The sequence below is a fragment of the Balneola sp. genome, assembly GCA_003712055.1.
GTDB lineage: Bacteria > Bacteroidota > Rhodothermia > Balneolales > Balneolaceae > RHLJ01.
The window spans coordinates 346,030-403,700 of the sequence record RHLJ01000001.1; the positions used below are offsets into that span (position 1 = coordinate 346,030).

The 57,671-nt window shown below is 39.2% G+C and carries 58 protein-coding genes (2 of these 58 only partly in view); 20 read left to right on the forward strand and 38 right to left on the reverse strand.

Features of this window, described 5'->3' with window-relative positions; genetic code table 11:
- Positions 1-636, forward strand: the 3' portion of a protein-coding gene (locus ED557_01580; protein RNC85489.1) for an amidase. The gene continues 942 nt to the left of window position 1, outside the view; the window shows 636 of its 1,578 coding nt (coding positions 943-1,578); its start codon lies beyond the left edge, outside the window; it ends in the stop codon at positions 634-636.
- A gap of 97 nt (positions 637-733) precedes the next feature.
- On the opposite strand, the gene bioA is transcribed toward ED557_01580, so the two are convergent.
- From bioA to trpE, 14 genes are all read right to left on the reverse strand, one after another.
- A complete protein-coding gene (bioA, locus tag ED557_01585; protein RNC85490.1) occupies positions 734-2,005 on the reverse strand; it encodes an adenosylmethionine--8-amino-7-oxononanoate transaminase in 1,272 nt (423 codons plus the stop codon).
- Positions 2,006-2,238: 233 nt separating this feature from the next.
- Positions 2,239-2,859, reverse strand: a complete 621-nt coding sequence (gene bioD, locus ED557_01590) for a dethiobiotin synthase (GenBank protein RNC85491.1) — start codon at positions 2,857-2,859, stop codon at positions 2,239-2,241.
- Positions 2,856-3,659 (reverse strand): methyltransferase, encoded by an 804-nt coding sequence (locus ED557_01595; protein ID RNC85492.1) that lies wholly within the window; start codon positions 3,657-3,659, stop codon positions 2,856-2,858. The genes bioD and ED557_01595 overlap by 4 nt, the downstream gene beginning before the upstream one ends.
- Complete coding sequence (locus ED557_01600; protein ID RNC85493.1) at positions 3,659-4,336, reverse strand: alpha/beta hydrolase; 678 nt, start codon at positions 4,334-4,336, stop codon at positions 3,659-3,661. The genes ED557_01595 and ED557_01600 overlap by 1 nt, the downstream gene beginning before the upstream one ends.
- A complete protein-coding gene (locus ED557_01605; GenBank protein ID RNC85494.1) occupies positions 4,321-5,496 on the reverse strand; it encodes an 8-amino-7-oxononanoate synthase in 1,176 nt (391 codons plus the stop codon). Before ED557_01605 ends, ED557_01600 begins: the two co-directional genes overlap by 16 nt.
- Before the next feature lie 6 nt (positions 5,497-5,502).
- Positions 5,503-6,585 carry a DUF4837 family protein gene (locus tag ED557_01610; GenBank protein RNC86139.1) on the reverse strand — a complete coding sequence of 361 codons (1,083 nt, stop codon included), beginning with the start codon at positions 6,583-6,585 and terminating at the stop codon, positions 5,503-5,505.
- Positions 6,586-6,592: 7 nt separating this feature from the next.
- Complete coding sequence (locus ED557_01615) at positions 6,593-7,390, reverse strand: tryptophan synthase subunit alpha (GenBank protein RNC85495.1); 798 nt, start codon at positions 7,388-7,390, stop codon at positions 6,593-6,595.
- A 94-nt stretch (positions 7,391-7,484) separates the two neighbouring features.
- The gene (gene trpB / locus ED557_01620) at positions 7,485-8,690 is read right to left on the reverse strand and encodes a tryptophan synthase subunit beta (GenBank protein RNC85496.1); all 1,206 of its coding nucleotides are present in this window, start codon (positions 8,688-8,690) and stop codon (positions 7,485-7,487) included.
- Positions 8,691-8,782: 92 nt separating this feature from the next.
- Positions 8,783-9,421 (reverse strand): phosphoribosylanthranilate isomerase, encoded by a 639-nt coding sequence (locus ED557_01625; protein ID RNC85497.1) that lies wholly within the window; start codon positions 9,419-9,421, stop codon positions 8,783-8,785.
- Positions 9,414-10,226, reverse strand: coding sequence for an indole-3-glycerol phosphate synthase TrpC (gene trpC, locus ED557_01630; GenBank protein RNC85498.1), 813 nt, complete (start codon positions 10,224-10,226; stop codon positions 9,414-9,416). Before trpC ends, ED557_01625 begins: the two co-directional genes overlap by 8 nt.
- A gap of 3 nt (positions 10,227-10,229) precedes the next feature.
- Positions 10,230-11,258, reverse strand: a complete 1,029-nt coding sequence (gene trpD / locus ED557_01635; protein ID RNC85499.1) for an anthranilate phosphoribosyltransferase — start codon at positions 11,256-11,258, stop codon at positions 10,230-10,232.
- Positions 11,258-11,818 (reverse strand): aminodeoxychorismate/anthranilate synthase component II, encoded by a 561-nt coding sequence (locus ED557_01640; protein RNC85500.1) that lies wholly within the window; start codon positions 11,816-11,818, stop codon positions 11,258-11,260. The genes trpD and ED557_01640 overlap by 1 nt, the downstream gene beginning before the upstream one ends.
- Positions 11,818-12,804, reverse strand: coding sequence for a tryptophan--tRNA ligase (trpS, locus tag ED557_01645; GenBank protein RNC85501.1), 987 nt, complete (start codon positions 12,802-12,804; stop codon positions 11,818-11,820). The genes ED557_01640 and trpS overlap by 1 nt, the downstream gene beginning before the upstream one ends.
- The gene (trpE, locus tag ED557_01650) at positions 12,801-14,261 is read right to left on the reverse strand and encodes an anthranilate synthase component I (protein RNC85502.1); all 1,461 of its coding nucleotides are present in this window, start codon (positions 14,259-14,261) and stop codon (positions 12,801-12,803) included. Before trpE ends, trpS begins: the two co-directional genes overlap by 4 nt.
- A 320-nt stretch (positions 14,262-14,581) precedes the next feature.
- On the opposite strand from trpE, the gene ED557_01655 reads away from it, so the two are divergent.
- The 12 genes from ED557_01655 (at position 14,582) to ED557_01710 (ending at position 28,028) form a co-directional block, all read left to right on the forward strand.
- Positions 14,582-15,421: a hypothetical protein gene (locus ED557_01655; protein ID RNC85503.1), complete on the forward strand. Its 840-nt coding sequence runs from the start codon at positions 14,582-14,584 to the stop codon at positions 15,419-15,421.
- A complete protein-coding gene (locus tag ED557_01660) occupies positions 15,421-16,995 on the forward strand; it encodes a hypothetical protein (protein ID RNC85504.1) in 1,575 nt (524 codons plus the stop codon). The genes ED557_01655 and ED557_01660 overlap by 1 nt, the downstream gene beginning before the upstream one ends.
- Positions 16,996-17,054: 59 nt before the next feature.
- Positions 17,055-18,032 (forward strand): hypothetical protein, encoded by a 978-nt coding sequence (locus ED557_01665; protein RNC85505.1) that lies wholly within the window; start codon positions 17,055-17,057, stop codon positions 18,030-18,032.
- Positions 18,029-18,970 carry a hypothetical protein gene (locus ED557_01670; protein RNC85506.1) on the forward strand — a complete coding sequence of 314 codons (942 nt, stop codon included), beginning with the start codon at positions 18,029-18,031 and terminating at the stop codon, positions 18,968-18,970. Before ED557_01665 ends, ED557_01670 begins: the two co-directional genes overlap by 4 nt.
- Before the next feature lie 12 nt (positions 18,971-18,982).
- The gene (locus tag ED557_01675) at positions 18,983-19,987 is read left to right on the forward strand and encodes a hypothetical protein (protein RNC85507.1); all 1,005 of its coding nucleotides are present in this window, start codon (positions 18,983-18,985) and stop codon (positions 19,985-19,987) included.
- Complete coding sequence (locus ED557_01680) at positions 19,988-21,391, forward strand: hypothetical protein (GenBank protein ID RNC85508.1); 1,404 nt, start codon at positions 19,988-19,990, stop codon at positions 21,389-21,391.
- Positions 21,388-22,896 carry a DUF2334 domain-containing protein gene (locus tag ED557_01685; protein RNC85509.1) on the forward strand — a complete coding sequence of 503 codons (1,509 nt, stop codon included), beginning with the start codon at positions 21,388-21,390 and terminating at the stop codon, positions 22,894-22,896. The genes ED557_01680 and ED557_01685 overlap by 4 nt, the downstream gene beginning before the upstream one ends.
- On the forward strand, positions 22,893-23,918 hold the full coding sequence (locus tag ED557_01690) for a glycosyltransferase (GenBank protein ID RNC85510.1): 1,026 nt from the start codon (positions 22,893-22,895) through the stop codon (positions 23,916-23,918). Before ED557_01685 ends, ED557_01690 begins: the two co-directional genes overlap by 4 nt.
- A gap of 15 nt (positions 23,919-23,933) precedes the next feature.
- A complete protein-coding gene (locus ED557_01695; protein ID RNC85511.1) occupies positions 23,934-24,980 on the forward strand; it encodes an AraC family transcriptional regulator in 1,047 nt (348 codons plus the stop codon).
- 136 nt (positions 24,981-25,116) lie between these two features.
- Entirely contained in the window at positions 25,117-25,536 is a 420-nt protein-coding gene (locus ED557_01700; GenBank protein RNC86140.1) for a nuclear transport factor 2 family protein, read from the forward strand.
- Positions 25,517-26,938, forward strand: a complete 1,422-nt coding sequence (locus ED557_01705) for a class A beta-lactamase-related serine hydrolase (protein ID RNC85512.1) — start codon at positions 25,517-25,519, stop codon at positions 26,936-26,938. The genes ED557_01700 and ED557_01705 overlap by 20 nt, the downstream gene beginning before the upstream one ends.
- Positions 26,939-26,957: 19 nt before the next feature.
- Positions 26,958-28,028 (forward strand): class A beta-lactamase-related serine hydrolase, encoded by a 1,071-nt coding sequence (locus ED557_01710; GenBank protein ID RNC85513.1) that lies wholly within the window; start codon positions 26,958-26,960, stop codon positions 28,026-28,028.
- A gap of 17 nt (positions 28,029-28,045) precedes the next feature.
- On the opposite strand, the gene pssA is transcribed toward ED557_01710, so the two are convergent.
- From pssA to ED557_01770, 12 genes are all read right to left on the reverse strand, one after another.
- Entirely contained in the window at positions 28,046-28,873 is an 828-nt protein-coding gene (gene pssA, locus ED557_01715) for a CDP-diacylglycerol--serine O-phosphatidyltransferase (GenBank protein RNC85514.1), read from the reverse strand.
- Between the two features lies 1 nt (position 28,874).
- A complete protein-coding gene (locus ED557_01720) occupies positions 28,875-29,525 on the reverse strand; it encodes a phosphatidylserine decarboxylase family protein (GenBank protein RNC85515.1) in 651 nt (216 codons plus the stop codon).
- 2 nt (positions 29,526-29,527) lie between these two features.
- Positions 29,528-30,856, reverse strand: coding sequence for an RIP metalloprotease RseP (gene rseP, locus ED557_01725; protein ID RNC85516.1), 1,329 nt, complete (start codon positions 30,854-30,856; stop codon positions 29,528-29,530).
- Positions 30,857-30,861: 5 nt separating this feature from the next.
- Positions 30,862-32,007, reverse strand: a complete 1,146-nt coding sequence (locus ED557_01730) for a 1-deoxy-D-xylulose-5-phosphate reductoisomerase (protein ID RNC85517.1) — start codon at positions 32,005-32,007, stop codon at positions 30,862-30,864.
- Between the two features lie 13 nt (positions 32,008-32,020).
- Entirely contained in the window at positions 32,021-32,782 is a 762-nt protein-coding gene (gene pgeF, locus ED557_01735) for a peptidoglycan editing factor PgeF (GenBank protein ID RNC85518.1), read from the reverse strand.
- On the reverse strand, positions 32,763-33,614 hold the full coding sequence (gene aroE / locus ED557_01740) for a shikimate dehydrogenase (GenBank protein ID RNC85519.1): 852 nt from the start codon (positions 33,612-33,614) through the stop codon (positions 32,763-32,765). The genes pgeF and aroE overlap by 20 nt, the downstream gene beginning before the upstream one ends.
- Positions 33,615-33,682: 68 nt before the next feature.
- On the reverse strand, positions 33,683-34,150 hold the full coding sequence (locus tag ED557_01745) for a hypothetical protein (protein RNC85520.1): 468 nt from the start codon (positions 34,148-34,150) through the stop codon (positions 33,683-33,685).
- A 188-nt stretch (positions 34,151-34,338) separates the two neighbouring features.
- A complete protein-coding gene (gene tmk, locus ED557_01750) occupies positions 34,339-34,953 on the reverse strand; it encodes a dTMP kinase (GenBank protein ID RNC85521.1) in 615 nt (204 codons plus the stop codon).
- A gap of 20 nt (positions 34,954-34,973) precedes the next feature.
- Positions 34,974-35,732, reverse strand: a complete 759-nt coding sequence (locus ED557_01755; protein RNC85522.1) for a PspC domain-containing protein — start codon at positions 35,730-35,732, stop codon at positions 34,974-34,976.
- 43 nt (positions 35,733-35,775) lie between these two features.
- Entirely contained in the window at positions 35,776-36,351 is a 576-nt protein-coding gene (locus ED557_01760; protein RNC85523.1) for a 5-formyltetrahydrofolate cyclo-ligase, read from the reverse strand.
- Complete coding sequence (gene bshC, locus ED557_01765; GenBank protein ID RNC85524.1) at positions 36,351-37,961, reverse strand: bacillithiol biosynthesis cysteine-adding enzyme BshC; 1,611 nt, start codon at positions 37,959-37,961, stop codon at positions 36,351-36,353. Before bshC ends, ED557_01760 begins: the two co-directional genes overlap by 1 nt.
- 3 nt (positions 37,962-37,964) lie before the next feature.
- Positions 37,965-38,528 (reverse strand): hypothetical protein, encoded by a 564-nt coding sequence (locus ED557_01770; protein ID RNC85525.1) that lies wholly within the window; start codon positions 38,526-38,528, stop codon positions 37,965-37,967.
- Positions 38,529-38,736: 208 nt separating this feature from the next.
- On the opposite strand from ED557_01770, the gene ED557_01775 reads away from it, so the two are divergent.
- The 4 genes from ED557_01775 (at position 38,737) to ED557_01790 (ending at position 42,062) form a co-directional block, all read left to right on the forward strand.
- A complete protein-coding gene (locus ED557_01775) occupies positions 38,737-39,240 on the forward strand; it encodes a hypothetical protein (GenBank protein RNC85526.1) in 504 nt (167 codons plus the stop codon).
- Between the two features lie 87 nt (positions 39,241-39,327).
- Positions 39,328-40,443: a hypothetical protein gene (locus ED557_01780; protein RNC85527.1), complete on the forward strand. Its 1,116-nt coding sequence runs from the start codon at positions 39,328-39,330 to the stop codon at positions 40,441-40,443.
- Positions 40,440-40,805, forward strand: coding sequence for a cupin domain-containing protein (locus ED557_01785; protein ID RNC85528.1), 366 nt, complete (start codon positions 40,440-40,442; stop codon positions 40,803-40,805). Before ED557_01780 ends, ED557_01785 begins: the two co-directional genes overlap by 4 nt.
- A gap of 12 nt (positions 40,806-40,817) precedes the next feature.
- The gene (locus ED557_01790) at positions 40,818-42,062 is read left to right on the forward strand and encodes a hypothetical protein (protein ID RNC85529.1); all 1,245 of its coding nucleotides are present in this window, start codon (positions 40,818-40,820) and stop codon (positions 42,060-42,062) included.
- 4 nt (positions 42,063-42,066) lie between these two features.
- On the opposite strand, the gene ED557_01795 is transcribed toward ED557_01790, so the two are convergent.
- The 8 genes from ED557_01795 to ED557_01830 form a co-directional block, all read right to left on the reverse strand.
- Positions 42,067-42,780: an SDR family oxidoreductase gene (locus ED557_01795; GenBank protein RNC85530.1), complete on the reverse strand. Its 714-nt coding sequence runs from the start codon at positions 42,778-42,780 to the stop codon at positions 42,067-42,069.
- Positions 42,780-43,358: a 7-carboxy-7-deazaguanine synthase QueE gene (locus tag ED557_01800; GenBank protein ID RNC86141.1), complete on the reverse strand. Its 579-nt coding sequence runs from the start codon at positions 43,356-43,358 to the stop codon at positions 42,780-42,782. The genes ED557_01795 and ED557_01800 overlap by 1 nt, the downstream gene beginning before the upstream one ends.
- A 70-nt stretch (positions 43,359-43,428) precedes the next feature.
- Positions 43,429-43,818 (reverse strand): 6-carboxytetrahydropterin synthase, encoded by a 390-nt coding sequence (locus tag ED557_01805; protein RNC85531.1) that lies wholly within the window; start codon positions 43,816-43,818, stop codon positions 43,429-43,431.
- Positions 43,819-43,908: 90 nt separating this feature from the next.
- Positions 43,909-44,517 (reverse strand): thioredoxin family protein, encoded by a 609-nt coding sequence (locus tag ED557_01810; protein ID RNC86142.1) that lies wholly within the window; start codon positions 44,515-44,517, stop codon positions 43,909-43,911.
- A 1-nt stretch (position 44,518) separates the two neighbouring features.
- Positions 44,519-45,007: a TlpA family protein disulfide reductase gene (locus tag ED557_01815; GenBank protein RNC85532.1), complete on the reverse strand. Its 489-nt coding sequence runs from the start codon at positions 45,005-45,007 to the stop codon at positions 44,519-44,521.
- Positions 45,004-45,348, reverse strand: a complete 345-nt coding sequence (locus tag ED557_01820; protein RNC85533.1) for an MGMT family protein — start codon at positions 45,346-45,348, stop codon at positions 45,004-45,006. Before ED557_01820 ends, ED557_01815 begins: the two co-directional genes overlap by 4 nt.
- Complete coding sequence (locus tag ED557_01825) at positions 45,345-46,139, reverse strand: DUF2520 domain-containing protein (GenBank protein ID RNC85534.1); 795 nt, start codon at positions 46,137-46,139, stop codon at positions 45,345-45,347. The genes ED557_01820 and ED557_01825 overlap by 4 nt, the downstream gene beginning before the upstream one ends.
- A gap of 5 nt (positions 46,140-46,144) precedes the next feature.
- A complete protein-coding gene (locus ED557_01830; GenBank protein RNC85535.1) occupies positions 46,145-46,768 on the reverse strand; it encodes a 4'-phosphopantetheinyl transferase superfamily protein in 624 nt (207 codons plus the stop codon).
- Between the two features lie 98 nt (positions 46,769-46,866).
- On the opposite strand from ED557_01830, the gene lysS reads away from it, so the two are divergent.
- Positions 46,867-48,396, forward strand: a complete 1,530-nt coding sequence (gene lysS, locus ED557_01835; GenBank protein RNC85536.1) for a lysine--tRNA ligase — start codon at positions 46,867-46,869, stop codon at positions 48,394-48,396.
- A gap of 139 nt (positions 48,397-48,535) precedes the next feature.
- On the forward strand, positions 48,536-49,762 hold the full coding sequence (locus ED557_01840) for an ABC transporter permease (protein ID RNC85537.1): 1,227 nt from the start codon (positions 48,536-48,538) through the stop codon (positions 49,760-49,762).
- Between the two features lie 439 nt (positions 49,763-50,201).
- Here ED557_01840 and ED557_01845 read toward each other — a convergent pair whose 3' ends face one another.
- The 4 genes from ED557_01845 to ald all read right to left on the reverse strand — a co-directional run bounded on the left by ED557_01845 (position 50,202) and on the right by ald (position 55,785).
- The gene (locus ED557_01845; protein ID RNC85538.1) at positions 50,202-50,834 is read right to left on the reverse strand and encodes a DNA-binding response regulator; all 633 of its coding nucleotides are present in this window, start codon (positions 50,832-50,834) and stop codon (positions 50,202-50,204) included.
- 184 nt (positions 50,835-51,018) lie between these two features.
- Positions 51,019-53,925, reverse strand: a complete 2,907-nt coding sequence (locus ED557_01850; protein RNC85539.1) for a hypothetical protein — start codon at positions 53,923-53,925, stop codon at positions 51,019-51,021.
- A gap of 22 nt (positions 53,926-53,947) precedes the next feature.
- Positions 53,948-54,340 (reverse strand): hypothetical protein, encoded by a 393-nt coding sequence (locus tag ED557_01855; protein ID RNC85540.1) that lies wholly within the window; start codon positions 54,338-54,340, stop codon positions 53,948-53,950.
- A gap of 329 nt (positions 54,341-54,669) precedes the next feature.
- The gene (ald, locus tag ED557_01860) at positions 54,670-55,785 is read right to left on the reverse strand and encodes an alanine dehydrogenase (GenBank protein RNC85541.1); all 1,116 of its coding nucleotides are present in this window, start codon (positions 55,783-55,785) and stop codon (positions 54,670-54,672) included.
- 185 nt (positions 55,786-55,970) lie between these two features.
- Here ald and ED557_01865 point away from each other — a divergent pair, with 185 nt between their 5' ends.
- A protein-coding gene (locus ED557_01865) for a DUF5117 domain-containing protein (GenBank protein RNC85542.1) crosses the window boundary here: on the forward strand, positions 55,971-57,671 show its 5' portion. Its footprint extends 753 nt past the window's final position; only the first 1,701 of its 2,454 coding nucleotides appear in the window; its start codon is at positions 55,971-55,973; its stop codon lies off the right edge, out of view.

Below are 57,671 nucleotides of genomic sequence, written 5' to 3' on the forward strand. Positions count from 1 at the left end.
GTAGATACCCTTTTTAATGAAAATCTGCGGCTACTAGAGGCTCAGGGAGCTACTCTTATCGAAATTGATCAAATAGGTGGTTCCGGAGCAGGTGGAGACTCCTTCCAGGTACTTCTATATGAATTCAAAGACGGATTAAACCATTATTTTGCTTCTCTAGGAGAAAATGCGAAAGTCACTGACATGGATGATCTTATTGAAAAAACGATGAATGATCCTGTTGAAATGAAATACTTCGATCATAACTTGCTAATCACTGCCAATGAAAAAGGTGACTTAGAATCCAAAGAATACAAAACTGCTCTGGCCGATCTAATGAGGAAAACCAGAGACGAAGGTATTGATAAAGTAATGGAAGAAAATAACCTGGATGCTTTTGTATCAATTACAGGCGGGCCAGCATGGAAAACTGATCATACGAACGGGGATAATTTTGGACTTTCTTCAAGTTCTCCAGCAGCAAGAGCAGGATACCCAAACATCACGGTTCCAATGGGTTATATTGATGGTCTTCCAGTTGGAATTAACTTTTTTGGAAAAGCGTGGAGCGAACCGCAACTCATTGAACTCGCCTACTCTTTTGAGCAACTTACCAAAGCCAGAAAAGCTCCTGAATTCAGGAATTATGAGTTTTAATCAATGTTCAAATTCTAATCATTAATGGAACACTCAACTTATTCTAGTGAGCTTCTCTAAATGGAATTTGGACATTGGACATTGGAATTTTAATAATCTAAGAGACCAGCTCCATAATCGCATCATAAACGCCATCCAACTCTTCTTCTGATACACAATAAGGAGGCATTAGATATAGCACATTGCCAAGCGGCCTTATCAGATACCCCAAATCAAGAGAGTTCTTTTTTATGTCCTGTGCAACAGTATTGAAGTATCCAGCTTCTTCATCATTTACAATATCCATAGCAACAACAGTCCCTTTTACTCGAAAGTGTTCCAGGTTTGGTAAATCCTTTAGCCGTTCGAAATTCTTCAGATGAATCTGTTCCATATTTTTAAAAACAGAATCATTTTCAACAAGCAGTTTCCAGGAAGCTACCCCTGCTGCACAGCCTAATGGATTGCCGGTATAGCTATGCCCATGCCAGAAGGTTTTAATAGGGTCTGCAGAATTAAATACATCATAAATATCATCACTGCAAACTGTTGCTGCCAAAGGCATAAAACCACCAGATATCCCTTTGCTTAGACAAATAATATCCGGCTCAACCTGTGCCTTCAGACAGGCAAAATAATCCCCTGTTCTTCCAAAACCGGTCATTACTTCATCAAAAATAAGCAGCACATCAAACTGACGATTTACCCAATGTACCTTTTGTAGAAATTCCTCGGAACACATCCTCATCCCTCCTGCCCCCTGGATTAAAGGTTCCATCAAAATACCAGCGTATTTACCTGGGTTTTCATCTAATAAATTCTCAAGGTGTTCAATAATGGCATCCTCTTTTTCTCCCCTTTCATTGTCGCCAATCCAGGTTTCGGGGTAATGAATAACCTCCACATCGAACATAAGCTCCTTAAATACCTCTGTCCACAAAGATCGCTCTCCAGCCGACATAGCGCCAAGGGTATCTCCATGATAGGCTCCGTCAAAGCAAATAAAGGTCTTACGCTCCTCTCCTAGGTTCTTCCAATACTGATATGCCATCTTCATAGCTACTTCAACGGCAGTGGAGCCATTGTCGGAGTAAAACAGCCTGTTTAGGTTTTTAGGAAGCTTATTAGTTATTAATTCCGCTAACTGTTCCGCAGGATCATGGGTAAAGCCAGCAAATATTACATGCTCTAATGTTTTTGCCTGCTTATAAATTGCTTGTGCTATATCGGGATGGGAATGACCATGCATATTCACCCACCAGCTTGAGATACAATCAAGCACTCTGCGTCCGTCTTCTAGCTCTAAATAAGCTCCATCCCCTTTTAATACTTTTAGAGGCTCAGGACTGCCCTTTATAATGGTAAAAGGATGCCAAATATTCTTGCTCATATATCAATTTTAATTTTTGTTATTTCGACAAAGAAACTGGAAATAATTACACATAAATTAAGATACAAGTTATAAGAAACCCACCCCTTTCCCCTCCGTGGAGGGGAACTCTTTAACCTGAATAAATTCTGAACAACGAACTTCCCCTCCGCGGAGGGGATTGAGGGGTGGGTTCGACCTTATCAATACGGACTTCTAGAACGGTCTTGTAAACCAAAAGACGAAAAATATTTCTATTCAAAAATCTCATTAAAAGCACCATCCAGAGATTCATAACTAACTTCTTCAAGTCTTTCGAGCTCAAAAACAGGTATTCTCCCAAAGTGCGCAATCGTTTCCCTGTTACTATCATGAATATCACCGCTTAGAATAACTCCAAATACATCAATATCCCGATCTTTCAGAGCTTTCAGGGAGAGCAGTGTATGATTCAACGTGCCTAACGAACTACGAGCCACTAGCAACACCGGAATGTTGAATTTTTCGATTAGATCGAGCACGGTTTCCTTCCAGTTAATCGGGACAATAAGTCCTCCAGCCCCTTCCACTATCAAGTGCTTTGTATGAAATTCGGGAAGCTCAAAATCTGAAAGTGAAATAGAGACTCCGTCAATATCTGCAGAAGCATGAGGGCTCATTGGAGTATTCAATCGATATCTTTCAGGAATAATCCGATCATTTCCCGATTCAGAAACGCGTTGAACAAACTGGGTATCTGTCTCCTCTTCCAGTCCAGACTGAATAGGCTTCCAATAAGTAGCATCCAATCCGCACATTAACATTGTTGATACTACTGTTTTACCGATTTCGGTATCCGTTCCAGTCACAAAAAATCGCCCAGGAAAATTGATCATCTCATTTCTTTTTTAACTGCAAGATATACCACATGCCATTTCACTTTAACATCTCCATTTTTCTTTTTATCCCAAAATGAAGTGAGCAGACGTAATTGTTTTGTATTTAGAGATTTACCTGTTTTCGATGTATGAGCACCAATCTTTTTAAGATGCTGAAAGAAACCCAATGAGGACTCAAATTCCTGATATAAATCATTTTCGTAATAGTCGATCTGAACGGGATTAAGAGACAGCTTAACAACTACTTCCTCAACATCAGGCAAGGTATTGGCCGTAAAAGGTAATCCCAGTTCAAGACAACATTCATACCACTCAGCGAAACTGTGATTTCCAGGAAAAGCAGTAATGAGCAATCCACCTGGTTTTAAGGATTTTGTTAACCGATCCAGTCCTGTTGCCGGATCATCAAACCATTGAGCAGCAAAATTACTAACAATCAACGCGTATTTGTATTCCTGGATATTAAAATCATTTACATCCAGTACTTCAAAAACTACCCCGTCCCTTTTTCCAATCTTGTTTGAAGTAAAATCCACCATATCTGCGGACAGATCTGAAATTACTATTTCGCGATTTGGGAATTCATTTACAATATGCTCTGAAACGAAGCCCGTTCCACATCCTACTTCTAAAACAGGACCTGGAGGGATGATGTCTTTCCAGGGCTTTATAGAAGCTATGAGCCCTTCTGCTACCTTTTTCTGAATCACTGCATGTTCGTGGTAATAGCTTACCGAAGCGGAAAAATTCTTCCTCACCTGAGACGTCTGTATAACTTGCTGATCGATGCTGTTCATTACCTGTCAAAAATAGGGAAAGTGTCTGTTAGAATCTTGATACAATCCCCGGGATTACTATTCGGTAAGCTATGAGTTCCCGACTGAACCACTTCATAAGAAGCTGAGTTCAAACCTACCGACAATTCTTCTCCTCTTTTACCAGGAACAATGAAGTCGTTACTGGAGTCGATGATTATCCAGTTAGCTTTTTCCTTTTTGGACAGCTTTAGTTTTGTACTATGTAGTGCAGATAAATCCTTTCGTAATATGGATTGATTCATCCATTGTAAGCTGGGATTTGCAATCTCATTCTTTATAAAACAATTCTTATAAAAAGCGGTCAATACCTCTCTGGGGGTTTGCCTGAATTGTTTCTCCATCAGCTTGAGCGTTTTTTTTGAACGAGATTTATCAGGGTTTTTAAGAGGATGAAAACTATCAAAGCCATTAAATACTACAATAAGATCTACCTCTTCTCTCTTTTCTAGAGGACACCAATGCACTCCATAGGAATGAAGAAATAAAACCTTTCTTTTGACACCGACTCCATATTCAGGTTCAAAACTGCCTCCGAAATATCCTCGATCGGCGGGTTTTAAAAGTACGTGTTCAGGTAGTCGGTTTTGAATAGGAGTCCAAAATGTTGAATCAAATCCCCAACCGTGATAAGCATGAATTTCTATCTGTTTCTCCATGCCTTAAGAACTTCTATTAATTGATCAACTTCTTCTTTTGTGTGGTTTGTAGTTAATGTAACCCTTATTCGTGATGCTCCTGCCTCCACGGTTGGTGGACGAATTGCTGAAGCCAAGAATCCATGACTTTCCAGGAAAACCGAAAGTTTTACTGTCTCTTCTTCTGTACCAATGATTATCGGGATAATCTGGGAATTTGAAACTCCGGTCTCGAAGTCAGCTTTTGCGAGCTCTTCCTTCAAATAAGCCACATTCTCCATTAAAAAAGTGCGCTGAATATCCATTGAAGGAATTAAATCCAAGGCAGCATCAACTGCACCGATTACTGAAGGTGGCAAAGCGGTGGTATAAATAAAACCGGGACAAAAATTAATCAGGTAATCCTTTAAATCCCGGGAACACCCCGCAAATGCTCCAAAAGCACCAAAGGCTTTACCGAAAGTACCTAGCGATAATTCTATTCCCTCTCGTTTGTAGTTCAACCCAAGTCCATTCTCGCCCAAAACTCCCAATGCATGTGCATCATCCAGGTAAAGCATTACTGAATACTTCTCACACAGACCAACAAGTTTCATACTATCCGATCGATCTCCATCCATGCTGAAAACGGTTTCTGATACCACCCAAATCTGGTCATACCCTTCCGATCTAGATTCTATGAGCATATTCTCCAGATGTTCGTAATCGTTGTGCCTGAATCTCTTGAATGTTGCCCTACTCAATAGGGCACCTTGAATCAGACTATTGTGGCACTTCTTGTCAGCAAGTATTAAAGAACGCTTTCCTGCTATTGAAGAAAGAATGGTTGTATTTGCCTGGAAGCCTGAATTGAATAACAGTACTGCATCCAGATCCAGAACAGTGCTTAGTTTTTCTTCCAATTGCTGATGAATATCAAGGCTACCTGAGACGAGTCTGGAAGCTCCTGATCCTGTACCAAATCTGGCTGTAAATTCCTTTGATCTTCTTATTACTTCCGGGTGAGTAGCTAAGCCGAGATAATCGTTTGAACAGAAATTGATGTACTCTTTGCCATTAAACTCTATCCTCGAAGTTCCCGGAATGGGAGATAGCGATTTAAGCGATCGAAAACGATGCTCCTTTTTACGCTCTGAAAGCGCCCTTTTGATCGATTCCCTGAATGTTCGTCTGTTGCTCACAAATAGTTATGAACTACTTAACGTCCATGTTGAATCACTCTCGAATGTACGCCCCTTTGCTCTGAATTGACGTACAAAAGGAAGCTTTTGACGAACAGCAGGGGCAAATTGTGTGTACTCAATCATGAAGAGCCTTCTTGTAGCAGGATCATAATAGGTGAAATTCACAAAAGGTCCTCCCATGGCACCATTTATCATTTGCCAGGTCCCCAAAGTCTCATAACCAAGCAATCTTCCTTCCTGGAAGGTTGTTGTTTCTACCGGACGACGATATTCTGTAGAAACATACTGATCAGTAGTACTACCTTTTATGTATTGTTGAAGAAGTGAATCTCTGGTTGCATTAATCCAGGTATCGTCCAAAAAGCTGATATCATTTACCCCGTCTTTCCACCAAACCCACATCCATCTGTCGTTTTCAGGAAGGTATCTTCGATATGTTTGAAAATCGGTTGTATCTACACTCTTAATATAATCGTGCTGAATACGAATTTTAAATCCATGATCTTCCCATAGCGAATCTGAATATTGAACCTGCTCTTTCTTTTCATATACATCGTAGTTCCATCGGGTTAACTCTTTCTGAAGTGCACTATTAAGTAAAGCCAGTTCTGAATTTTTGATTTTCTGAGCCAGTGCTGAGTCTGAAGATGATGAAAGGATAAGGGCGTATTGATCTTTATACCATTGATCTTCTAGAGGAAATGCAAAGCTCTCCCCGCTCCTTACCCTTGCTTCTACCCCGTCATCTAGGAAAGCACGAACCTGCCTTCCAACATTATTGTCCGCATCAATAGGTGAAGCAAAAATGATATTCTTTGTTCTGCGAATGCGCTCAAGTTGTTGGGTAGACCGAATAGGCATGAAGGTAAGATTGAAATATGGCTCCGGATTTGGGAGTGTAAATACTGCTTTCCCAAAAGTATCGCGAATGGCCTGGGCTGTTTCACTATTCCATTCTGTGGAATCCATTACTACCACAAACTCTCGTATGTTCCCTTGAGCAACCGGGCGATAGTCTCCGCTACATGATATTGTTAGCACAAGAATAGCCGCTAAAAATAAGCTAGAAATAATATTTGATCTCATATCGGTATTACTTTCCAAATTTCAGTGAATGTACAAAAGAAAAAACGTCCTGTTTCCAGTTTTCAACTGGGTACGTTTTTTTAATGGTATCAATTAAGGCACTTCCAACAATAAAGCCATCGGCATTTGATGCGATCTGCTGAGCGTCTTCATACGATTTAATACCAAAGCCAACCATTTTTGGATTCTTTGTTACATTCGTATTTACCCGCTCTATGAATCGGCTTACGGAATCGGAAACTTCTTTTCCATCTCTTGCGCCTGTAACGCCTGTAACTGAAACACAGTACACAAAACCTTCCGATTTCTGGTCCGCTAATCTCATTCTTTCATCAGAGGTATTAGGAGCGACCAGATAGATAATTGGCAAATCATTTTTCATAGCTTCTGCCTCAATGATTCCACTCTCTTCTACAGGGATATCAGGAAGAATGAGACCGTCAGCTCCAGCCTCACCAGCTTTTTTGCAAAACTCTGACACCCCGTATCTCAATACCGGATTCATATAACCCATCAAAATGATGGGTATCTCTGAACTTTTCCGTATTTCCTGCACCATCTCAAAAATCTTATCGATGGAAATGCCATTAGCGATGGCAACTTCACTGGAATACTGAATGGTTGGGCCATCGGCTAACGGATCGCTGAAAGGCATTCCCAGCTCAATTACATCGGCTCCTTCCTTTTCGAAGCCAAGGATAAGATCAACGGTTGATTCTAAATCAGGATATCCTGCCGTAATAAAGAGGCTCATTAGTTTCTCACCTGAGCCTTTGTCTTGAAATTTTTTAGTGATTCTGTTCATTTCTTCTCATGGTCATTCTGAGCGAAAGCGAAGAATCTAATCGGGTATTCGACTAGATCCTTCGGCAGTAGCCTCAGGATGACTATTTATTCTGTTACAAATTCTCTGAAATAGTCTTCATGTCTTTATCTCCTCTTCCGGAACAGTTGATAAGAACAATCTCGTCTTCACTTGTTGTTGGCATTAACTGTTCCAACCAGGCAAAGGCATGAGCAGTCTCCAGCGCCGGGATGATTCCTTCTTTTCGAGATAATAACTTTACTGCTTCCATTGCTTCCGCATCGGTAACTGAATGATATTCCACTCTTTCTGAATCGTGTAAGTAAGAATGCTCCGGACCAATCCCGGGATAATCTAGCCCTGCGCTAATAGAATGGGCTAATTCAATCTGACCATTTTCATCATGGAGTAAGTAGCTCAACGAACCATGCAGTATACCAGGAGTTCCTTTGGTGATGGTCGCTGCCGTCTTTCCGGAATCAACCCCATAACCAGCCGCTTCAATACCAATGATCCTTATATCATCATTAATGAAAGGATAAAAGATCCCCATGGCATTAGAGCCTCCTCCAACGCAAGCCATAATATAGTCCGGAAGCCTTCCCTCCTTTTCCAGGATTTGCTGCTTGGCTTCATCGCCAATTACTCTGTGGAAATTCCGAACCATCATCGGATATGGATGAGGTCCTACTACAGAACCAATGATATAGAACGTATCCTCCGGATTCGTCACCCAATCTCGAATGGCTTCGTTAGTAGCATCTTTGAGGGTTTTTGAACCACTATGCACACTTCGAACCTCCGCACCCATAAGCTGCATGCGATCTACATTCAACTTCTGACGTTCGGTATCCTCAGCACCCATATATACGATACACTCAAGCCCGAATTTAGCACAAGCTGTTGCAGTAGCTACACCATGTTGTCCGGCTCCGGTTTCGGCTATAATTCTGGTCTTACCCATTCGCTTCGCCAAAAGGATCTGACCTATAGCATTATTGATTTTATGGGCACCGGTATGACAAAGGTCTTCTCGCTTTAGATAGATCTTGGCTTTTCCATAGTGCTCCGTAAGCTTATCTGCGAAGGTGAGTTTGGTGGGTCGTCCAACATATTCTTCCAAAAGAGCATGATATTCAGCCAGGAATTCAGGGTCATCTTTAGCTTTAAGATATTCTTCTTCTAATGCCTGAACCACCGGAATGAGAATTTCCGGAACGAATTTCCCTCCGTAATCGCCAAAATATCCTCTTTCGTTGGGTTGATTGTAGGTTTTAGTTTCTGGTACTGTTGTTTCCATAGTCATAAATGTCATTCTGAGCGAAAGCGAAGAATCTAGACGAATACCCGTCAAGATCCTTCGGTAGTAACCTCAGGATGACCTTTAATTAATTATTCAAGAGCGCTTATAGCCTCCATTAATTGTTCAATTTTTTCAAAATCTTTCAAGCCTGGCTCCTCCTCTACCCCGCTCGATACATCAATCCCAAATGGCTGAACAGTCTCGATAGCTTGTTTTACATTTTCGGGAGTGATTCCCCCTGAGAGGAAGAATGGATGCACTTTTTCAATGTCTCTCAGGATACTCCAGTCAAAGGTTTTTCCCGTTCCACCCCATTGATCTCCAATTTTTGAATCGAACAAATAGTAAGAAGCTACTTCAGAATAGAGCGCTACTTGTTCTTTCAGGGATTCAGAAGTGGTTTCGCTAGTAATATGAAGCACTTTGATAATCGGTTTATCAATCAATTGGCAATATTCTACCGATTCGCTTCCATGAAGCTGAACATAATCGAGCCCTGTTTCTTTGGCTATTTGATTTACTTCATCCAACGACTGATTTACAAAAACCCCTACCTTTTCCGGGCCTTCTAACCAATTGATGATAGCTCCAGCTTCACCGGGTTCAATATATCGCGGACTTTTAGGATAAAATATAAATCCCAGGTAATCGGCCATTGCTCCGGAAGCAAACCGGGCATCTTCAAGATTTGTAAGCCCACAAATTTTCACTTTAGTCCGATTATCCATGAATTACTCCTCGCTCAATCACTTCCTGACCTTGCTCTAATAGTTCAGAAACCGCCTTTCCGGGATCTGATTGACGCATGAAGTGTTCTCCTATCAATACTGAATGAATTCCTTCTTTTTGAAGAAGGGCGATGTCCTCACCAGTCGAAATTCCACTTTCTGACACTAATACCGTTCCATCAGGAGCCTGTTTTAAGATGGATGTCCCGCGATGAACGTCTACATTGAAATACTTTAGATCTCGGTTATTAACTCCCAGAATATCAATTTCATTAAAATTCAGACGATCGAAATCTTCCTGGTCATAGCATTCTACCAATGCTGAAAGCCCAAACTCTTTTGCAGATGCAATTAATTCGTAGAGCTGATCGCCTTGGGTGATAGCAACGATTATCAGAACTGCATCTGCTCCATATGCCCTGGCTTCTTTAACCTGGAATGGATCAATAACAAAATCCTTTCTGAGAAGCGGGACCTGGACTCGCTTTGAAATAGCAGATAAATACTCGAGACTTCCTTTGAAAAAGGGTTCGTCCGTTAATACAGAAATAGCTGATGCCCCACCATCTTCATATCTCAGGGCTATATCCAATGGGTCAAAATCTTCTCGAATGATTCCTTTTGAAGGTGATGCCTTTTTGACTTCAGCAATTACAGATACACCATCTCTTTGAAGCGCACTTTTAAAATCTATTCGTTCTTTCTCATAACCCTCTAAGGAATGCAGGTCGTTGAAAGAGATCTTTTGCTTTCGTTTAGAAAGATCCGATTTAGTTTGCTCTACTATCTTCTCGAGTATATTCAATGTTTAGGCCTCAACATTGTTTGTAGCTTCAACAAAGTTCTTGAACAGTTTTTTAGCTTTCCCGGATTCAAGGCTATCAATTGCCAGTTCTTTAGCTTCTTTTAGGGTATCCACTTTTCCTGATGCCTGGATTGCAAAGGTTGCATTTAGCAACACGATATCTTTTTGAGCATTTGTAGCGGTGTTATTCAAAATACCAGAGAATATTTCGGCATTTAATTCAGGTGTACCCCCTGTTAAGGTATCCATCCCAACTCTTTGGAATCCAAGTGATTCGGGAGCAAATGAAAATGCTTGTGAAGCTACACTATCTTTGACTTCAAAAATCTCTGCGTCTGAGGTTGTACTGATTTCGTCCAACCCATCATAAGAATTAAAAGTATAAGCAAACTCGGTGTCCAACTTAGCTAGAATGCGAACCATTTTTTGGGCCACATCTTTACTGAAAGCCCCAATCACATAACGGTTTACACCTGCAGGGTTAGAAAGTGGCCCCAGAATATTAAAGAAGGTTCTGAACCCAAGAGCTCTCCGTGCCGGCATCACATATTTCATAGCAGGGTGAAACATCGGAGCAAACATAAAGGCCATGCCTACTTCATTAAAAACCTTCTCAACCTCAGAAGCCCCCAATTCGATATTAGCTCCTAATTGAGCCAATACATCTGCACTCCCACATTGGCTTGATGCACTTCTATTACCGTGTTTAATAATAGGAACCCCAGCTCCAGCTGTAATTACCGCAGAAACAGTTGAAATATTGAACGTCCCGGACTTATCTCCACCTGTTCCAACTAAATCCACTGCTCCGGTAACATCCACATTTACTTTTGTGGATTTATTCCTCATTACCCGAACAAAGGAAGTGAGTTCATCAATGGTTTCACCCTTTATTCTCATAGCCGTTAAGAAACCTGCAACCTGCTCAGAACTAACTTCCCCATTCATTATCAGGTTTAATGCCAGTTCTGCCTCTTCAGAAGTAAGATCTTCTCCAAATGAAAGCTTTTCTAGTATCTCTTTAATTGTCATTATTGCCTTAACCAGTTTTTTAACATTTTTGGTCCTTCCGTAGTCAAAATACTTTCCGGGTGAAATTGGATTCCTTCTATTGGAAATTCTTTGTGCCTAACTCCCATTATGACCTCTCCTGATTTAGCTGTTACTTCTAAATCATCAGGAATAGTTGAAGGATCTAATACCAGAGAATGATAGCGGGTAGCAACGAAGTTTTCATCTACATTCTCAAAAATAGATTTGCCATCATGATCTACGTTAGACACCTTACCATGCATTAAGGTAGGAGCGTAAACTACTTTAGCTCCAAACACTTCACCAATAGCCTGATGCCCTAGACACACTCCTAATATTGGCGTTTCTTGTCCAAGTTCACGAATAATCTCTTCCGTTACACCAGCTTTATCTGGTCGGCCGGGACCTGGAGAAATGAGAATCTTATCCGGATTCAGAGCCTTGATTTCTTCCAAGGTCATCGCATCGTTTCTTACTACCTGATAATCATCTGTTTCAGCAGCTACTAGATGTACCAGGTTATAAGTGAAAGAATCATAGTTATCGATTATCAATACCATCAAAAGCTCCTTACGATTCCAGTAACTTCTCTTATTGGCTGCATCACACTTTCTGCCCTTTCTCTGGCTTTCTTTCCACCTTCAGCAAGTACATCTTTTACATAGCTCAGATCTTTTTCCAGTTCTTTCCTTTTCTCTAATGCAGGACCAAAATAATCTGTTATCATTTGATATAACTCAGTTTTTGCATGTCCATACCCATAGCCTCCCACTCGATATTTCTCAGCGATTACTTCCTGTCTGGATTTATCAGCAAAGAGCTTAATTAAAGCGAAAACATTATCGTTCTCAGGATCTTTTGGGTCTTCAAGGGGTGTTGAGTCCGTTTGGATACTCATTATGGTCTTTTTAAAAGCTTTTCCTCCTCCAAAAATTGGAATGGTATTCCCGTAGCTCTTACTCATTTTCTTGCCATCGGTACCTGGAACTACCGCAACGGATTTAACAATATAATCCTCTGGAATCACGAGGTATTCACCATCGTACATTCGGTTAAACTTTCCTGCCAAATCCCTGCAAATCTCGATATTCTGTTTCTGATCCTCTCCAACAGGTACTACATCCGAGTGGTAAATAAGAATATCAGCTGCCTGAAGGATTGGATAGGTAAACAATCCAATATTTGAGCTTAATCCAGCTGCGATCTTATCCTTATAAGAAACACCTTTCTCCATCAAACTTACCGGAGTAAGTGTACCTAGCATCCATGCTAACTCAGTAACCTGAGGCACATCTGATTGGGCAAAGAATGTGGCTTTATTTGGGTCTAATCCAAGAGCAAGGTAGTCCAGTGTTACATCTAACGTATTCTGGTACAAAACCTCTCCTTCTCTTAAAGAAGTAAGAGAATGATAATTGGCGATAAAAAAGAAGGCATCGCCTTCATCCTGCATGGCAATATGCTGTCGGATGGCTCCGAAATAATTACCTATATGAAGCTTTCCTGAAGGCTGAATACCTGATAGAATGGTTTTCTTCTTTGTCATTGAATATCTAGTGCTACGCTTAATGCCTGAACTAACGCTCCGGCTTTGTTTTGAGTTTCTTCAAATTCTTTTTGTGGATTGCTATCTGCAACTATACCTGCTCCGGCCTGAATATACACCTTGTTTCCGGTTACAACCATGGTTCTAATTGCAATACATGTGTCCATATTTCCGGAAAAATCGAAATAGCCTACCGCTCCTGCATAGATACCACGCTTAGTGGGTTCCATTTCATCGATAATTTCCATAGCTCGTATTTTAGGAGCTCCGCTTACCGTGCCAGCAGGGAAACCCTGCATTAATGCGTCTACCGAAGTCATACCATCCTGAAGACGCCCAACTACATCACTTACAATATGCATTACATGCGAATACCGTTCAATAACCTGGTTTCTTTCCAGTTTAACTGTACCTGCATCGCATACTCTGGAAAGGTCATTTCTACCCAAATCAACCAACATGATATGCTCTGCAACTTCTTTAGGGTCTGCTTTCAGATCTTCTTCTAGGGCCAGGTCTTCCTCATGTGTTTCTCCTCGGGGCCTGGTTCCGGCAATGGGCAGAACCCTTACCTCTTTATTCTGTACGCTCACCAAAACTTCAGGAGATGAACCAACGATTGTAAAACCTTCAAAATCGAGATAGAATAGATATGGAGATGGGTTAACCATTCTTAGTGCCCTATAAAGCATAAAAGAATCTCCTTCCATATCTGCTTCAAACCGTTGCGAAAGTACTACCTGGAAAATATCCCCTTCGTAAATGTATTCCTTTCCTTTCTCTACAATAGATTTAAAGTATTCCGGGTCAAGATTACTTTTTAAGGAATCCGGAAATATTTGGAAGTCCCGCCTTGAATAATCGGAATGCATTGCGGAAGCTTCCATCTTATCAAGGCAAGCTTGAGCATCATCAAAAGCTGCTTCTAGGTCATCTACCTCTTCTGTGAAAACGGTTTTAATCATTACAACCTGATGCTTTACATGATCGAAAGCAAAGATTTCATCATAAAATGACCAAATAGCTTCGGGAAGGCCCAGTTCATCTTCTGGTACATTTGGTAAGTGTTCTACCAGTCGAAACGTATCATAAGCAGAAAATCCAACTGCTCCTCCTGTAAGTCTGGGTAAATCGGGTATAAATGGCTCTGAGTAGGCAGTAGTAAGTTCTTTGAGCGTTTCGAAATACCCTTTTTCTAGCTCTACATGTTCACCCCTTTTTGTAAGACTAACTGATTCCCCGTCATACCCAAGTTGTTGATATGGATTCCTCCCAATAAATGAATAACGAGCCAGTTGCTCTCCTCCCTCTACCGATTCAAGAAGAAATGGAGCATCTGCCCCTTCTCTAATATTCAGAAACAATGAAACCGGCGTTAATACATCAGCTAATAGCCTTCGGTATACCGGAATAGCCGTATATGTGTTGCTGAGTTTTAAAAATTCGTTTTTGGTCATGCTTTAATGTTCAATCCTCTCTTCTTAACGCCATTAGTACGTGCCCGTAATGACGATGAGATTGTCCAGTATTTATTTCAAAAAAAAACCCACTCTTCCAGAGGAACAGTGGGTATTAATAAATTCATGATGTTAATTTCGAAAATGCAATTCGCCCACTGCTCTGTTAAGCGTTAGGCCACCACCAAGTACTGATATTTGCATTTCTGATTTTCATCGTGGACGAATATAGCGGGGCACTTTTCTAAATGCAATGCAAAAAACGAACAATTTTAATTGATCAAAGTCGTAGTGGACTTGGCATGAACTAATGCGTAACATTGGTTACAAAAAATCAAGAAGCTGTAGAATTGACCCCAAAGCCTGGCTATTCATTCCTGTATTTGTCCCTGCTCTTTTTATGGGCTTGTGATGCAACCACGAATCCTATTGATAATCTAGCATTATTCCCTGAAGTAGCAGGTATAGAGATCCCTATAGACTCTGTTGTATTTACTCGTTCTAATGGATTCGTTGACACTACTATCACTTTGCCTATCGAAGCCACCATCTATAATATTGACGGATCTTCTATTTTTGGATTTGTAGTAAGAGATATAAGCTCGTTGGCGGTGACCATAGAGGGGAGCTTAGATGCCTCATCAGAAGAAAACATGTTTACTGGTGAAGCAAATATTCCTACTTCTACCACAACCATCGAAAACCTTCTGATTGAAGTTTATGCTTTTGATGAATCCGGAAGAGGCGGTTACGCTCAAACTCCATTTTATATAGTTGGTTTCTCAAGTGAACCTCCAACAATAGTTAGAACTACAAGTCCTGGTACTATTATCAGACCAACTTCGGGATCTGTTCCTGCAGTCTTTACCGCTGAAGTTGCTGATTCTGATGGTAACGAAACTATTGAGAGAGTTTTTCTAAGAATAATCGATTTTGAAGATGGTGAGGTAGAAGGTTCACCTTTTGATATGGCTGATGATGGAGCATCACTTGGAGATAGTACAGCAAATGATAATACCTTTACTTGGTCGCTAGAAGTACCAGCAAATCCTTCAAGCGGAAGAATAGAACGTGATTTTGATATTGAATTCTTTGCACTTGATCAAGGTGGCTTATATAGCGACACAGTGAGAACCACCTTTAGCATAAGAGGGAATTGATGAAAAAGATTTTATTTGCAATCGCATCATTATTCTTCATTAGTCCTTCTTTCGCTCAAGTTGTTGGACCATCTCCATCAACCTTCAATAGCATCCGACAAAACGGGGTATCCTCTATCTCAGCGAATGGAGATACGGTCTGGACTAGCCCAGCACTTACCAGAAATATTGGAAATAGCCCTGACTGGTTTCGCCCTTCTGGTATCGATAGTATAGATAATGGTATTGGCAGGGTATTTTCGTTGTCCGTAAACCAAGATACTGTAGTTTCAGGTCTAGGATTTACCTCAGAAACACTAGCTGGTACTCAACCCGCGGGATATGGATACTATATTTCTGTTGATGGAGGCGAAAATTGGAGATTCAGTGAGTTTCTACTTGACCGGTTTATAGAAGGCGATACTACGTTTACTTATGGAGGTACTCTTTATACCCGAAAGAGAATCATCGTTCCTGAACAGTCCCCTCCTTATAATGTAGATTTTAAAGGGGATGTAATTTTTTCTGCTAACTGGGCTTCCGGATTATTAAGGAGTACAGACTTTGGACAAAGCTGGGAAAGAGTTGTACTTCCTCCTTTTGGAGAGTCTGAGTTAACTCCTGATAGAAACGATTATGTATGGATGGATTGCAGTGCAGTTCAGAATGGGACATGTATAGAATTCGAGAATATTTATAATAGCGTAGATGACGATAATCTCAAGGGGTTCGCGGTACATATCGACTCGCAAAATCGCGTTTGGTATGGTGGAGCTGGAGGAATTAATGTTTCAGAAAACGCACTCACCGCCCCTCTCGATAGCATTTCATGGAGAAACTCAAATACTGATGGATCTTCAACTGGAATTTTAGGAAGATGGATTATTGAAATCCGTGAAGACACTTCTAACGGAAGAATATGGATGACAAATTGGATAGCCGACTCAAATGATAGATTCGGAATTGTATTTACGGATGACGGAGGCCAGACTTTCGGACAGCGGCTTATCGGTCAAAAGATATTGGGAATAGGTTTTAAAGATGGGTATGTGTTCGCTGCAGGAGAAAACGGGCTATTTATATCACCCGATGGAGGAGATACCTGGCAGAAGAAAGGCCAGATAAAAAATCCTAATACTTTTCTTAAGAGTAGTGCTGAATTTCAGGCAATAACTGTAACTAATAACAGAGTTTGGATCGGAACTACTGATGGAATTATTTCTACGGATGATTTAGGAGAAACCTGGGAAATTACTCGTGTTAACTTCCCCCTATCCGGGGGGAACCAATATGATACTGATGCCGGAAGTGTAGATACCTACGCCTACCCTAATCCATTCTCTCCTACTCAGCACGAACTTGTCCGTATTCGATTTGAGGCTTCTAACTCTGGTGACATACAGGTAAGAATCTTTGATTTTGGAATGAACCTTGTCAGAGAGTTGGATTCATATACCGCCACAAGTCCGGGGAGCTATGAAGCGATTTGGGATGGAGTAGACGGAAAAGGCCGAAGAGTTGCCAATGGACCCTACTTCTACCAGGTGAAAACATCCGGAAATACTGTCAATGGTAAAATATTACTCATCGAATGATTAAGCATTTTAGACACATATTAATCATTGGACTATTAGGCGCTTGTTTTTCAACAAGCGTGATTGCACAAAATGGTGGATTCGCCGGAGCTGCCAGCAGGTTGGGCTTTGGGCCAAGAGGTATTTCGATGGCTAATGCTTTCTCTGCTTCAACATCAGAAGGTATTTACCCATACTATAATCCGGCATTAGCTGCTGAAACTGTAGGATTCAACCAATTAGACCTTGCTGTTTCGTCCCTGGAATTCGACCGGGTTTACCAAAACCTGGGAGCAAATTTTAAACTCCCTCCCAATGCAGGAATTTCATTCGGAATTATAAGATCAGGGGTAAAGGATATCGATGAACGTACACTGAGCGGCTATCCACTAGGCAATTTTGATGTTTCGGAATATCAGATATTCACCACCTTTGGGATAAAATTCAGCAACAAATTTAACGCAGGTATCGGTTTTAAATTGAACTATGCAAATTACCATGAAGATCTCCAGGCAGCAACTGCGGTCGGCATAGATTTCGGCATACTCTACAAAATCAGTCAAAAGCTTAACGCTGCCTTTGTGATACAGGATATGTTTGCCAATTATACCTGGAACTCCTCTGAGTTGTATGGACTGGCACAATCAAGAAATGTAGTTAATACCTTCCCTACCCGGTTTAAATGGTCATTATCCTATGAAACTAATGATTTTGCTGTAGCTGGTGAATATGAGATCCAGTCTTATCTCTCGGAAAGAATTAATTATGATGTATTTGTTCAAGGAACCACGACTTCGATTATTGAAACTACCGAAGAAATCTCGACAAGCTCAGGAATTTTCAGGATGGGTGGATCATGGAAAGCTCATAAGCGGTTTTCACTTAGAGGAGGATACAGATTTAGTGATTTAACGAATTCAAATAGCGGTTCTTTAAGTACAGGATTCTCCGTGTACTTACCGTTTGATGCTTTATCTCCTTCCATCGACTACGCTTTTGTAATTGAACCTTATCAGGTTGCAAACATGCATGTTTTTGCCCTACGTTTACATTTATGAGAATCATAATAGTCACATTAGTACTTATAGTTATCCCCCACTATTCAATGGCTCAGGAAAGTGGATTAAAGCTATTGAATATTGGACCGACTGCATTCGAACTTGCATTATCGGAAGCTACAGTTGCAACCCCAAATGGAGCTCCTTCTCTTTATTCCAATCCGGCTTTATTATCAATGGCAGAAACTACCACACTAGGTTTGGGATATACCAACTGGATTTCTGATTCAAATAACTTATTTGGCGGGATAAATCTTAAAAAGAATCGTCGTGCCGTCGCTTTTTCATTTTATACTTCTGGAGTTTCAGGATTGGAGCAAAGAAATGGACCAGGAGAGTCTAACGGTGATTTTTCAATTCAATATGTTGCTATATCAGGTGCTTACTCTTATGATTTTGATTACTTCTCGGCAGGCATTTCGGGACACTATCTAAATGAAGAAATATTTCCTTTTAGGGCTACTGGATACGCAGTTAGTCTTGGGCTTGCAAGTGAACTCTTTAATGATAGACTTACTTTAGGAGCTTCTCTGCTTAACCTTGGCGAAATGGAAGAGTTGAATCAAATTGCCACTGATTTACCAAGTAGTTTCAATGCTGGTTTCGCCATAGACTTAATCAGCTTCACCCATAAAAAAGCAAAAGAATTGCCTGTCTCTATTAGGATGATGGCCGACTATGTAATGCCATTAGACACAGAAGACCAAACCAATGTACAAGACTATAACCCTGACGAAAGCTACATAAATGTGGCTGCTCTTTTTGAAGTTGCTGAGGTTGTTCAAATCCAAACGGGCTATAAAACCGGAGATAATACCCGCCCTATTTCATTTGGTATTGGACTTATTACCGAGAAAGTAACATTCAATTATGCATTAATTCCTTTTAATACCGGTTTTGGCACTGTACATTCTGTTGGCTTGCAATATCAATTGTAGTACAGACGGTTTATGGAAGTATCTTCTCTAAAGGAGATGTATCAAAAGGTTAATGAAAAAGCACATACAGTTTTTGTAGTGCCGTTAATTCGATACAATTTTCCTAAAACAGATTATCTATTCCTGCTATATGAATCTTTATTCTCTGAATACAAGATTTTAAGTATTAGTGTATTCGCGCATATTCGGTTTGCGATCACTCCCTTATTTAATAGGAAGACTATCTTGCATTACCACTGGGTTGAATTTCAGGATGCTAAGTCATTATTTGGCATGCCTTATAAGCTGCTATGTATTGCACTTTACAGGCTTTTTGGGGGCAAAATTGTGTGGACGGTTCACAATCTAAAACCACATGATCAAAAATTTCTCGCCTTACATCATACGATTCATAAGTGGATGGCTAAGATATCGTCGGTTATCCATGTACATTCAAAGCATCAGATACCTCAGGTAAGTGATTACTATCAACAGCCTAAAGAAAAATTTGTAGTCTTACCTCATCCCGTGTTTCCATCCGAAATTAAACCACAGCAAGAAGCAATCGATAAGATCAGGAGAGAGTATTTCCTTGGAACAGATATGTTCAAAAGTCCCATTTTTTTGATTTTTGGTGGAATTAGTGAATACAAAGGTATTCAGGATGTTATTGATATTCTAAAAGAGCAAAACGAAGAGTTTACGCTTATTCTGGCTGGATATATGAAAAAAGGCCAGGAACATGTTCATAGGTATATAATGCAGCATACCAGCCAGGATGAAAGAGTAAAATACATACCCAGATTTATCCCCGAGGAGCACTACCCTTTTCTTCTAAGTGCCGCCGATATATGTGTATTCAATTATAATGAGATTTTAAACTCAGGTGGAATTCAAATGGCTCTTTCCTACCAAAGAAAGATAATAGCACCCATGAAACCTGGCTTATTGGATTTTAAAAAACATCCCCTGGTTTCTCTTTTCGAGACAAAAGAAGAGTTAAAAGAATTACTGAGTTCAACCCTTAGCCGTGGTTAATTGCCGACTATAAAAGAAAAAATAACCCACATTTTTCTTGGTGATTTCATAGGAAAGGGAATCGGATTTATTACAAGTATCTATTTAGCAAGGGTATTAGGAACTGAGGCCTTTGGTATTATTACGATCGCTCTTTCCTATGCAGGGTACTGTGCATGGGCTTCAGATATGGGCCTTAGTACTATTGGATCAAGAGAAATAGCAAAGCCTGTTGATCAAAGAAACTATAACAGTAAACAAGTGTTGCTGGCCAAATTTATGCTGGGGATTTTAATTTCCCTCCTTGGTTTTGCGATCATCGAATTCCTAAATCTATCGAACGAAGAGAAAAAGATTTTCCAGTTATATACGCTTTCTATCATACCTATTTCATTGATACTTGAGTGGCACTATAACGGCTTACAACGGTACGGTACGGTAGCTATTTCAAGAGTATTGACCTCTTCGGTATATCTTATCCTTGCTGTCATTTTTATCCATTCCGCTACCGATATTGAAAAAGTGCCCCTCTTTTTTATTGCTGGTTTAATTGCTTCTGCCGTTTTTCTCGGACTCATAAACTTGAAGCAACCTATACTCAAACTCCCATTCGGAGATTTTGGGCAACTAAAAAAATTATACCATAATGGTTTTCAAGTAGGTATTGGCTCTTTTTTCACTAATATGATGCAATACTTACCTCCTATAATCATAGGATGGTTTTTAACCGCTTCTGACGCCGGACTATATGGAGCGGCAATGCGCATGATACTTGCCGCAATGATTATTGACCGAATATTTGTTCAGTTACTCCTACCAAATTTATCTTCTCAATGGGTTGTAAACCGGGATCTTGCTATAGAAAACATGCAATATACTTCTACCTGGTTAATCGTAATTGGAACAAGTTTATCAATAGGAATAGCCATATCCGCTCCTTTTATCATCGATCTTTTTTATGGTCTGGAATATGCTGAAAGTACTGTGTTACTTTCCACATTATGCATTTTCCTCTTTCTCACTTTCCTGAACAGCCTAAGTGCATTTGGATTAGTAGCCATTGGAAGAGACCATGAATTCCTTAAATCTACTCTGCTAGCTGGAGCAGTGGCATTAATTCTTTATGTAGGTGCGGGATTCTCTAAAAATCTTACTCTGATCGTAGCTATGGTGTCGGTTGCAGAGTTGATTTTTGTGATCGCTTCACTATACTACTTCAAAAAGTATGTCAAGATCAGCATCATACATCCAATTATTTTCACCATCTCTTTAGGAATCGGTCTGTATTATCTTAGCACGTTAGTTTCGATGCCTCCCTTGGTTGAGGGATTCATTGCCGCTATAGTTATGGTACCTATCCTTTGGCTTGTAAGAGTATTAGATCATGATCACTTTAACTGGTTCAAATCAAAAATTCTTAGATGAGTAGAAGGCTTTGCATAGGAGTTTTAGGTCTTACCTCAGGGTGGAAAACCATTCTGGATCAAATTGGATGCTGGTTTGAAGAACTCCATGAGGTACCTGAAGACTCAACTTCTTATTCTCTTCTTATAATTAATAAATCACCTTCTGAGAAAGAGCTTCATTCTATACAATTATTTATTTCCAGTGGAGGGGCAGTACTTAAGACTATAAAAGCTCTTGACGATTATACACCAGCAAATAAATTAACGAGGATATACAATAACGATTCTCCTCTATTTCTTACGCACCTTCCCTACCTGGATATTTACCACCAGCAGAGCAATGATTCACTTGCTGATTTATATGACTTTGAGAATGATTTTATTTGTTCTCTTAAAATAGCACCGGATGACCAGGTAACTGATCGAAGTTATACAAGAAAACGCTTCTTCTATAAACAAGGTAGACATCCAGATGAACTGGTCAGCAAAACTTCTAAGCATGAGCTAACAGAGCTTGTTCTTTCTTTAATCAAAGAACTTCATTTTAGCCAATCTCTCCCTTTTATCAATAAATGGCATTCTCCTGAAGTAACACCTGTTTTCGCATTCCGAATCGATAGTGATTATGGCGATAAAACTTCCATAGAGAAACTTTATGAACTCGGCGCACAACACGAGATTCCAATCACGTGGTTTCTACATGTCGAGGCTCATGAAGATTGGCTTTCAACATTTAAAGATTTCGAAGGACAGGAATTAGCTCTTCATGGCTACGAACATGGGACTTCTACTTCTTATGAGCATGTGATCAATAATATCGAACTCGGATTACAAAAATTAATTGATGAAGGTATTGAGCCAAAAGGTTTTTGTGCTCCTTATGGAATCTGGAATTCGACTCTTGAGGAAGTTCTTCAAAAATACTCTTTCGAATATACTTCAGAGTTCACAGTTGGTTATGATGGACTCCCTTTTTATCTGGATTCGAATTCAGATACCCTCCCTATTCAAATTCCCATCCATCCTATTTGCACCGGGAGCTTAAGTAGAAAACGGGTTTGTGAAAATGAGATGACTATCTATTTTGAAAAGGTTCTAGAAAGCAAATTAGTACGCTCCTTCCCTGTTATATTTTATCATCACCCACTCCAACAGGGATTAGCTGTTTGGGATACGATTTTCAAAAAGGTAAATAAGCTAGGCTTAACAAAGCTTAGCTTTTTGGAATATTCAGGATTCTGGAAGGAACGTTTATTGAATAAGTATGAAGCTTATTTCGACACTTCTAATCAGGAGTTATCTTTTTCAACTGAATCTGAAGGGTTGATTTATCAAAAATCTTTTGATCATAACAACTTTGAGTTGATTTCAATAGATGAAGCAAGCAACATTGAAATATTAGCCAGAGAATCTTATCAGAAACTTTCCCATCAACCTATTAACGAGCTCAAGGAACTTACTTCTTCAACATTCCAATTGCTTAAAACTTCTATCTTAGACTGGAGAAATAGAAAAAAACTATGAAAGTCGGATTTATAGCTCCTTTATCTATTGTTGCAGTTAACGGCGGGGTAAGAACTCAAGCTCATCAAACAGCGAAAAACCTTAAAAATCAGGGAGTAGAGGTTGATTTCATCTCTCCATGGCAAGATTCTTTAGATGTAGATCTGGTTCATATTTTTACTGCAAGCCCTGAAACATTAGGGATAATTAAAAGGTGTTCTGAAATTGGTATTAAAACTGTTCTTTCGCCGGTGTTCTTTTCTACAAGACCCGCAAAGGATATCTCTCTTAAGCTTAAGCTAGAGAGAACTGCTTCAAAATTAGGCTCTGGCATTAGTTCGGAATACGGAATTAAAGCTCAGATATGTAATCTTGCCGACAAAGTGGTCCCAAATACACAGGAAGAAGCTGACTTGATAATCCAGGCTTTTGATGTTTCAGCTAAAAAAGTTCATGTAGTTCCAAATGGCGTTGAAGAACGATTTAAAGATTCTAGCCCGGATCTCTTCATAAAAGAGTATGGCCTGAAGGAATTCGTTCTTTTTGCAGGTCATGCCGGGGCACAGCGCAAAAATGTAATCAAGCTTCTGGAAAGAGCGAAAGACATACCAGAACCAGTTGTTATTATTGGTTCCTTTTATGATGACGACTATGGAGCTTCGTGCAAAAAACTTGCTCAAACTTCTAATGTTACGCTTATCGAAACTCAGGAACATGACTCTGAGCTTCTTGCTTCAGCTTATGCTGCTTGTAATACCTTCATCCTACCTTCCTTGTTCGAAACTCCCGGGATTGCTGCTATGGAAGCTGCACTAGCCAAGGCCAATATTGTTATTACAAGGTATGGTGGAACAAAGGAATATTTCGGAGATTTGGCAGAATATATAGATCCCCAATCCTCTGAATCGATAGTCAAGGGGATAAATAAGTCATTAACAAAGCCTGAATCATCTAATTTAAGAGACCATATTTTGCAACATTATACATGGTCAAGAGTAGCCGAACTCACTGCTGAAGTTTATAATACCGTAAGTAAGTTTTAAGAGCTTTTAAAACCAATGAATATTGAAAATCCTGCGTTATTCTTCTTTAGTGCCATTGGGGCATTCAATGGACTATTCCTAAGTACCTATTTTGCGTTCTTTATCAAGGAGAAAAACCAAACTACGTTACTCCTTGCCGGTACTTTATTAATGGTGAGTATAAGAGTAGGGAAATCAGTGTTCCTCAATTTTAATCCATTAATCTCGAATATTTTCATTCAAATAGGACTTATCGCATGTGGATTAATCGGGCCATTCCTTTTTCTATATATAAAAAGTGTAATGTCGAAGAAACAGATCCATATCGGATATATACTTGGGCATATCCTCCCCTGGCTTATTGCGCTAATTATTCTTTCCTATTACTACCCTTATCATGAGTTCAGGCATATTTGGAGAGGTTTTTTGGTACGAAGTATTTATACACAATGGGTCTTATACATTTTGCTATCAGCAGTTATAGGCAGAGGGCTCTTTATCAAGCTGTTCAAAAAAGAAGAGAAACTTTCCGTTGGTGAGGTCTGGAGTATTAACATCTTGGTGGGAATATTTTTGATTTGGCTGGCCTACTATACCAGTGGCTATACCTCCTATATCATGGGAGCACTCACATTTTCATTCATCTTCTACTTATCAGCTCTGCTCTGGTTTTTCAAAGTCAGGAATAACCCTCTTTATTTTGAGACTCCAATGAAATACTCCAATCGAAAAATCCCTGAGAATGAAGCCAAAGAATTTTCTTCCAGGCTAGAATTGGTTTTTATTGAAGGTGAGGTTTTTAAGCAGCCTGATCTAAAAATTGCTGATGTTGCTTCTCAATTGGAAGTCTTGCCTCATTATCTTTCTCAGTTTCTTAATGATAACCTTGGTAAGAGTTTTTCGGCTTTCGTTAATGAATACAGGATCAAAGCTGCTGAAAAACTACTTAGAGAAAATTCTATCCTGACTTTAGAAGCAATTGGAAAGGAAGCTGGTTTCAGATCTAACTCATCTTTCTATAGTGCTTTTAAGAAGGTACATGGGATCACCCCGGCCCAATACAAGAAGTCTTTCGAGAGCTAAGGTGAATTTGGGATAAGAAAGATCTTATCCCAAATTCACTTTTTAGCAATTTTCTTCGAATTTATAAATCCGAAGTCCTTTCCTAAATAATAAGCTTCATTTTTTGTCATTTTCCCGAAAACTAAAAATCGGAGAAATGAAACAGACTATACTTCTACTCATCTTTTTTGCTGTTAGTACAACAGTCTATGCCCAAACAGAAACAGAAGCGATTCAAAATACTTTGCTGGATTATATCGAAGGCACTGCTAATGGGGAAGCAGATCGCCTCAAAAGAGCCTTTCATGAAGAGCTTAACTTATATAGTATCCAGAACGGTGAGCTCAGAGTACTTCCCGGAGAGACTTATATCACCTATTTTGAAAACGGTGAAAAGCGAGATAGAATCGGAAAAATCTTATTCATTGATTATGCGAATGATGCTGCTTCAGCAAAAATCGAGATCATTACTCCAGGACGTAAACGAGTTTATACAGACTACCTTCTTCTACTCAAGATCAAAGGAGAATGGAAAATCATACACAAGTCATACACTTATGAGAGTTACGATGACTAAAAAGACTCTTCTTCTCATACTTCTATTTTCTTACCTACCCTCTTTTTTACATCAAATCTGGGCCCAGGATTTAAGTGAGCTTGAGGCAAGGCTTGATTCAGTGATCGAGATGAATATGGAATCCAGTCACACTCCTGGATTAGCTTACATCCTGGTAAAGGATGGAGAAGTAGTATTGAAGAGAGGTTATGGTTTTACCACTCTGGGCGAGGCAATAGAACATGTCAATCCGGATTCTACCATTTTTCGAATTGGATCTGTTACAAAGACTTTTACTGCTCTTGCATTACTCCAATTGGTAGATGATGGAAAAATAAACCTTCATGTAGATGTAAACAAATACCTGACTTCTATTCAGGTTCCGAATTCTTATGAAGCACCCATTACTGTTCATCATTTACTGACACATACTGCTGGTTTTGATGAAATAAATGGACGCAGAGTTTTTTCTGAAGATCAATTAATTCCACTTGATGAGTTTCTTGAAGACCGACTAATAAGAGTTAGAGAGCCAGGAGGATTCATTTCATATTCAACCTACTCAATTGCATTAGCTGGGTTAATTGTTGAAGAGGTTTCGGGGATGGATTTAGAAAGGTATATGAAGACAAAAATCTGGGAACCTTTGGAAATGACTATGACCAGCATTGAACCACCAGAAAGTCATCATCCATTTATTGCAGAAGGCTATGAATATAGAAACGGTGTAAATGTCCCACAACCCTGGGAATGGTACCATACTTTTCCTGCCTCCTCAATCAATAGTACGGTTACCGATATGGCTCAATACATGTTGATGCTCCTCAATAAAGGTAGCTGGAATAACAATACTATTTTGAGCAACGAAATGGCTATGAATATGCAGACGAACCAGTCAAACATTCATCAGGAAGTTGAAGGTTTTGCCTATGGCTTTTACGAAGACTTTATTAGCGGTTTAACAGCCTACAGTCATGGCGGAGATATGCTAGGTTACAGTGGGTATCTGTCATTAGTTCCTGAACTTAATATGGGGATATATGTGGTTCACCACCATGAAGGAAGCCGATTACGCTTCAATGTACTTTCAACAGTAATGGAGTATTTTGGACATACAAATGAATCCAATCATTCTGAATTCGAGATGAGGTTAAAATCCGATCTAAGTAAATTCGCTGGTAATTACAGATGGAGTACCTATTGTCATTCTTGTACAAATAGCTGGCTACCAGATTTAGAAGTCTTGACCGTAAATGATGATTATACGCTTAGTGGATTTGGGAGAACTTTTTTCCAGGTATCACCAAACCTATTTAGAAGTACTGACGGACTTAGAACTATGGGATTTAAAGAAGAGAAAGATGGGAGCATCAAATATATGTCAATGGGGAATACTAGCACTTTTGAAAAAGTAGATGATTAATGTGATTCAATGAAATCTCTTGTACTGTTTTTTTTTCCTGATCCTTAGTAACACCCTATTTGCCCAAGACCTAGAAATTGATCAGCTGGTTAATGATCAAATCGATAACCATTCAATTCCAGGGATTGCTGTTGGAGTAGTTAAGGATGGGAATGTTATTCTTTCTAAGGGATACGGTTACTCTGATGTAGAAAACAAAACTAAAGCTAACGAACATACCATTTATCAGATAGGCTCGGTAACAAAAATGTTTACCGGGCATTTACTTTCTATTCTTATTGAGAAACAGATACTCTCCCCTTCCGATACCCTCTCTGACTTTTTTCCTGATGACTTAAACTTTCCAAAATCTCCTTCTGGGCAAGTAGTGACCATAAAAGATATTGCCACTCATTCTTCAGAATTTCCGAGATATCCGTCTAACCTGGAGCGAATTGACCCAGACCCTATTCAGGGTTACTCGATCGAACAAATGTTGGAAGGAATAGAGCTGGTATCCATTAAGAATAAAATCGGCGGGCATTATAGCTATTCTAATTTTGGCTATGGGATTCTTGGAATTGCAATGGAGTATCGAATGAATAAACCTCTTTCGGAGCTACTGGATGAACATATATTTTCGGCGTATCACATGAATCATTCTTCCCTATTCTTTCGCGAAAGTTTACATGATAATCTTGCTACTCCTTACCTAGAAGTGTCTCCACTTAAAAAAACAGAACCATGGGATATGGGAACACTCGCGGGTGCGGGGAATATTTTTAGTTCTGTTTCTGATTTGAATCAATTTATGATTCACTTATTGAAGGAGAGCAAGACCAATGATATTCAAATGAAGAAGCGCCTTTCGATAAATGAAACCTGGAGTTATGGTTTAGGTTGCTTTGTAATTGATTCTTCCAAATGGGATACGCAAATCATTTACCACGGTGGTGACATCGACGGATATGCGTCATACTTAGCTTTGTATCCTGAATTTGATTTAGGCATTGTTATCCTAACGAATTGGGGTGAAGGACAGAGAGTTGGAGAAGCTTTTAGTGAAATAAGTGATGCTGTAGCAAATCACTTTCTTAATCCGATCGACTAAAACTTAGAAGTATCCGCTTAACTGAAGTCCTGAAAGGGTTCTTCTTCTCCTGTATAATCAGCTCGAAAAAATTTAATTGCACCTAGAGTTACTGATTTAGTTATATAAATCAGAATCACAGCCATAAGTCCGTATTCACGGAAAACGATGATTATTACCAGATATGCAAAAAATAAGAGAAAGGTCCACTTCTTTGTCTTAATTGAATACTTATCAAAACGAGGAATCTTCTCAAACTGAATAGTACTAACCATTAAAAAAGAAACAATTACAATTAGTGGGATCAAGACACTGCTTACACCATTTTTAAAGAAATCAAATAAGTACACATCGTCTCTGAAAGTGAGGTAAAAGGATACTATGATGATGGCTACAGACGGTATCGGTAATCCAATAAAACTATCTGCACTTGGTTTAAGACGAGCATTTACATTAAACCTTGCCAATCGGACAGCTCCGCATAATGGCGGAATTGCACTAACAAGAATACCTAACATCCCAAATTGATATAACACAAAGTTGTAGGCCAGGAAACCCGGAGCAACTCCGAATGAAACCATATCGCTGAGAGAATCCAGCTCTATTCCAAAATCACTATGAGCATCAGCCAATCTAGCCATAAGCCCGTCAAACACGTCGAACATCCCGGCAGCAATAATTAACCAGGCTCCCCAAAATAAGTTACCATCTGAAATTGAAATAATAGCCAAGAAACCCGAAAAGAGATTCATCAGGGTAAAAAAGCTGGGAACAGCTATCCGTGGATTTACTGGGGGTTTCGACTTCCGGATCTCCTCCCGTCTTTTCTTGAAACCGTAATATTTCTTTTGAATCGGATATTTCATCTTAAACTATCTTTCCAATAACTGATTCTCCAGCCCAGGTTCGATCTCCCTCCTTCACGTGTACTTCAACATTACCGGGTACAATAACATCCATTCTACTTCCGAATTTCATCATTCCGAACCTTTCACCTGAAACCAGATCATCACCTTCTTTAATATGATAAACAATCCTTCTGGCAAGAAAGCCTGTAATCTGCTTAAAGAAAAGTTTTGTACCCGATGAATGCATTACCCCAAAATCTGCCCGTTCATTTTCAATAGAAGCGTTCTCGTCCCAGGCCATTAAGTATTTTCCCGGATGATATTTCAGGTATTCAAGTTTACCCGATATGGGATTTCTATTTACATGTACATCCAGCGGTGATAAAAATATACTTATTTGAGTAGCCTTGGATTTGAGATAAATATCCTCTTCGATTTCCTTAATCAATACTACTTTACCATCAGCAGGAGATATTATCAGCGATTTACCATCTGGAGTGACACGTTCAGGGTCTCGAAAAAAATAGATTACTATCGCCCAGACTATTGCAAAAAAACTGTAAATGAGATAAGAAACCCAGTGATCAATGTATTGACTGGTCAAAACAAATACGGTAGCCGTAACTACCGTAACAAGTCCCATTGTAAAGTACCCTTCTTTTGCGAACATGCTTAAAATAGCTTCATAATATCATTAAAGATAACAAAGACCATCAAGGTTAAAAGAAGGATGAAACCGATATTTTGTGCAACAATCTTGAATTTTTCGGAAGGTTCTTTCCTGACTATCCCCTCATAAATCAAGAAAACAAGATGTCCACCATCAAGAGCTGGAATTGGAAGGATATTCATTATTGCAAGAGTGATACTAAGAAAAGCAGTAATTCTCCAGAAGCCACTAGCCCCACTTTCGTCAGTAGCTCTTTTTGTCTCCCTCGCAATAGCAATAGGACCACCTAAATTTTGCTTAACTGATACTTCTCCCCTTAGCAATAATCCAAAACTATTGAGAATACCAGTTGTAGTTTCAATTGTTTGAGTATAGCCTTCCGAAACCGATGCAAGGAATCCATATTCAATCAGATCATAATTCAGCGAATTGATGCTTCCTCCCTGAATACCAATTTTTTTAGCTGCATCAGGAGTTACGGAGATAGCAAGAGTATCAATACCTCGTAATACCAATAAATCCATAGGGCCGGTAGAGCTTTCAATAGAAGAAACCAGACCATTCCACGAATTAACTTCAAACCCATCGGCTTCAATAATCAAATCATCTGATTCTAATCCTGCTATATCAGCAGGAGAATCACTTACCACCTGCAATACTTTTGAGGGTAAAAGATAATCTAAGTCCAAAAACCCTCGTGTTTGTATGCTATCCAAAAAACTAGGAGGAATATTAATATCAACTGATTCTCCATTCCTTATCACAGTATAGAATAAGTTTGAGCTGGTTATTTCTGAAGGAGAAACCAAATCATTGAAATAGTCAACATTCTTGCCATTCACTGCAATTATCTGATCATTATTTCTGAATCCTAAGTCATATAAAAAAGACGTTTCGTCGATATAAATACCATTTTCCTGTTCTGCAAAAACAACAACTTTTCCGTTTACCCACGTCATCCCAGTAAAAATGAACCAAGCCAGGATCATATTGAATATTACTCCGGCAGTAATTACGATCATCCGTTGCCAAACCGGCTTACTTCTATACTCCCATGGCTCGGGTTCTTTGTTCATGAATTCGGTATCCATGCTCTCATCCACCATCCCTGAGATCTTGACATAGCCGCCAAGCGGAGTAGCTCCAATACAATAATCGGTATCTCCTTTTTTAAATCCCCATACCCGAGGAGGAAAGCCTACTGAAAAACGCTCCACACGCATCCCAAATAGCTTGGCAGCTAAAAAGTGACCTAATTCATGGATGAACACTAAGATCATAAGTGCCCCCATAAAAATGCCTATTGTCCTTAAAATGTCAATGAATTCCATACTCGCTAAATTGTTGAGGCAAATGCTCTCGTTTCTTTATCTATTTCTTTAAGTAACTCAATACTTATATCCCCTTGATTAGGAATGTTTTGCATACTTTTTTCAACGACTTTCGAAATGTCAATATAACCAATTTCTTCATTCAAAAAGCGTTGCACGGCTACTTCGTTTGCAGCATTTAACACTGTTGGAGTAACTCCTCCTTCCTCTATAGCATCTATAGCCAGCTTAACGCAGGGAAACCTTAAATAATCTACTGGTTCAAAAGTTAAATCCTGTTTCTTTGTCCAATCCATCCTTGGAGTTTCTAAGTCGAGTCTATCCGGATAAGAAAGGGCATAAATAATAGGCACCTTCATGTCCGGTAATCCAAGCTGCGCTTTACTGGAACCGTCTTTGAAAGTTACTATCGAATGAATAATACTTTGGGGATGAATTACGGGTTCAATCTTATAAACAGGTATATCGAATAGCCAGTGAGCCTCAATTATCTCTAGCCCTTTATTCATCATTGTTGCTGAATCAATGGTGATTTTGGCTCCCATATTCCAATTAGGATGCTTCAAAGCCTGGGCTTTAGTAACACTCCTCATTTGATCTACTGAGAACGTCCGAAATGGACCGCCACTTGCGGTAATAATAATCTTCTCTAATGAGCCTTTTGGCTCCCCTACTAAACACTGTAACATAGCACTGTGTTCAGAATCAACAGGGATCAACGTTGAGGTGGAATTCTTTAGTGATTCGAATATGAGTTCTCCGCCAACTACCAATGATTCTTTGTTCGCAAGAGCAATTTTTTTCCCGGCTTTGATTGCTTCTATGGTAGGATGGAAACCAGAAAAACCGACCAAACTATTTACCACAGTATCTACTTTTGCATGGGTAGCAAGTCTAGAAAGATGTTCTTCTCCAGAAATAAGCTCGGATTCTGTTTTTACCAGCTCTTTTAAATTTTTGAAGAGTATATCCTTGCAGATAAGGGCGCATTCAGGGTTAAACTCATTAACCTGTTGAGCAAGCAATTCAACATTAGTATTGGCACTAAGTACGGTTACCTCAAATTTATCGGGATGCTGGCGCACAATTTCAAGTGTTTGCGTCCCAATAGACCCCGTTGATCCCAGTATGGCGAGCTTCTGTTTATTCAAATCGAAAATAAACTCATTTGAGAGAGTTTAACTTTATTACCCCAAGCATGCGACCACTTTTTTCTTTTTCTCTTCTATAGGAGTAGAAAAGATCTTCATAATCTATTGTGCAGCGGGCGTCACATTCTATATTTTCCTGCTTTATCCCAACCTCCATGAGTTGTTCAATTATCAGACCTTTTAAGTCAACATGGGGTTTTTCATAAGAATTATTATCAACCAGATTCCCAGGGAATTGATTAGCAACTTCTGCTCCTACTTCGAAGTTGTGTACTGCAAGACATGGACTTATAAAAGCTTTGATCCTGTTTTTCTCTGCTCCAAGAGTAACCATCTCTTCGATAGTCTTAGGAACAATTCCGCTAACCGCTCCTCTCCAACCTGCATGAGCAGCGCCTATTACCTTATTCATTGAATCTCCAAGAAGAACTGCTCCGCAATCCGCTACCTGTATTCCGAGAGCAATTCCCGGTGTATTGCTTACAAAGGCATCGGTTTCGGTATAGATACCCCCTCTAGAAACTAACTTTACATCGCTTTTATGAACTTGCTCGGCCAAGGCGATACTGCTTGTCTTTGTTCTGATCTCATCGGATAACAACTTGAGATTATGAAGAACAATATCATGTCTGTCTTTAGAATTGAAACCAATATTGAGCCCCGGAATTACCTGACCTTCCTCAATCAATTCCGGATTTTTTAAGGAAAACCAGGAGAGTATTCGTCCATCATTAAGTTTTTCGGGTCGTATGAATTCAATTTGGGAAGACTGCATCTAATTCCTCATTGATCAGTTCTAAAGGGAATTCCTTACCTGTCCACTCTTTGAAAGATTTTGCTCCTTGATGGATAAGCATACCTAATCCACCGATAGGAAAAGCATCAACTTGCTTAGCCTGTTTTAGAAAAGTAGTCTCCCTCGGGTTATAAACGATATCATAACAAATCTTCCCTTCTAAGAAACTTATTTCAGATGCTTTTACCGGAGAAGCTGTAGTATTAGGGACCATACCAAGCGGTGTTGCATTCACTATAAGCGAAGCATCTTCTGCAAATTCTGTCCAAAGATCATAATTGCACATTATAGTTCCTTCCATTTGTTGATAGCGTTCTGGCTTTCGTGATACAAGTACAACTTCTTCGAACCCTAAATCATTCAATGCATAGTTAATTGCTTTGGTTGCTCCACCGGCTCCAAAAACAATTGCCCTATCCTGATCTATTTCATTTAAATACTTTTCAAGTGGCTTTAGAAAACCATACGCGTCCGTATTTTCACCAATTAGTCCCTCATCTCTCTTAATTATAGTATTAATTGCACCAATCGAAGAGGCAGTAATAGTATGTGAATCAACTACTTCAAACAGATTTTGCTTGTGAGGCAGTGTAATATTTGCTCCTAAAAAATTGGGACTGTTGAAATGCGAAATCAGTGAACTAAGCTCACCCATAGAAACTGCTATTGCATGATATTCAGCCTCAATTGCATGGAATTGAAGTGCTGTATTATGCATTATTGGAGAAACGCTATGACTAACCGGGTTCCCAATTAAAAGATAATGTGGCTTTTGAGAGTATTGGGAGTTCTTGAATTCAGAAAAGGTCATTCCAAGAAATTAGAGCAAAAAAAATGCGCATCAAATTTGATGCGCATTCGGAATGGTTAATAATAAATCTATGCAGTTACCTGCTCTTCAGAAACTTCTGCCTGTTCTTCTTTAAAAGTATCAGATTCAGCTAGTTTTTTGAACTTTTCGAGATCCTTAACCAGTTGAGCCGGAGATTCTTCAATAAAAGAAGCTAAATCATCGGTTGGATCACCAAAAAAGGTTCTATAATCCAAAGAAAATTCAACTCGAGTACGAGTACCATTATCAAGAGGAGTAAAACGGATAGTTCCGGTTTGGTTCAAATTACCATTAATTGTAATCCAGGCGAAACGGGTGTTTCTAAGATTATCAATTAGGTTTGTAGTCCAAACAAACTCTTCGCTCCCGATAGTGGTTCTGTATTCGAAAGTTTGAGAATTAATTCTTGTTACTGAATCAATACGCTCCAAAAATTTTGGGAAGTCAACAGGATTACTTAGAAGTTCATAAACTTTAGCAAGAGGCAAATCAATCTCGATTCTTTCGTGCGCCATAATAAGTATCTAAGATGTTATAGTCGTTTGATATTTAACTGAAAATGGATCAATTCCGGGAAAAGGCAGGATTGATCCATATTGTTTCAAATTTACGGATAATATGATTAAGCCTCAATTACTAACACAGATAAAATATTTAAAGACTATTTGATGTATAAAAAGGATTAAAAGCTTGATAAAAACGACTATGCCTTTTCGGGAAATGGAAAATCAAGATGATCTAGTATTTCTAAATGAATGGTGCTTATATCTTTAGAGGCGTCAATAGTTCGGAAACGAGATTCAACTCTTGCAACTTCATCAAACCCTTTTATCACCCTCTTAAAAAACTCTACTCCGGATTTCTCCATTCTATCATCTTTTTCATTCTTTCTGCGAGCGATTGATTCATCGATACTGAGCCTTAGATAAAAAGTGAAATCAGGTTTGCGCTCATAAGACGCAACTTTATTAATCACTCTTATTTGGTCGATGGAAAGACTTTCACGGCCATATCCTTGATATGCTGTAGTTGAATCATAAAAACGATCCAGAATTACTACCTCACCCCTATCTAAAGCTGGTATCACTTCCTCATTAACTAATTGTGCCCGTGCAGCAGAGAAAAGCAACAATTCGGAGACTGGTGAAATTTCTAGTTCTGAGTTCAATAATATCTCTCTGATTTGTTCAGAAAGGATTGTTCCACCCGGTTCTCTAAAAACCTGTACTACCTTATTTGATTGGATGAGTTTTTCTTTAAGCAGAGCGATTTGTGTGGATTTACCACTACCATCGATCCCTTCGAAAGAGATGAACATAAAAGTAAATTGTGGATAATTTAGAAATCAAAATCATCCATAAGTTCGACAGGCTCTTTCGGCATTGCAAGTGCTAATCCTAAATAAATGATTGTACTCAATACGCCATAACTCATAAAAAAACCTGCTACAAAAATAAATCGGACTACGGTAGGACTAATTCCAAAATACTTTGCTAACCCACCACATACACCAGCCAGTTTCTTGTTGGTACGTGACTTCATCAGTTTTTTAACATGTCGATACTCATAAGAAGAACCCATGGCAAAGTCTTCAAAATTGGTAGAGCTGGAACTTGACATAAAATCTGAGTCTAAATCGTTTCTAAGGGTGCTTTTAGTTGAAGTATTAAATTCAGAACCGTGTACATCATCCATTTTTTTGCGGCTAGAAACAGAAGCAGCCTTTACTTTAGCCTTTTTATTTCGACGTATTTCCTTTTCGGCCTTTTGTTCTCTTTTTCTGTCACCAACTAAAAACCCAAAACCTATAAGTGTTACCAATGCCCCTCCTATCAATGGCATTGAAGCTGTTGCTCCCTCAAGAAAAGATGCAAACCCAACTCCAAAAGAAATACCGATAAACTGTAGTACAGATGATAAAGCAAAAAATAACATTGCTAATCCGGCAATGGTTGCAAAATTCCAAATACCCTTTCCTGTTTCTTTCTCTTCCTCTTTAAGGAAATTTCGCATCGTATTTTGAAGTTCAAAATCATCGAACTCAAGTGATGCTGTTCCGGTTTTCGAATATGTTTTTTCTTTGGTTTTTTCTGCCATTTTATTTCCTCCGATAGCCCGCTACGGAGTCATTTTTTGATTGTTACGTGTAGGTTATGCCTTTCTCAGAAATAAATCCATCTAGTTTCTGATCAAAAGTATCAAATGGAACTGACTCCAAAACAAATTCCTCAAAGATTAAGCCCAATGATCGCGCAGTTATACTTTTCAAAAAGCGATCATAAAAACCTTTACCATAACCCAATCTATTCCCTTCCAAGTCTACAGCTAGTAGGGGCACGAACACTAACTCAATTGAATCAATCAATACAGGATTTACATTTTTTGGTTCAAGAACTCCCCATTTATTCTGGACTAAATCAGATAATGAATTAATTTTTGAATGAATAAGACTTTCATTTTCAAAATCGGTTTTTGGAACAATAACTTCTTTCCCATGGGCGAGCATATGTGTAATTAAAGCATGCGTGTTCACTTCAAATCGTTGGTTCATAGATACAAATGTGTGAACAACTCTGGCCTGCCTGTACTCTTTCGATTCGAGTGCATATTCAATAATCCTTGAACATTTTTGCTCCCAGACACTTTTATGGATCTTAGTTCTTTGAGAGAGAATTGATTTCCTGAGAGAATCTTTTTGTTCAGCAACGGAACCCATCACACAGAAACTATATGATGGATAGTAAGATCCAACTCTTCTTCTCCAAATCGGGTTATGAGGTCATCCCAAATGTCTTCCCCATATTTATTCATAAAGTATATTGGCGAAACAGAACGTTCTTGCAAACCATTTGGGAATAACTGAGATTTAATTTTTGCTATTCTCTTTAATTGGGTTTCTTCTTGCTGTTTAATTGACCGATAAACTCTCCCTTTTAGCTTATCCAGCTCATTATTAAATCCTGTTACCGTTTTCCCAACTAATCCTTCGAGTGATTGATCAATTTCTTTAATAAGTCCCGATGGTTGAACTCCCGCCTCATTTATTTCTGATTTCCATTTACTAAATATCCCTTCAATATCTCTGGAATTTGTATGATCAACATATGTGGCTTCCAAATCTTCGATTCTTCTATTGTAGCTGCACATTGCAAATGGCAGTTTTTCCATTATTCTCTCAATTCCCTTCTCAAGCAATGTGATACTTAACCTAGGAAAAATAATGGGCATTTCGAGATCAAATACAGGATATAAATCCTTCATTTGCCCGTAATAGGCCAATTCTCCCGGCCCTGCTACATACCCCAAAGTGGGTAACAGCATATCTTGTAATACCGGACGTAGAAACACATTTGGAGAGAATTTTTCCGGGTTGGCATTTATTAAGGATAATAGCTTATCCTGGCTAAGTGTTAACGAACCGACCTTCCATACATTCCCTGATTTCTCTAGCTTAACTCTTCCCAATTGATCATCGATATAAAATAGATTCGATTCGGTTACCACCACTTGACGATGGAATGACTTCTCCAAATCAGCACTCTTCTTTTCAAGTGAATTGTAGATAGTTTCTGCTTCTGTAATCGAGGTTTTGAATAAATCCTTTACCGAATCCTTCAAGAGCTGAGTATTACTACCAACTATTAAAACACCTTCTTTTGAGAATATTGAGTTAATCAGCTGAGCAAAGGCTTGAACATGAGTCTTACCTGGTTCATAGAATCCATTTAATTCGCTAAAAAGTGAGTCCGAAAAATCGGTCTCAGTCAAAGTACTTTTTACACGGGTCTCAAAGTCAGGAAAAGTATCCTGAATTATTTCCATAGAAACAGGCAACCCAGTGCCATCTTGAGCCAAGGAAACTGATTCAAATCCTTCAAAACCTGGTATTCCGATAGAAGCAATTTCTTCAAAGTCGTGGTCTTCATCAGCCATCCAAAATACTGGCACAACAGGTCTTTGAAGTTTTCTTTCCCATTCCCGAGCTAAAAGAATACAGGAAATCGTTTTATAGATCGTAAATAAAGGGCCGCCATAAACTCCAAGCTGCTGCCCCGTAACTATTACAAGCGCATCTTCATTAGAAAATTTTCTTAACTGATCAGCTTGAGAATCCTGTATTCCCAGATAAACATGATATTCCTCTAAAGCACGAACAACCTCTTCTCTACTAACCTTAGATTGTACTTTCTTTGATTTCTCTTCAACAGCATTTTCTTCGAAGGGATTGGTAGAATAAAACCTTTCTAATTCTTTAAAGCTCGACGTATAGGTAGTGAATAAATTAGAAAATGGGAGTTGCTGAAATGAACAATAATTTTCGCTCAAAATTTACCCTTTCATTTTTTGAATTTGATCGCGCAATTTAGCTGCTTTCTCATAATTCTCGGTTTCAACAGCAATAATGAGATCTTGCTCTAATTTTTCCAATTTTGAAAGTTCTTCCCCACTATCAGTATCTACAGACTCTCCGGATTTTGTTTTTTTTCCACTTTGTGTGGGTTCTGCAACGATCCCTGCTTCGTTCAGAACCTGTTCACTTGTGTATATGGAACATCCAAAACGAACCGCAAGTGCAATAGCATCACTAGGTCTTGCATCTACTTCATATAGTTCATCTCCCCTTTCAAAGACCATCCTTGCAAAAAAAGTACCTTCAGTGAGATCATTTATGATGACTTCTTTAAGTGTTGAATCGAAATTTAAAACAACATTTTTAAGCAGATCATGTGTCATTGGGCGAGGAGGCTTAATATTCTCCAGCTCTAATGCTATTGCTTGAGCCTCTGATGAGCCAATGATAATGGGAAGTCGTCTGGAACCTCGAGCTTCAGTTAAAATTAATGCGTAAGCACCACCACTACTTGGGCTAGTAGAAAGCCCCAGGATTTCCATTAAAATATTGCTCAAAGCGATCTCTGAATTTGCTTTTTCGTTAAAAAAACAAATGTACTGAAATTTAATTAAGTCTTAAACCAAGATTGAATGAATCTTGGCATGTTCCCTATATCACATGTTTTGCCTAACCAAAACATGTGATATGGTTATACATTTCATCCCGTTACTTTGACGCAAGCTTAAAACCAAAACTAACGGTGAAGCCATGAAAACAAAATACACTATCATCATACTTTTTTTAGGACTACTAACAATTTCATGTATTGGGCCAACAGGACCACAAGGCCCATCAGGTCAGGATGCCGAAGTTTATTCAGCATCGATAACTATTAACTCGGATCAGGATTTTGGAGTTGTCGATGAATTCGTATCAGTAGCTTCCTATGGATGGGATATTCTGGATGAAGCTACCGTAGACGAAGGATTAGTGTTAGCCTACTTACGTTTTCAAGGTAACACTGCTTGGCATGCATTACCGTTTAGTACTCCATTCGAAAATGATCTGGTTGTTCTTCGATACGCCTTCGACATTGATAACTTCGATCTAATCGTAGAAGGTGAAGTAGCAAATAACAATGAGGCGAATGAAAATCTGTTTGATGGAGATGTCCTACGAATAGTTGCGATACCACCAACACTTACGCTAAAAGCAAAAATCGATTATTCAGATTACGAGGCGGTAGTTAAAGCATACAATCTCGACTTCTGAAATAGCTTACCATGATGACCGAGAGAGCCAGCTTAACAGTTGGCTCTTTTTTATTTCTAGTTAATCGATTGTTTAGTAAAATCGGGGATGATTAAAGACCCGAAACACATAGTAACCCCTTTTGCTTTCGAGGTACATCCGGATTTATTAGGGCTTCCACTTGCAACTCCAAGAAGAAGATTAATTGCCCTTTTACTTGACTTACTGATAGCTTCCATTTTATCTGCGCTCGGCGCTTTTTTTCTGGCTACCTCTGCAAGCATTCTTTTCTTTTGGTTAGCGATAAGAAACCGAGGAAAAATATGGTGGAAAAACATCCTACGGTTTGGAGCTGCTTCATTCGTTTCTATCCTTGTATTTGCCCTCACTTTCAATGTGACAAAAAGTGAAGACGATAATCTAGCGACTATAAACTATACTACTCCTAGTGGGGAACGAGTTTCTAATACGACTGACCAAATCGATTGGCAATCTCTTGGACAACAATTGGTTGCACTAAACTCTAGTGACTCTGTTGATATTGAAGAAGAACTCGAAAAGATTGCAGAATCGATCGAAGAACAACTTGGAACAGAATCTTCAGAAAATGCATCCTTCTACCACCCAAACTTATTCGACGATGAGTTTATCCTAAAACTCAGAGCGATTGGTTTTGCGATCAGTAATAGTGATACCGTTACAATTGATAGTTTGCTTCAGGAAATAGCACCGATTTTGGCTTTTAATGAATTAGAAAAATTAGACAGCAAAATTAATCAGTTAGATGATGAGGTTGATGAGCTAGAAGAAAAAAACGAGGCCTTAGCTGAACAGGTTGAAAATCCTAGTTTCTTAAGAAGCCTTAGAGCTACCGCAGAAGATTTTGGATTGAGTGTGGGATGGGTTGGAGTATATTTTGTTCTATGCCTTGCATCATTTAAAGGGCAAACAATTGGCAAACGAATTTTAAAACTAAGAGTAGTGCGATTAAACAATAAACCAATTGGTCTGTGGTATTCCTTTGAACGATTTGGAGGATATGCTGCAGGTGTTGCAACTGGCCTCCTGGGCTTTTTTCAAATTTATTGGGACGCGAACCGACAAGGAATACACGACAAAATAGCTGCAACTGTGGTGCTTGATATGAGACCTAAAATAATTGAAAAATTTGCGGCTGAAAGAGAGGAAGTTATTAGTGAAGAAAATTTACTGGCTCAGGTATGAATGCAATAAACCTTAAGAAAAAATTCGATTTATTTAGCGAGCAATGGACTCCTAAAATCATAGCCAAAACGAACGGACAGTTAGTTAAGCTTGCAAAGCTTGAAGGAGAGTTTGTTTGGCACAACCATCCCGATGAAGATGAACTTTTTTATATCGTAAAGGGAAGTTTGTTGCTTCGATTTAAGGACAGAGATGTCCGTTTACAAGAGGGAGAATTATATGTAGTTCCTAAAGGTGAAGACCATTTGCCAATTGCAGAAGAAGAATGCTGGGTTATGCTTATTGAACCTGAAGGTACTAAGCATACCGGGGAATCTACTTTTGATGTAACAGTGAACGAAGAAAACCAGGATTGGATTTAATTAAACAATGATATGAAAAAAACTTCTCTATTCATCTTATTACTCCTTATTTCTTATCCGCTTGTCGCTCAAAATGTATTCGAAGTGGGTTACTACATTGACAACGATGACAATATAGTTCCGGGATTAATTCTTAATCTCGATTGGCGATCCAACCCTTCTGAGATAAGATTCAAAAAAGACTCACTAGCACAAGAAATGGTACTTAGTCTAGATGAGCTAAATGGGTTTGAGATTTATGATTACGGGAAGTTTTTAAAATTCTCTGTAGAAATAGATCGCTCATCAGAAAATAAATCCAATCTCAGTGATAGTCCCACCCCTCTATTTAATAGTGAAACAATTCTCTTAAAATCCCTAGCAGAAGGAGCAATCAGTTTATACTCTTATCAGGATGGGAATCTTCAACGCTTCTTTATTAAAAAGAGAAATGGAGATATTGAACAATTGGTATTTCGATTTTTTACCAGAGGAAGTAGAGTAATTACCGATGATTCTTTCAAGCAACAGCTAATATCAGAGTTCGGTTGTAGCTTAAACTCCCAAAATGTGCTCGAAGAAACTGACTATAAAAAAGGAGATTTAATTAATCTAGTAATTGAAGAAAATGCATGTATGGGTGATGTAAGTACAATTTATACTTACAAGAGAGACTATAAAAAATTCAGGCTTACTATTAAACCTGGAGTAAGTATCTCAAACCTTAAATTTGATACCATGTCAGGCCTGTTCATACGAACGAGATACACCTCAGATTTTGACAACAATTTAGTTCTCAACCTGGGAACAGAAGCTGAATTCATTTTACCCTACGCTAATGGGGCCTGGTCTATTACATTTCAAGCATCGTACCATCAATTTGAATTCGAAGATACCTTTGAAGTCATTTCGCAAGAACGAGAAGTAGCTATTGACTATAAAGCTTTAGAACTGGAATTAGGTATGAGATACAATTACATATTAAATGAAAAGTCGAGAATATATCTTTCTCCATATCTGGTATATGGTTTCGATTTTAATTCTAAAATAACAATAAGCCCAGAACTACCTACACTTGATCTTGTTTCTTTAAGTACAATTGAAATCAATCCACAACCCAGCTTCAAAATTGCTTTAGGATTCGCTTTTAAAAAGATAAACTTCGAATCGTCTTATAGTTTCAGAAAAGAACTACTAGAAAATGAGAATAGTAACGGATATGTATTTGACGCAGAAAATAGCTTGCTGAATTTCTCAATAGGTTATTCCATCTTCTAGAAAACTACATCGGTTTTACTTCCCCACCCTGAGGGGATAAAATAATCTCCTCAGCAACACTCCTTGGGGTTAGCTCAGAAAGAGAAACAATTAAGCGACCGACATCTTCAGGGTCTATGAGCTTCTGGGGGTCAATATCTACCCCATCCCAGGAAGTAGAAAATGTTTGGCCCAGATTTATGGCCGAAACAGCAATATCTGTATCCACCAACTCTTTCCGAAGTGACCTGGTATAGCCTAGTAAAGCGTGTTTGCTCATTGTATAAGCACCACTATCCCCATATCCTTTTAAAGAGGCCTGAGAACAAATATTTACGATAAGTCCCCTATCCATTTCTTTCAACCGGGGCAGAATTCTTTGTGTAAGATTAAAAGCCCCAAGGGTGTTGATTTGGAACTGTTTTATAAACTCATCTTGATTTGTCCGCGAGAGAGATTTAAAAAGAAACGAGCCTGCATTGTTTACTAATATTCCCACATTAAGCTTATCTACTTCTAAGCTATCTATAGCTTCCTGATCTAATAGATCCAGGGCAAGAGTGTCTACTTCTTTCGCTCCTTCTTTTAGGCAAATCTCTTTAGCAGTAAGCAGCTCTTCCTGATTACGGGCAATCAGTATAATGGGACGGTTTGTTCTTCTTGCGAATACTCTGGCGATGGAAAGGCCTATCCCCTTGCTTCCACCTGTTATCAATACCCCTGAATTCTCAAAACTCATTAAGGTACCTGGAGAAATTTGTGAGTTTGAAGACTTATCCCCCATTTGGGATGTTCTTTCACATACTCAACAATGAGGGGAATTGACGCAGGGGTATCCCATTCTGGTTGTAGCAAAAGTTTGGTATTCTCAGGGCATTTAGCCGCATTCTCTTCGGCCCAGGCTAAATCCTTTTTGGTGAGTACCACTACTTTTAGTTCATCCACATATGGAAATATATCGTCTAGAGGTTTTTTGAATCGTTTTGGAGAAAGTGTTATCCAATCGAAATACCCAGATATCGGAGATGACCCGCTTGTTTCTATATGAGTGGCTACCCCTAATTCTTTGATTGCAGAAGTCAACGCTCCAAGTTTATGTAGCAAAGGTTCACCACCGGTTATGACTACCATTGGAGCACCACTCTCTTTAACATGTCCTACAAGCTCTTTAACAGAAACCCTCGGGTGAATAGATTCATCCCAACTATCTTTTACGTCACACCACCAACATTCCACATCACAGCCCCCGGTTCTTATAAAATAAGCTGCTTTTCCAGTATGTATCCCTTCACCTTGAATAGTATAGAAGTGCTCCATTACGGGATATTCCACATTTGCTTCTTCCTCAGAAACAACTACTTCATAGGGATCAATATGAAATTCAGGATTAAACATCTTTATCAGTGTATTCCACCCAACAAGTGTCGGTTTCCCATACAGTAACGGTAAGCTCGATTCCATCAGGGATCCTACGCATGGTCTCCTGATGTATGTATTCTGCAATTCGTTCGGCGGTAGTATTTACAGAAATCAAATCATTCAGAATTCCATGATCGAAGCCACCTTTTTCCGAATCCTTAGCAGCCCATTTTAATTCTTTAAAATCGCATACCATATCTTCTGTTTTTAGATATGCTGATGGATTTAGCTTATTTGATTTGGCAGTCATTTTTACTTTGTAAGAATGCCCGTGCATTCTTCCACATTTACCATCGTAGCCCTCGATAAAATGAGCAGCATCAAATTTAAACTCTGTATGTAATGTCCAGGTTGGCATCAACTAATATTTCATATTCAAAAAAAATCCTTCCTGTTCCGGTAATATTCGGTACAGGAAGGATCAAAAATACAGCTTTTTTTACTAAAGTTAACTTACGCGTTTAATGGTGCAACCCAGCGATTTAGTATTGGAACGAGTTAATTCTTCTCCGGCAACGAGTTGCTCAATCGCGTCTTTGATATAGTATTCTTTAACCGCAGAAGCATCGTTTGCATTATCATCGATGGCGCCTACGTAAACCAGTTCCATTTCGCCATTAAAAAGATACACGTGAGGAGTTCTTGAAGCGCCGAAAGCATCCGCTATTTCATGATTTTTATCCAGAGCATACGGAAAATCATAGTCTGATTTTTTCGCGTATTTGATCATGTCATCCATTCCATCACCCCGATCCCGATAGTCTTCATTGGGATTGAGTGCAATCATCCCAATTTTATTTTCCTTTGCAATTCTGGACATATCCGGATAACGATCATTCCATTTCATCACCCAGGGACAGGTATTGCATGAGAATATTACCAATAAACCGTTCTCATCGGCTACCTCACCTAGTGTCAGGCTTCTACCGGATACATCTTCTACTTTATGGTCAGCCATAGGAAGTGCTGAACCTATTGCAAGCTCCTCAGGGTTTTGCCCCGTTGAGCCTATAAAAAAAACAACGAGGAATAGTAATAGTAAATTATTTTTATTCATTTTAGCTTTCATTTATTGCTTTTAGTAACTCGCTTTCAAAAACTTCAAATTCCTGCTTTCCTTCCCATTCGGCTGAGATAGTACCATCTTTATTATAAATCACTGTGAAAGGCAAAGCTCCACTCCAAGTATCCGAAATTGTGGTAATAAATTCATTATCGTTGCCCACTTTGTAATAGGTAGTGAACTGTACATCCTGTGATTGAAGAAATTCCTTAGCCTCTTCCTTTGCTTCAGAAAAATCAGTAGAAACAAAAATGAGTTCGAAGTCATCACCATATTTTTCTTTGAGCTCCATGATGTATGGAAATTCTTCAACACAGGGAATACACCATGTTGCCCAAAAATTTACAAACACAACTTTTTCTCCCTCATGTGAAGATACTTTTTGAACAATTTCACCTGCCGTAGCATCTACCATCAGCTCTTCTTCTTTCACCTGTTGGCATGCAATAAACAAAATAAAAAGTGCGATTAACTTGTACCTCATGTGTCTAAATCAAAAGGGTTCCAGAAATGTTTTTCCATATCCACTGTATATTCTTCAGTAAAGGTAACACCTTCCTGTTCCAGGCGTTCCCTCATGCTATCCCCGCCAAAATATGCCCTACCAGTAAGCTGGCCTAACCTATTTAACACTCTATGCGCGGGTATTTCAAAACCAATTTCGGAACTAACATAATTGTTCATAGCATAACCTACCATTCTTGCTCCGGATTCAACTCCAAGATATTTCGAAATTGCTCCATAACTAGTCACATATCCATGCGGGATTTGAGCTACAACTTCATACACTCTCATGTAAAAATCATTGGGCTTCTTTGTACTCATTTTAGGAGGTCATATAGTCTGAATTTTATGGTATGCTCGGTAACTTCATCTGTAATTAATTCCAGAGTTAGTAGTCCTAAATGCTTATAAATTGCCAATAAATCGGGTTTATCTTGTAAAAGTAACAGGTGCTTTTGAACTGTTTGGATATCACCGCGTGCAATAGGTCCTGTTAAAGCTTCTGCCGGGTTTAACCCTGACAAATTTTCTATAGAAGAGCCCATTAAAGGGAGTAAGGCATCTAATAATTCTCTTTCTGAGATATTATTACTACTTGAAATGCGCAATGCCAGATCAGCAAGTGTAACGGTATAGTTCGAAGCCATAACCGCTGAAACATGAAGTAGCTCTTTTTCCTCAGGACTTACTCTAATAGATTGGGCACCAATTTTTTTTACGATGTCTTCTAAATGAACAATGGCTTCTTCAGACCCCTCAAGATCAAAGAAGCTTGCTTTAAATGAGCGTGTAGTTTTACTCACCGCTTTTAATGGATGGAAACAGGCGGTCAATGCACCCTGCTCTGCTAAATTATCCAAGATTTGTGAAGAATAAGCTCCGGAACAATGAGCAACAATCTTACCGGAAAAGGAACTTCCTCCAGAGGCTAACTTTTTTGATACTTCATGAATTGATCCATCTGGAACTGTTATAAAGGTAACATCTCCAACCTCTTGTCTATCAGTGGTTTTATCAATCATTTTTACCACAAATCCTACCTCTGAAAACACCACTTGAAAAGCAGTACCTAATCTTCCAGGCCCGATTATGGTAATGTTTTTGATCTCCATTTATTCTAATAAGCTATCGAAATACAGTGCTTCAGCGCAGTGAAGCAATGACCTTGCAATTTCTTTTCTGTTCCAAGTCCTATCAAGAATTTACTTCCTTTAAATTTTCGAAGCTCAATATCTTTCAGATTAGTGCGTAATCCTGTGCCTAAACTCTTAACAGCTGCTTCTTTCATAGTCCATAATGCAATGGGATCCTCTTCACCATAAATATCCCATTCATTCTCGCTAAGTATTCTTTTAACTATTGCAGGATTTACTTTTCGATCAATACTTTCTGCATCCAATCCAAGATCAAGTGTTTTAGAAATTGCACAAAAAACGAGGTTTTTGGTATGTGAAAAGCTGATGAACGCTCTCTTGCCTTTTAGCTCTATATAAGGCTTGCCAAGCTCTTCTTTCTCTAAGGTAACATATTCATGATCCCATCCCAGTTCATCAATCAAGCTCCAGAAGGTATGTCTTGCACTCAGGAATTCACTTTTCCTGCGATCATTAATCATGCTATCTAACCGTAATCGATCTTTTTTACTTAGAACATGAGCGCTTAGACCGGATTGAATCTCGCTCCATCCAATAGCAATTTGAGCCGGAAAATCAGGAATGTGAGAGGTATCTAGTGTGTTCAATTACTTATTAAGCATATTTGGGTTGATGGTACAATTTTCAGCACAATTCGGTATTTTTGCAACCTTTCATTTTATCATACAGGAAATAAGACAAACGCATGACTAATCAGGAGCCTTCACTTTCGGAACAGGAAGAAATTCGACGGGAGAAGCTACAACAATTACATGAAATGGGGGTAAATCCTTTCCCCTATTCTTTTGAAGTAACACATAGCAGTACACAAATTAAAAACGCCCCTGAGTTAGTAAGGGATGAAGAGACGAATCCTGAATCGGAGACGGTATCTATTGCCGGGAGAGTGATGACACGCCGAATTATGGGCAAGGCGGCCTTTTTCAACCTTCAGGATTCAGAAGGAACAATCCAGGTTTATATTCGGAGGGACGATGTAGGAATAGATGAATACAACACAGTATTTAAAAAGCTAGTTGATATTGGAGATATCGTAGGCATTAAAGGGTTCGTATTTAAAACAAGAACCGGTGAAACTACTGTCCATGCCGAGCATTTTGAGTTTTTGACAAAAACTATCCGTCCAATTCCTACTCCTAAGGAAATCGAGAATGAGGATGGTGAAAAAGTCGTCTACGATGCTTTCGCGGATAAAGAACTTCGTTATCGTCAGCGCTATGTTGACCTAATTGTAAACCCGAATGTAAAAGACACCTTTATAAAGAGAACCAGACTGGTTCAAACCATGCGTAATTTCATGAATGAGCGTGGTTACCTTGAAGTTGAGACACCTATCCTTCAACCAGTATATGGTGGGGCCTCTGCGCGTCCTTTTGTGACCCACCATAATACACTTGATATGGATCTTTATCTAAGGATTGCTAATGAGCTGTACCTCAAGCGATTAATTGTCGGTGGATTTGATGGTGTATATGAGTTTTCAAAGGATTTCAGAAATGAAGGATTGTCTCGTTTTCATAATCCGGAATTTACCCAGGTAGAGTTATATGTGGCTTACAAAGACTACAACTGGATGATGGATTTTACCGAGAAGATGATTGAACAAGTGGCGATCGATCTTCATGGCTCAACAAAAGTAACAGTGGGTGAGCACGAAATTGATTTTAAAGCGCCATGGCCTCGAGTTCCAATGTTCGAGGCCATAGAAAAAGAAACCGGTCATAATCTTTATGGCAAAAGCCTGGATGAACTAAAGGCTATTGCTAAAGAGCTGCATATCCAGGTTGATGATTCTTTCGGCACGGGTAAAATTATTGATGAGATTTTTGGTGAATTTGTGGAACCAAAGCTCATTCAACCTACCTTTATTACCGACTATCCAGTGGAAATGAGCCCACTTACTAAAAAGCACCGATCGAAAGAAGGACTGGTTGAGCGCTTCGAATGCATTTGCAATGGAAAGGAAATTGCTAATGCATACAGTGAGTTAAATGACCCTATCGATCAAAGAGAACGACTGGAAGATCAAGCCTCACTGCGCGCAGGAGGTGATGAAGAGGCAATGACTATCGATGAAGATTTCATCAGAGCGCTAGAATATGGCATGCCTCCAACTGCCGGCATTGGAATCGGTATTGACCGTTTAAGTATGATTATGACTAATTCTGATTCTATTCGGGATGTTTTATTCTTCCCACAGATGAAACCAGAGTAAGAAATTTTCAATGATCAATATCCAAATATCTTTTACCGTTATTCTGAATCATGCACTGAACTCAATTCAGTCTCAAGCACGCCTCCTCCCGAACATTTTCGGGATACGAAGGGCAGGTTTGGGATGACCACAAGCTATTATGAAACTCGAATCCTATTTAGCACTCCGGTATTTCAAAGGCACCCGCAAAGGAGCTCGCTTTCTATCGTTCATAAAGGCGATGAGTATAGCCGGAGTAGCAATTGGTTCAGCAGGGTTATTAATCGCTTTGTCGATCGTTCATGGATTCAGGTCCACAATAAATACCAAAATCCTCGGGTTTGCTCCACACGCATTAGTTACCTCCTATTCCGATTCTCCTCTATTTCGAGCGGATACTGTACTTACTTTTCTTGATCAATATGAAGAAATAGAGAGCAAGCAAATTATTGATCAGGGCCAGGTAATGATTCAGACCAAAAATGGAGTCACGGGAACCGAATTAAAAGGGGTCGATCCGAATGAGGATGTCTCAAACCTTACCAACTATCTACTTTCAGGGGAATATGATTTATCCATCACAAAGGACGGCTTCCCGGGAATCATATTAGGTTCAAAGATGGCTCAAACTCTTCAGGCAGATGTCGGAAGTATTATAACTGTTTATACAATCTCCGGGGAGCCCACCCTAGTCAACTCACCTGAAATACAGCAATTCCAATTAACTGGAATCTTTAGAACCGGCATCGATTTTTTTGACGAAATTTTCGCTGTAGTTGATCGTGACTATACAAAACAGCTTTTTGGGCTACGACCAACTCAAGGTCATGGCATCGAAATTAAACTTATTGATCCAGAACTGAGTTCATCTTTTAAAGAAAAATTAGAAGAAGAACTACCTTTTCCCTATCAATGGCAGTCTATTGAAGATCGCTATTATAATATCTTTGAATGGGTAAAACTACAAGAACAAATGATCCCTCCTGTAATAAGTGTGATGATTATTGTAGCTGCCTTTAACCTGATTGGGGCAGTCCTGATGATGGTCCTTGAGCGAACAAGAGATATCGGCGTACTTAAAACGATAGGAAGTCGATCTTCTGTCATCCGAAAGGTTTTTCTCTTAGAAGGACTGATGGTTGCCGGGATAGGGCTGCTCATAGGCATTGCAATATCCCTTCTATTTGCCTGGTTACAAATCAATTATCAGATCATTCCTCTTTCCGAAGAGAACTATTACATGAGCTATGCCCCTGTTGAGCCACATGCCCTCGATTTTGTTATCACAACGGTCGTTACCCTTGTACTTTGTGCGCTCGCTTCCTGGCTCCCAGCACGAATAGCAGCTAAAACTGATCCATTAAAAGTGATCGCTTACGGGCGATAATTAAAACGAGCATTTATTCATTCCCGCCTGCCCTCCGTACTTGTACTATGGAAGGCGGGCGGAGGTGGGAATCTAGATCAAACTTTTATAAGAGGAATCCGCCTGTTACATCAATCTAGATTCCGGCTTACGCCCCGGAATGACTTTTCCCAATTCAAATAAGCCATAAAAACACAAAGACACTAATTTTGAGTTTTCGAGGTTTCGTGGCAATAACAATTGCTAGCCGATTCCAAATCCAAAATAAAAGGACTCTTGGATCCATAAGCTCTCAGGAATGTTCTTGGATATCGATATTATTTTCTCGACCAACGGTTGTAGAAGAATTCCAAGGAATCAGAAATGATTAAACCACAAAAGCACAAAGACACCAATTTGTGTTTTCGTGGTTTTGTGGCAACAGCAATTGCTACCTCGTAGCCGGGTTCAAGTGCAGAATTCAGGGATCAATGAGCTTTCGAGCTATTCCTTTTGAGACGGCTTCTGCTTTGCTATGTACTTCCAGCTTTTGGTAAATGCTTCGGATATGGTGACGTACCCCGTCCACTGAAAGAAATATCGTTTTGCCAATAGCGGCATAGGATTTCCCTTTAGCCAGCTCTCTTAAGATGGAAATCTCTCGTTCGTTTAACATTTCCTCTTTCTTGACTTCGGGAATATGAAGCGTTTTAATAATCTTCCTGGCAATATTTGGGGTTATTGGAGAGCCTCCCGAAAATGCGTCTTTTATGGCGGCTACCATTTCATCCGGACTCACCTTTTTCATCAGGTAGCCCACAGCTCCGGCCTTAATGGCGTTGAAAACATTTTCATCATCATCGAATACAGTAGCCATCACAATGATCATATTGGGGAATTTCGTTCGGAAAATACTTACTCCTTCAATCCCGCTCATTCCAGGTAAACCGATGTCCAAAATGAGCACATCTACTTTGGCTAGCTCGGTGTCTTCGAGCGCCTCTTCACATGAACCATAGCTGGCAACCACACATAATTGCTTATCATAGTCTATAAATGTTTCCCAGCCCTCTCTTACATACTTATTGTCTTCAATGACTCCTACTTTAATCAATGAACTACTCCTGTAGGTTAAATTATTGGAAATTAAATCCTTCGAACCGCTGTAGAATACGTTTGTTCTCTAAAAAACCCAAACTCTTTCAGAAACCTGGGCTTGTTATGATTTTTCTGTCGGAAGGATCATCTCCTTCAGTTTACAAGTTTTCACAAGCCTATGAGCGACATGGCCATGCGGTTTAGAGAAGAAGTTCTAGCCTCCAGCGGGTTCCGAATTCTTTATCTGTTTCTAACTGCAACTTCCCTTTAATTTTCTCAGCCCTTTTCCTGATGTTCAGCAAACCATTCCCGGTTTTTCCTCCCTCTTCAAAGCCAGTTCCATTATCCTGGACAATGAGCTTGAGTACTCCATTTTCTACATCTAAAATCACATCTACTCGTTCGGCCTTGGAATGTCGAACTACATTTGTAAGCATCTCCTTGAAGATCATCCACAAATGCTGACGTACATCCATTTTCAACTTACCTGGAATTTGGTCGGCTATATGTAAAGTGTACTCAATTCCCTTACTCTCCAGTAAATCGGAAGCATAGCGCCGGCACTTAACCAGGAACTCTTTCCATCCATCATTCTCCGGGTTAATAGCCCATACAATGTCCGTTATATTTTCCTTGGCATCCCCTGCACTTTTGGTAATACGATTCATAAAATAAGATCTCTTCTTTGGATCCTTGTCTCGTTGTACTGCTTCAGCAAAGAGACTAATCCCCGTTAACGTAGCTGATACATCATCATGCAAGTCATTGGCAATCCTGGTTCGCATCCGTTCTACTTTAAGAATTTGATTGACCCGTATTTTAAAAGCGGTATAGAGTATCCCTGAAATGAAGATCGTATACATGAAATAAGCCCACCAGGTACGGTACCATGGTGGAAGAACTATAAAAGAAAAAGACTGAGCTTCACTAACCGCTCCAAAAACATTTCTTGCCTGAACTTGAAAGTTATACTCCCCTTCTGGAATGTTTGTATAATCTTTTTGAGTCTCACTTGTCCACTTATTCCAGTCTTTATCAAATCCAGCCAGTTTTGTTCTGAACTCAGTTTTTTCAGGTAAGCTATAACTTGAAGCCGAGTAACTGAATCTTAACTCATTATCCTCATACCTTAGTACATCTAAATCAGAATCATCACCTCCATTGATTAATGAGTCATTTCTAACTAAAACTTCTTCAATTTGTGTATGATAAGAATATCCTAAATCTACTCTCCTTCCTGGGTAAAACCTCACTAAAGATTCATTCATTGAAAACCAAATATCTCCATTACTATCTGAAAAAATACCATTGTTCTGCCCATCGGAAATTATGTTTAATGATTCTTTAAATAATCTGAACTCATTTCGCTCTGTTTTTAAAGCCCCTTGAAAAGCAGAACCAGATCTAAACCATCCATTCCCAAATTTATCTTCAATAAACCTGAAATACTGCCTGGTAGTATCACTAAAAAAATCGCCAAACCTCCTAACTAGTCTTAGTTTGTTTTCTTCAAAATCAAACTCCTGTATTCCTGCACCCCAGGTTAAGAATATTGGGGAGCCGCTATATTCACTTACCAAAACTCTTTTATTATCCTCGGGATTTGTAAATGAGGTGAGAAATTTTGAAGGTCTGCTTATTTTATAATCTTCTTCACTCGAAACTGTGTATCTATATAACCCACCAGTCTCACTACCTAACCAAATGTTATTTAAGCTGTCGACTTCAATAGAATTAAAATTATCGACTTCTTCATTCTCTATTTCTAGAAAAGTAAGTTTGTCTTCATTTAGCCTTCCAATAGACTGAAAAAGGTTATTCGCAGTAAAAACTAAATCAGGAGGTTCAATTAATTCAATTACTGATAAGGTTAAATCTTCAGTATCAATAGCAAGAACTTCATGTCCTCTAATAAGATATAGCTTACCTCCGCAAACAGTATATAATAAACCTTGCACTTCTAAGAAGCCTCGGCAACTGGCACCTGAATTATCAATTTCTAATTCTAGGAACTCGTTTAACTCAACATCATATTTGTATAACCCTATAGTTGAAGAAGTAGCATATAAACTACCATTGTGTTCTTTAAGGTCATATATATATTGCGTAATCCCGTGTCTTTCATCAAAAACCTCAAATGGCAGGGAGAATTTTATCTGCGAAACCCCATTTCTCGTTGCAACCCAAACATCCCCAATTCTATCCTTAAATAACCCATATGCTGTATTATTAGATAACCCGTTCTCTTCGTCAATAATGCGTATCAAACTTCCATCTTTAGCTATTTGAACTACTCCTCCCCTACGTGTTGCAAAAACTAGAGACTCATCTGATAATGAAATAGCTTCATCGATATAATTTTCCGCAAGATACTTATCGGATTCTGTCACAAAGGCTACAAACTGATTGCCTTTTTTTTCATAACACTGATTAGGAGCACAAAAAATTGTCTTTTCCCCAATGCTAATAACTGACTTAATCGCTTTATCAATAAAGAAATTACCCCAATCAACAAGTTCAAGTTTATCCCCTCTTATCTTATATATTCCAATTGTAGAACTTCTAACAAAAACCTCACCATCCAACTCAAATAAAAAAGAAAACCGAACTTTGGGCTCCCAGTACTTTATCTCACTTGTTTCAGGATTATATTTAATAAGGAAGTTATTCGATCTAAAAAAAATGCTCTCTTTGTGAGAAATTACTTCCCATATATCCCCTATTATCAAGGAATCGGGTAGTAAATATCTAATTGAATAATACTTTTCTTGTGCTGACTCTTCAGAATCAGATTTAGCTAAAAAACCTAGTTCATTACTTCCACCAATATATATCTCTCCTTTATGGTTCTCTAGACTGTATACTAAGTTGTTTTTAATAGAAATCTCATCCCATCTTGTACCTTTGTATTGAAATACACTCAGCCTATTTGCTACATAAATCACCCCATTTGAATCTTCTTGAAAAGCCCAGCTCTGAACAAATCCATTGTGTTCTTCTAGATTAAAATTTTGAATCAAAGGAAAACCACGACCCTCTTCGGGGAGCTGGGCTTTAACATGTATTGAGATAAATAAAACGAAAGAAAAAAATAGCTTTATTCTCAAATTGTATTAGTTATAAAGTTACTTAATCATTTTTTACTGGTTCATCGTCTTCAGGATCCCCTACATCTCCATCCCCACTCGTACCACTATTCGTGAGAAAGTCAAAACTTTCTGAACCTATTTCAAAATGACTATTGGAAGTATGGGTATCATAATGCAATAAAAACATATACGAATCATCCCCTGAATATCTATCATGAGAAGGTATCACTTGAATAAACTCATAATGAACAAAGCTACTATGAGTTATATTAAACCCCGTATTGTGTGGTAGAATAAGAGCTAGGAATCGATTTTCTGTATCTATTTGTACTGCCTGTTCATGAATTAGAGTATGAAAAGTAAAGGCTCTATCTTCTTTCGCCCAACCTACTTCAATTGTCTGAGCTATATTATTTTTGATTGTAAATTTCATTTTTCTTCAATTTTAAGTTGTTCTTTTTAAAACATCGGCAGACGTCGCCGTACCCCACTAATGTCTTTTAGCTTTAGTTAATTAAATTCAAATAAACTTGAATCTCAACGTCCTTAGTTTTTATTGATGTTTTCTTAACATCATAAGAAATGGAGATTTCAACTCATCATTTGAACTACACTTAATCTCACTATAGCAGATTGGCTTTCCACTACATGGATGTGTAGTTTTGGTTTGCAGCATAAAAAAAGCCACCCGATTGGGTGGCTTTGCTAGCTTAAAAATCTATGTGGGAAAGATCCCGGTTCGTTGTCTGGGATAAGCTGTAGTCAGTTCAACACCGTTTCTACAGGCTCCCAGTCCAATCCAAATGCTTTGGCTACATCTTCATAAACGATGGTACCGTTTGCTACATTGAGTCCCATTTTTAGTTCGGGGTCATCGTTCAGGGCTTGCTTCCATCCTTTGTTGGCAAGTGCTACTGCATAAGGAAGGGTCACATTAGTTAGTCCTAGTGTGGAAGTGTAAGGAACAGCTCCTGGCATGTTGGCCACACAGTAATGTACTACCCCATCAATTTCGTAAACAGGATCTTCGTGTGTAGTTGGCTTTGAAGTTTCAAAGCATCCCCCCTGGTCAATGGATACATCCACTAACACGGTGCCAGGGCGCATTTCTTTTAGCATGTCTTTGGTAATTAGATGTGGTGCTTTTGCTCCAGGCTTTAATACCGCTCCAATAATCACATCTACATGTGGAAGCATGGCGCGGATGTTTGCTTCTGAAGAGAAGAAGGTTTGTACATTCTTGGGCATTACATCATCCAAGTAGCGCAGTCGCGGCATATTGATGTCCATGATGGTAGTATCAGCACCCATACCCGCTGCGATTTTTGCTGAGTTTACCCCAACAATTCCGCCACCTAAAACGAGTACCTTTGCAGGACGAACACCAGGGATACCTCCCATTAACATTCCCCGACCACCTTTAGGTTTCTCCAAGTATACAGCGGCTTCCTGAGCGGCCATTCTTCCTGCTACTTCACTCATTGGGATAAGAAGTGGCAGAGAACGATCTGCTTTTTCCACTGTTTCGTAAGCAATGGCAATACATTTTGAGTCAATCACTGCTTTGGTTAGTGCTTCATCTGCGGCGAAGTGGAAATAGGTAAAGATGATTTGCCCCTCTCTCATCCTTGGGTATTCAACCGCAATAGGCTCTTTCACCTTCATAATCATTTCAGCTTTTTGCCATACTTCTTCTACATCATCAAGGATCGTAGCGCCAGCATCAACATATTGATCATCGGTAAACCCACTCCCGATTCCTGCACCTTTCTGAATAAATACCTGATGGCCATTTCTTTTGAGCTGTAAAGCCCCTCCCGGTTGAAGTGCTACTCGGTTTTCATGGGTTTTAATTTCTTTGGGTACTCCAATGATCATGTCTTTTAGATTTGTTCAAAGTTTTCGGGATGGAAAAGGTAGCGCTTTTTTGAGATTTTAGAGTGCTGTTTTTTTGCTTTTTGATGAGAGATTTGCGCTTTCTTTGTTATTTATTGTTAAAGCCCTTTTAGATAGGTCTTGATGTGTTTATCTACCCAAGCTACTCATAACCTAACGAATACAATATGGGATTTAAAAACTCGGTAACCCTTCTTCTTTTAATTGGGTTAATCACTGGTTGTACAGGAGCTAAAGAATCAACCACAACTCCTAACCGACAAAGTAATACCTCCAGATCGGCACCTAAAGATGGAATTAAAAAATTCAGCGATGTAATTAAAAAGACTGCTGATAAAGACGAAGGGCTTTTTACGATCTACCAGCAAGAAGATAAACTCTATTATGAAATCCCGGATTCGTTGCTTGGTCGCGATATGCTTCTTGTAAGCCGAGTTGCCGATGTCCCGGCTGGTTTCTTCGGCTTTTTCTCTTCAGGAGCTAAAACAGCCGAGCAGGTTATTCGCTTTGAAAGGCAAAAAGATCAAATCCTGATCCGAAAATACTCCTTCCAAAATATTGCCGACGAAGAACTCCCTGTTTACCGATCGGTTCAGGCCAATAACTTCGCCCCAATTTTAGCTGCTATGAATATAGAAGCACTTAATGAAGATTCTTCAGGGGTAGTTATTGAAATGACCAAATTCTTTGATACTGACATTGAAGCGATAAGTGGTTTAATGACATTTCTACGTCGTCAATATCAGGTTCGTAGACTGGATGGAAATCGGAGTTATTTAGAATCGGCAAAAAGTTTTCCTCAAAATATAGAAGTACGCCATGTGATGACTTACCAGGCTGGCAACCCTCCTTCAGATGGAGGAGCTCAGACACTTTCACTAAGAATGAGTCAATCGATGGTTCTGTTACCAAAAGAACCCATGAGAAAAAGGCTTTATGATTACCGTGTTGGCTGGTTCACCATTAACCAGATTGATTTCGGATTAGAGGAGCAAAAAGCTGCTTCCCGACAATATATTCGTCGTTGGAGATTAGAGCCTAAAGATCCTGAAGCTTATGCGCGTGGAGAATTAGTTGAGCCTGTAAAACCGATTGTTTACTACCTGGATCCTGCTACTCCCGAGAAATATCGTTCTTATATCATCCAGGGTATACTGGATTGGAATGTGGCTTTTGAGGAAGCCGGATTTAAGAATGCTGTTCAGGCAAAGCTCCCTCCTTCTCCAGAAGAAGATCCTGACTGGAGCCCAGAGGATATTCGATACTCTACGGTTCGTTGGGTAGCCAATACCATTCGAAATGCCGTTGGCCCTAGTGTATCTGATCCACGATCTGGTGAGATTATCGAAAGTGATATCGTTTGGTACCATAATCATATGCGTTCGTACCGAAATCGTCTGATGATTGAGACTGGTGCTGCAAATCCTGATGCGCGAAAACTAAAGTTAGATGACGATCTGATTGGTGAAACTATGCGCCGTGTTATTTCTCATGAAATTGGCCATGCCATTGGTCTTCCACATAATATGCAGTCAAGCTCGGCATACCCGGTTGATTCCCTCCGATCAGGCAAGTTTACCCAAGAATGGGGAATTGCAACCACAATTATGGAGTACGCCCGTCAGAATTATGTAGCTCAGCCTGGAGATGAAAATATCAGGTTTATCCGCCAAATCGGTCCTTATGACAAGTATTCTGTTAATTGGGGATATCGTCTGGTTCCCGGGGCTGATACTCCAGAAGAAGAAAAGCCTACCCTGGATTCATGGATTGAAGAAAAAGCCGGAGACCCTGTATATCGGTTCGCCTCTTCCACCGGATATGATCCTTCTTCTCAGACTGAAGATTTATCCAATGATCCGGTTAAA

Bases quoted from the DNA above. Each gene is read 5' to 3' on its own strand.
- ED557_01670 (RNC85506.1), top strand. From the start codon at position 18,029: ATGAGAATCATAATAGTCACATTAGTACTTATAGTTATCCCCCACTAT.
- ED557_01675 (RNC85507.1), top strand. From the start codon at position 18,983: ATGGAAGTATCTTCTCTAAAGGAGATGTATCAAAAGGTTAATGAAAAA.
- ED557_01695 (RNC85511.1), top strand. From the start codon at position 23,934: ATGAATATTGAAAATCCTGCGTTATTCTTCTTTAGTGCCATTGGGGCA.
- pssA (RNC85514.1), bottom strand. From the start codon at position 28,873: ATGAAATATCCGATTCAAAAGAAATATTACGGTTTCAAGAAAAGACGG.
- ED557_01820 (RNC85533.1), bottom strand. From the start codon at position 45,348: ATGAGTACAAAGAAGCCCAATGATTTTTACATGAGAGTGTATGAAGTT.
- rseP (RNC85516.1), bottom strand. From the start codon at position 30,856: ATGGAATTCATTGACATTTTAAGGACAATAGGCATTTTTATGGGGGCA.
- ED557_01720 (RNC85515.1), bottom strand. From the start codon at position 29,525: ATGTTCGCAAAAGAAGGGTACTTTACAATGGGACTTGTTACGGTAGTT.
- ED557_01815 (RNC85532.1), bottom strand. From the start codon at position 45,007: ATGAGGTACAAGTTAATCGCACTTTTTATTTTGTTTATTGCATGCCAA.
- ED557_01640 (RNC85500.1), bottom strand. From the start codon at position 11,818: ATGGTATTGATAATCGATAACTATGATTCTTTCACTTATAACCTGGTA.
- aroE (RNC85519.1), bottom strand. From the start codon at position 33,614: ATGACCTTTTCTGAATTCAAGAACTCCCAATACTCTCAAAAGCCACAT.
- ED557_01610 (RNC86139.1), bottom strand. From the start codon at position 6,585: ATGAGATCAAATATTATTTCTAGCTTATTTTTAGCGGCTATTCTTGTG.
- ED557_01855 (RNC85540.1), bottom strand. From the start codon at position 54,340: ATGAAATTTACAATCAAAAATAATATAGCTCAGACAATTGAAGTAGGT.
- trpD (RNC85499.1), bottom strand. From the start codon at position 11,258: ATGACAATTAAAGAGATACTAGAAAAGCTTTCATTTGGAGAAGATCTT.
- pgeF (RNC85518.1), bottom strand. From the start codon at position 32,782: ATGCAGTCTTCCCAAATTGAATTCATACGACCCGAAAAACTTAATGAT.
- ald (RNC85541.1), bottom strand. From the start codon at position 55,785: ATGATCATTGGAGTACCCAAAGAAATTAAAACCCATGAAAACCGAGTA.
- ED557_01825 (RNC85534.1), bottom strand. From the start codon at position 46,139: ATGGAGATCAAAAACATTACCATAATCGGGCCTGGAAGATTAGGTACT.
- tmk (RNC85521.1), bottom strand. From the start codon at position 34,953: ATGTTCATCTCTTTCGAAGGGATCGATGGTAGTGGTAAATCCACACAA.
- lysS (RNC85536.1), top strand. From the start codon at position 46,867: ATGACTAATCAGGAGCCTTCACTTTCGGAACAGGAAGAAATTCGACGG.
- ED557_01780 (RNC85527.1), top strand. From the start codon at position 39,328: ATGATTAAAGACCCGAAACACATAGTAACCCCTTTTGCTTTCGAGGTA.
- ED557_01805 (RNC85531.1), bottom strand. From the start codon at position 43,818: ATGCCAACCTGGACATTACATACAGAGTTTAAATTTGATGCTGCTCAT.
- ED557_01625 (RNC85497.1), bottom strand. From the start codon at position 9,421: ATGGATAATCGGACTAAAGTGAAAATTTGTGGGCTTACAAATCTTGAA.
- ED557_01790 (RNC85529.1), top strand. From the start codon at position 40,818: ATGAAAAAAACTTCTCTATTCATCTTATTACTCCTTATTTCTTATCCG.
- ED557_01660 (RNC85504.1), top strand. From the start codon at position 15,421: ATGAAAAAGATTTTATTTGCAATCGCATCATTATTCTTCATTAGTCCT.
- trpS (RNC85501.1), bottom strand. From the start codon at position 12,804: ATGACAAAGAAGAAAACCATTCTATCAGGTATTCAGCCTTCAGGAAAG.
- trpE (RNC85502.1), bottom strand. From the start codon at position 14,261: ATGACCAAAAACGAATTTTTAAAACTCAGCAACACATATACGGCTATT.
- bioD (RNC85491.1), bottom strand. From the start codon at position 2,859: ATGATCAATTTTCCTGGGCGATTTTTTGTGACTGGAACGGATACCGAA.
- ED557_01700 (RNC86140.1), top strand. From the start codon at position 25,117: ATGAAACAGACTATACTTCTACTCATCTTTTTTGCTGTTAGTACAACA.
- ED557_01770 (RNC85525.1), bottom strand. From the start codon at position 38,528: ATGGAAATCCTGGGGCTTTCTACTAGCCCAAGTAGTGGTGGTGCTTAC.
- ED557_01775 (RNC85526.1), top strand. From the start codon at position 38,737: ATGAAAACAAAATACACTATCATCATACTTTTTTTAGGACTACTAACA.
- ED557_01690 (RNC85510.1), top strand. From the start codon at position 22,893: ATGAAAGTCGGATTTATAGCTCCTTTATCTATTGTTGCAGTTAACGGC.
- ED557_01705 (RNC85512.1), top strand. From the start codon at position 25,517: ATGAGAGTTACGATGACTAAAAAGACTCTTCTTCTCATACTTCTATTT.
- ED557_01745 (RNC85520.1), bottom strand. From the start codon at position 34,150: ATGGCGCACGAAAGAATCGAGATTGATTTGCCTCTTGCTAAAGTTTAT.
- ED557_01840 (RNC85537.1), top strand. From the start codon at position 48,536: ATGAAACTCGAATCCTATTTAGCACTCCGGTATTTCAAAGGCACCCGC.
- ED557_01810 (RNC86142.1), bottom strand. From the start codon at position 44,517: ATGAATAAAAATAATTTACTATTACTATTCCTCGTTGTTTTTTTTATA.
- ED557_01800 (RNC86141.1), bottom strand. From the start codon at position 43,358: ATGGAGCACTTCTATACTATTCAAGGTGAAGGGATACATACTGGAAAA.
- ED557_01685 (RNC85509.1), top strand. From the start codon at position 21,388: ATGAGTAGAAGGCTTTGCATAGGAGTTTTAGGTCTTACCTCAGGGTGG.
- ED557_01615 (RNC85495.1), bottom strand. From the start codon at position 7,390: ATGAACAGAATCACTAAAAAATTTCAAGACAAAGGCTCAGGTGAGAAA.
- trpB (RNC85496.1), bottom strand. From the start codon at position 8,690: ATGGAAACAACAGTACCAGAAACTAAAACCTACAATCAACCCAACGAA.
- ED557_01795 (RNC85530.1), bottom strand. From the start codon at position 42,780: ATGAGTTTTGAGAATTCAGGGGTATTGATAACAGGTGGAAGCAAGGGG.
- ED557_01595 (RNC85492.1), bottom strand. From the start codon at position 3,659: ATGAACAGCATCGATCAGCAAGTTATACAGACGTCTCAGGTGAGGAAG.
- bioA (RNC85490.1), bottom strand. From the start codon at position 2,005: ATGAGCAAGAATATTTGGCATCCTTTTACCATTATAAAGGGCAGTCCT.
- ED557_01760 (RNC85523.1), bottom strand. From the start codon at position 36,351: ATGGGTTCCGTTGCTGAACAAAAAGATTCTCTCAGGAAATCAATTCTC.
- ED557_01755 (RNC85522.1), bottom strand. From the start codon at position 35,732: ATGGCAGAAAAAACCAAAGAAAAAACATATTCGAAAACCGGAACAGCA.
- ED557_01785 (RNC85528.1), top strand. From the start codon at position 40,440: ATGAATGCAATAAACCTTAAGAAAAAATTCGATTTATTTAGCGAGCAA.
- ED557_01600 (RNC85493.1), bottom strand. From the start codon at position 4,336: ATGGAGAAACAGATAGAAATTCATGCTTATCACGGTTGGGGATTTGAT.